General features: G+C 37.5%; 59 protein-coding genes and 1 pseudogene (2 of these 60 cut by a window edge). 16 read left to right on the top strand and 44 right to left on the bottom strand.

The features are described from left to right. A protein-coding gene (locus OD757_RS18080) for an MFS transporter (protein WP_263032743.1) crosses the window boundary here: on the top strand, positions 1 to 1,030 show its 3' portion. The gene continues 311 nt to the left of window position 1, outside the view; only the last 1,030 of its 1,341 coding nucleotides appear in the window; the start codon falls outside the window, past its left edge; it ends in the stop codon at positions 1,028 to 1,030. A 78-nt stretch (positions 1,031 to 1,108) separates the two neighbouring features. Here the strand turns inward: OD757_RS18080 and OD757_RS18075 are convergent, their stop codons facing one another. The 7 genes from OD757_RS18075 to OD757_RS18045 all read right to left on the bottom strand — a co-directional run bounded on the left by OD757_RS18075 (position 1,109) and on the right by OD757_RS18045 (position 4,183). Continuing rightward, positions 1,109 to 1,492: a hypothetical protein gene (locus tag OD757_RS18075; RefSeq protein WP_263032742.1), complete on the bottom strand. Its 384-nt coding sequence runs from the start codon at positions 1,490 to 1,492 to the stop codon at positions 1,109 to 1,111. Between the two features lie 179 nt (positions 1,493 to 1,671). Further along, entirely contained in the window at positions 1,672 to 1,908 is a 237-nt protein-coding gene (locus OD757_RS18070; RefSeq protein WP_198308247.1) for a hypothetical protein, read from the bottom strand. 119 nt (positions 1,909 to 2,027) lie between these two features. Then, a complete protein-coding gene (locus tag OD757_RS18065) occupies positions 2,028 to 2,237 on the bottom strand; it encodes a hypothetical protein (protein WP_263032741.1) in 210 nt (69 codons plus the stop codon). 274 nt (positions 2,238 to 2,511) lie between these two features. Then, a complete protein-coding gene (locus OD757_RS18060; RefSeq protein WP_263032740.1) occupies positions 2,512 to 2,742 on the bottom strand; it encodes a hypothetical protein in 231 nt (76 codons plus the stop codon). 172 nt (positions 2,743 to 2,914) lie between these two features. Beyond that, positions 2,915 to 3,055 (bottom strand): hypothetical protein, encoded by a 141-nt coding sequence (locus tag OD757_RS18055; protein WP_000770264.1) that lies wholly within the window; start codon positions 3,053 to 3,055, stop codon positions 2,915 to 2,917. A gap of 209 nt (positions 3,056 to 3,264) precedes the next feature. Then, the gene (locus tag OD757_RS18050; protein WP_263032787.1) at positions 3,265 to 3,978 is read right to left on the bottom strand and encodes a DUF2314 domain-containing protein; all 714 of its coding nucleotides are present in this window, start codon (positions 3,976 to 3,978) and stop codon (positions 3,265 to 3,267) included. Between the two features lie 91 nt (positions 3,979 to 4,069). Then, a complete protein-coding gene (locus OD757_RS18045) occupies positions 4,070 to 4,183 on the bottom strand; it encodes a hypothetical protein (protein WP_263032786.1) in 114 nt (37 codons plus the stop codon). A gap of 79 nt (positions 4,184 to 4,262) precedes the next feature. Between OD757_RS18045 and OD757_RS18040 the strand changes: the two genes are divergently transcribed. Further along, positions 4,263 to 4,658 (top strand): putative four-helix membrane protein, encoded by a 396-nt coding sequence (locus OD757_RS18040; protein ID WP_328704629.1) that lies wholly within the window; start codon positions 4,263 to 4,265, stop codon positions 4,656 to 4,658. A gap of 92 nt (positions 4,659 to 4,750) precedes the next feature. Here the strand turns inward: OD757_RS18040 and OD757_RS18035 are convergent, their stop codons facing one another. From OD757_RS18035 to OD757_RS18005, 7 genes and pseudogenes are all read right to left on the bottom strand, one after another. After that, positions 4,751 to 5,194 (bottom strand): hypothetical protein, encoded by a 444-nt coding sequence (locus OD757_RS18035; RefSeq protein ID WP_263032739.1) that lies wholly within the window; start codon positions 5,192 to 5,194, stop codon positions 4,751 to 4,753. Between the two features lie 129 nt (positions 5,195 to 5,323). After that, positions 5,324 to 5,462, bottom strand: a pseudogene (locus tag OD757_RS18030) (hypothetical protein). Between the two features lie 229 nt (positions 5,463 to 5,691). After that, positions 5,692 to 6,528: an ORF6N domain-containing protein gene (locus OD757_RS18025; RefSeq protein WP_263032738.1), complete on the bottom strand. Its 837-nt coding sequence runs from the start codon at positions 6,526 to 6,528 to the stop codon at positions 5,692 to 5,694. Positions 6,529 to 6,628: 100 nt separating this feature from the next. Then, positions 6,629 to 6,904, bottom strand: a complete 276-nt coding sequence (locus tag OD757_RS18020; RefSeq protein ID WP_263032737.1) for a helix-turn-helix domain-containing protein — start codon at positions 6,902 to 6,904, stop codon at positions 6,629 to 6,631. A 237-nt stretch (positions 6,905 to 7,141) separates the two neighbouring features. Beyond that, complete coding sequence (locus OD757_RS18015) at positions 7,142 to 7,693, bottom strand: TetR/AcrR family transcriptional regulator (protein ID WP_263032736.1); 552 nt, start codon at positions 7,691 to 7,693, stop codon at positions 7,142 to 7,144. 621 nt (positions 7,694 to 8,314) lie between these two features. Beyond that, positions 8,315 to 8,779, bottom strand: a complete 465-nt coding sequence (locus OD757_RS18010; protein WP_263032735.1) for a DMT family transporter — start codon at positions 8,777 to 8,779, stop codon at positions 8,315 to 8,317. A gap of 9 nt (positions 8,780 to 8,788) precedes the next feature. Continuing rightward, positions 8,789 to 9,223 carry a DMT family transporter gene (locus tag OD757_RS18005; protein ID WP_009388349.1) on the bottom strand — a complete coding sequence of 145 codons (435 nt, stop codon included), beginning with the start codon at positions 9,221 to 9,223 and terminating at the stop codon, positions 8,789 to 8,791. Between the two features lie 98 nt (positions 9,224 to 9,321). Between OD757_RS18005 and OD757_RS18000 the strand changes: the two genes are divergently transcribed. Continuing rightward, the gene (locus tag OD757_RS18000) at positions 9,322 to 10,254 is read left to right on the top strand and encodes a LysR family transcriptional regulator (protein ID WP_263032734.1); all 933 of its coding nucleotides are present in this window, start codon (positions 9,322 to 9,324) and stop codon (positions 10,252 to 10,254) included. 152 nt (positions 10,255 to 10,406) lie between these two features. Here OD757_RS18000 and OD757_RS17995 read toward each other — a convergent pair whose 3' ends face one another. From OD757_RS17995 to OD757_RS17960, 8 genes are all read right to left on the bottom strand, one after another. Next, on the bottom strand, positions 10,407 to 11,309 hold the full coding sequence (locus OD757_RS17995; RefSeq protein WP_263032733.1) for a bile acid:sodium symporter family protein: 903 nt from the start codon (positions 11,307 to 11,309) through the stop codon (positions 10,407 to 10,409). Between the two features lie 74 nt (positions 11,310 to 11,383). Continuing rightward, positions 11,384 to 13,024, bottom strand: coding sequence for an AMP-binding protein (locus tag OD757_RS17990; RefSeq protein WP_263032732.1), 1,641 nt, complete (start codon positions 13,022 to 13,024; stop codon positions 11,384 to 11,386). A gap of 137 nt (positions 13,025 to 13,161) precedes the next feature. After that, complete coding sequence (locus OD757_RS17985; protein ID WP_263032731.1) at positions 13,162 to 14,535, bottom strand: long-chain fatty acid transporter; 1,374 nt, start codon at positions 14,533 to 14,535, stop codon at positions 13,162 to 13,164. Between the two features lie 157 nt (positions 14,536 to 14,692). Further along, the gene (locus OD757_RS17980) at positions 14,693 to 16,516 is read right to left on the bottom strand and encodes an acyl-CoA dehydrogenase (protein ID WP_263032730.1); all 1,824 of its coding nucleotides are present in this window, start codon (positions 16,514 to 16,516) and stop codon (positions 14,693 to 14,695) included. 9 nt (positions 16,517 to 16,525) lie between these two features. After that, positions 16,526 to 16,987 carry a MaoC family dehydratase gene (locus OD757_RS17975; RefSeq protein ID WP_263032729.1) on the bottom strand — a complete coding sequence of 154 codons (462 nt, stop codon included), beginning with the start codon at positions 16,985 to 16,987 and terminating at the stop codon, positions 16,526 to 16,528. Between the two features lie 2 nt (positions 16,988 to 16,989). Then, a complete protein-coding gene (locus OD757_RS17970) occupies positions 16,990 to 17,901 on the bottom strand; it encodes an SDR family NAD(P)-dependent oxidoreductase (RefSeq protein WP_191900892.1) in 912 nt (303 codons plus the stop codon). A 44-nt stretch (positions 17,902 to 17,945) separates the two neighbouring features. Continuing rightward, entirely contained in the window at positions 17,946 to 18,689 is a 744-nt protein-coding gene (locus OD757_RS17965; protein WP_263032728.1) for an SDR family NAD(P)-dependent oxidoreductase, read from the bottom strand. Between the two features lie 12 nt (positions 18,690 to 18,701). Further along, positions 18,702 to 19,466, bottom strand: coding sequence for an SDR family oxidoreductase (locus OD757_RS17960; protein WP_263032727.1), 765 nt, complete (start codon positions 19,464 to 19,466; stop codon positions 18,702 to 18,704). 179 nt (positions 19,467 to 19,645) lie between these two features. Here OD757_RS17960 and OD757_RS17955 point away from each other — a divergent pair, with 179 nt between their 5' ends. The 3 genes from OD757_RS17955 to OD757_RS17945 all read left to right on the top strand — a co-directional run bounded on the left by OD757_RS17955 (position 19,646) and on the right by OD757_RS17945 (position 22,405). After that, a complete protein-coding gene (locus OD757_RS17955) occupies positions 19,646 to 20,581 on the top strand; it encodes a LysR family transcriptional regulator (RefSeq protein ID WP_263032726.1) in 936 nt (311 codons plus the stop codon). A gap of 93 nt (positions 20,582 to 20,674) precedes the next feature. Next, positions 20,675 to 21,244 carry a TetR/AcrR family transcriptional regulator gene (locus OD757_RS17950; RefSeq protein ID WP_009388373.1) on the top strand — a complete coding sequence of 190 codons (570 nt, stop codon included), beginning with the start codon at positions 20,675 to 20,677 and terminating at the stop codon, positions 21,242 to 21,244. A 141-nt stretch (positions 21,245 to 21,385) separates the two neighbouring features. Next, positions 21,386 to 22,405: an MBL fold metallo-hydrolase gene (locus OD757_RS17945; RefSeq protein ID WP_263032725.1), complete on the top strand. Its 1,020-nt coding sequence runs from the start codon at positions 21,386 to 21,388 to the stop codon at positions 22,403 to 22,405. 57 nt (positions 22,406 to 22,462) lie between these two features. On the opposite strand, the gene OD757_RS17940 is transcribed toward OD757_RS17945, so the two are convergent. Continuing rightward, positions 22,463 to 22,831 (bottom strand): hypothetical protein, encoded by a 369-nt coding sequence (locus OD757_RS17940; protein WP_263032785.1) that lies wholly within the window; start codon positions 22,829 to 22,831, stop codon positions 22,463 to 22,465. Between the two features lie 383 nt (positions 22,832 to 23,214). On the opposite strand from OD757_RS17940, the gene OD757_RS17935 reads away from it, so the two are divergent. Next, the gene (locus OD757_RS17935; protein WP_231765124.1) at positions 23,215 to 23,763 is read left to right on the top strand and encodes an RrF2 family transcriptional regulator; all 549 of its coding nucleotides are present in this window, start codon (positions 23,215 to 23,217) and stop codon (positions 23,761 to 23,763) included. Positions 23,764 to 23,921: 158 nt separating this feature from the next. After that, positions 23,922 to 25,127, top strand: coding sequence for an NAD(P)/FAD-dependent oxidoreductase (locus OD757_RS17930; RefSeq protein ID WP_263032724.1), 1,206 nt, complete (start codon positions 23,922 to 23,924; stop codon positions 25,125 to 25,127). 98 nt (positions 25,128 to 25,225) lie between these two features. Here the strand turns inward: OD757_RS17930 and OD757_RS17925 are convergent, their stop codons facing one another. Beyond that, on the bottom strand, positions 25,226 to 25,918 hold the full coding sequence (locus tag OD757_RS17925) for a type 1 glutamine amidotransferase domain-containing protein (protein ID WP_263032723.1): 693 nt from the start codon (positions 25,916 to 25,918) through the stop codon (positions 25,226 to 25,228). A 156-nt stretch (positions 25,919 to 26,074) separates the two neighbouring features. Between OD757_RS17925 and OD757_RS17920 the strand changes: the two genes are divergently transcribed. Beyond that, positions 26,075 to 26,491, top strand: a complete 417-nt coding sequence (locus tag OD757_RS17920) for a MerR family transcriptional regulator (protein ID WP_263032784.1) — start codon at positions 26,075 to 26,077, stop codon at positions 26,489 to 26,491. 163 nt (positions 26,492 to 26,654) lie between these two features. On the opposite strand, the gene OD757_RS17915 is transcribed toward OD757_RS17920, so the two are convergent. From OD757_RS17915 to OD757_RS17905, 3 genes are all read right to left on the bottom strand, one after another. After that, complete coding sequence (locus tag OD757_RS17915) at positions 26,655 to 27,230, bottom strand: dihydrofolate reductase family protein (RefSeq protein WP_263032722.1); 576 nt, start codon at positions 27,228 to 27,230, stop codon at positions 26,655 to 26,657. Between the two features lie 205 nt (positions 27,231 to 27,435). Then, positions 27,436 to 28,503 carry a saccharopine dehydrogenase family protein gene (locus OD757_RS17910; RefSeq protein WP_263032721.1) on the bottom strand — a complete coding sequence of 356 codons (1,068 nt, stop codon included), beginning with the start codon at positions 28,501 to 28,503 and terminating at the stop codon, positions 27,436 to 27,438. 15 nt (positions 28,504 to 28,518) lie between these two features. Next, entirely contained in the window at positions 28,519 to 29,757 is a 1,239-nt protein-coding gene (locus OD757_RS17905; RefSeq protein ID WP_009388384.1) for an NADH:flavin oxidoreductase/NADH oxidase family protein, read from the bottom strand. 387 nt (positions 29,758 to 30,144) lie between these two features. Here OD757_RS17905 and OD757_RS17900 point away from each other — a divergent pair, with 387 nt between their 5' ends. Then, positions 30,145 to 31,071 carry a LysR family transcriptional regulator gene (locus OD757_RS17900; protein WP_263032720.1) on the top strand — a complete coding sequence of 309 codons (927 nt, stop codon included), beginning with the start codon at positions 30,145 to 30,147 and terminating at the stop codon, positions 31,069 to 31,071. A 78-nt stretch (positions 31,072 to 31,149) separates the two neighbouring features. Here OD757_RS17900 and OD757_RS17895 read toward each other — a convergent pair whose 3' ends face one another. The 4 genes from OD757_RS17895 to OD757_RS17880 form a co-directional block, all read right to left on the bottom strand. Further along, positions 31,150 to 32,331 (bottom strand): M24 family metallopeptidase, encoded by a 1,182-nt coding sequence (locus OD757_RS17895; RefSeq protein WP_263032719.1) that lies wholly within the window; start codon positions 32,329 to 32,331, stop codon positions 31,150 to 31,152. 59 nt (positions 32,332 to 32,390) lie between these two features. Continuing rightward, positions 32,391 to 33,464, bottom strand: a complete 1,074-nt coding sequence (locus OD757_RS17890) for a porin (protein WP_263032718.1) — start codon at positions 33,462 to 33,464, stop codon at positions 32,391 to 32,393. 276 nt (positions 33,465 to 33,740) lie between these two features. After that, positions 33,741 to 35,027 (bottom strand): MFS transporter, encoded by a 1,287-nt coding sequence (locus OD757_RS17885; protein WP_263032717.1) that lies wholly within the window; start codon positions 35,025 to 35,027, stop codon positions 33,741 to 33,743. 151 nt (positions 35,028 to 35,178) lie between these two features. Continuing rightward, positions 35,179 to 35,601: a MarR family winged helix-turn-helix transcriptional regulator gene (locus OD757_RS17880; RefSeq protein ID WP_039762534.1), complete on the bottom strand. Its 423-nt coding sequence runs from the start codon at positions 35,599 to 35,601 to the stop codon at positions 35,179 to 35,181. 191 nt (positions 35,602 to 35,792) lie between these two features. On the opposite strand from OD757_RS17880, the gene OD757_RS17875 reads away from it, so the two are divergent. After that, positions 35,793 to 36,803: an alpha/beta hydrolase gene (locus tag OD757_RS17875; RefSeq protein ID WP_057075129.1), complete on the top strand. Its 1,011-nt coding sequence runs from the start codon at positions 35,793 to 35,795 to the stop codon at positions 36,801 to 36,803. A gap of 91 nt (positions 36,804 to 36,894) precedes the next feature. Here the strand turns inward: OD757_RS17875 and actP are convergent, their stop codons facing one another. The 9 genes from actP to OD757_RS17830 all read right to left on the bottom strand — a co-directional run bounded on the left by actP (position 36,895) and on the right by OD757_RS17830 (position 46,554). Further along, on the bottom strand, positions 36,895 to 38,547 hold the full coding sequence (gene actP / locus OD757_RS17870; RefSeq protein WP_263032716.1) for a cation/acetate symporter ActP: 1,653 nt from the start codon (positions 38,545 to 38,547) through the stop codon (positions 36,895 to 36,897). Continuing rightward, on the bottom strand, positions 38,540 to 38,851 hold the full coding sequence (locus OD757_RS17865) for a DUF485 domain-containing protein (protein ID WP_263032715.1): 312 nt from the start codon (positions 38,849 to 38,851) through the stop codon (positions 38,540 to 38,542). The genes actP and OD757_RS17865 overlap by 8 nt, the downstream gene beginning before the upstream one ends. 27 nt (positions 38,852 to 38,878) lie before the next feature. Next, entirely contained in the window at positions 38,879 to 40,510 is a 1,632-nt protein-coding gene (locus OD757_RS17860; protein WP_263032714.1) for a long-chain-fatty-acid--CoA ligase, read from the bottom strand. Between the two features lie 144 nt (positions 40,511 to 40,654). Continuing rightward, positions 40,655 to 42,538 carry a sigma 54-interacting transcriptional regulator gene (locus OD757_RS17855; protein ID WP_263032713.1) on the bottom strand — a complete coding sequence of 628 codons (1,884 nt, stop codon included), beginning with the start codon at positions 42,536 to 42,538 and terminating at the stop codon, positions 40,655 to 40,657. A gap of 23 nt (positions 42,539 to 42,561) precedes the next feature. Further along, positions 42,562 to 43,329 carry an SDR family NAD(P)-dependent oxidoreductase gene (locus tag OD757_RS17850; protein WP_263032712.1) on the bottom strand — a complete coding sequence of 256 codons (768 nt, stop codon included), beginning with the start codon at positions 43,327 to 43,329 and terminating at the stop codon, positions 42,562 to 42,564. Between the two features lie 16 nt (positions 43,330 to 43,345). After that, positions 43,346 to 44,506, bottom strand: coding sequence for an acyl-CoA dehydrogenase family protein (locus OD757_RS17845; RefSeq protein WP_263032711.1), 1,161 nt, complete (start codon positions 44,504 to 44,506; stop codon positions 43,346 to 43,348). Continuing rightward, complete coding sequence (locus OD757_RS17840; protein WP_263032710.1) at positions 44,503 to 45,231, bottom strand: histidine phosphatase family protein; 729 nt, start codon at positions 45,229 to 45,231, stop codon at positions 44,503 to 44,505. Before OD757_RS17840 ends, OD757_RS17845 begins: the two co-directional genes overlap by 4 nt. After that, a complete protein-coding gene (locus tag OD757_RS17835) occupies positions 45,224 to 45,568 on the bottom strand; it encodes a hypothetical protein (protein ID WP_263032709.1) in 345 nt (114 codons plus the stop codon). The genes OD757_RS17840 and OD757_RS17835 overlap by 8 nt, the downstream gene beginning before the upstream one ends. Beyond that, positions 45,565 to 46,554: a phosphotransferase family protein gene (locus tag OD757_RS17830; protein WP_263032708.1), complete on the bottom strand. Its 990-nt coding sequence runs from the start codon at positions 46,552 to 46,554 to the stop codon at positions 45,565 to 45,567. Before OD757_RS17830 ends, OD757_RS17835 begins: the two co-directional genes overlap by 4 nt. A gap of 235 nt (positions 46,555 to 46,789) precedes the next feature. On the opposite strand from OD757_RS17830, the gene OD757_RS17825 reads away from it, so the two are divergent. Both OD757_RS17825 and OD757_RS17820 read left to right on the top strand, forming a co-directional pair. Next, on the top strand, positions 46,790 to 47,596 hold the full coding sequence (locus OD757_RS17825) for a type 1 glutamine amidotransferase domain-containing protein (protein WP_263032707.1): 807 nt from the start codon (positions 46,790 to 46,792) through the stop codon (positions 47,594 to 47,596). Between the two features lie 200 nt (positions 47,597 to 47,796). Next, positions 47,797 to 48,840, top strand: a complete 1,044-nt coding sequence (locus tag OD757_RS17820) for an acetoacetate decarboxylase (protein ID WP_263032706.1) — start codon at positions 47,797 to 47,799, stop codon at positions 48,838 to 48,840. A gap of 183 nt (positions 48,841 to 49,023) precedes the next feature. On the opposite strand, the gene OD757_RS17815 is transcribed toward OD757_RS17820, so the two are convergent. From OD757_RS17815 to OD757_RS17805, 3 genes are all read right to left on the bottom strand, one after another. Next, complete coding sequence (locus tag OD757_RS17815; protein ID WP_263032705.1) at positions 49,024 to 49,677, bottom strand: hypothetical protein; 654 nt, start codon at positions 49,675 to 49,677, stop codon at positions 49,024 to 49,026. Positions 49,678 to 49,745: 68 nt separating this feature from the next. Further along, positions 49,746 to 51,266 carry a catalase gene (locus tag OD757_RS17810; RefSeq protein WP_263032704.1) on the bottom strand — a complete coding sequence of 507 codons (1,521 nt, stop codon included), beginning with the start codon at positions 51,264 to 51,266 and terminating at the stop codon, positions 49,746 to 49,748. A gap of 77 nt (positions 51,267 to 51,343) precedes the next feature. Continuing rightward, positions 51,344 to 52,174: an alpha/beta fold hydrolase gene (locus tag OD757_RS17805; protein ID WP_033847154.1), complete on the bottom strand. Its 831-nt coding sequence runs from the start codon at positions 52,172 to 52,174 to the stop codon at positions 51,344 to 51,346. Positions 52,175 to 52,595: 421 nt separating this feature from the next. Here OD757_RS17805 and OD757_RS17800 point away from each other — a divergent pair, with 421 nt between their 5' ends. From OD757_RS17800 to OD757_RS17790, 3 genes are all read left to right on the top strand, one after another. Beyond that, positions 52,596 to 53,489, top strand: a complete 894-nt coding sequence (locus OD757_RS17800; protein ID WP_049836786.1) for an acetoacetate decarboxylase family protein — start codon at positions 52,596 to 52,598, stop codon at positions 53,487 to 53,489. A gap of 49 nt (positions 53,490 to 53,538) precedes the next feature. Then, positions 53,539 to 54,984, top strand: a complete 1,446-nt coding sequence (locus tag OD757_RS17795; RefSeq protein WP_263032703.1) for a coniferyl aldehyde dehydrogenase — start codon at positions 53,539 to 53,541, stop codon at positions 54,982 to 54,984. An 83-nt stretch (positions 54,985 to 55,067) separates the two neighbouring features. Beyond that, the gene (locus tag OD757_RS17790) at positions 55,068 to 56,054 is read left to right on the top strand and encodes an NAD(P)H-quinone oxidoreductase (RefSeq protein WP_263032702.1); all 987 of its coding nucleotides are present in this window, start codon (positions 55,068 to 55,070) and stop codon (positions 56,052 to 56,054) included. Positions 56,055 to 56,101: 47 nt separating this feature from the next. On the opposite strand, the gene OD757_RS17785 is transcribed toward OD757_RS17790, so the two are convergent. Next, positions 56,102 to 57,671 carry the 3' portion of an aldehyde dehydrogenase (NADP(+)) gene (locus OD757_RS17785; RefSeq protein ID WP_263032701.1) on the bottom strand. 5 nt of this gene lie beyond the right edge of the window, so 1,570 of the gene's 1,575 nt are visible here — the last part of the coding sequence; the start codon falls outside the window, past its right edge; the stop codon is at positions 56,102 to 56,104.

The following is a 57,671-nucleotide window of genomic DNA, read 5'->3' as shown; positions in this document are numbered from 1 at the left end:
CTTTATTACCGGCCCCATTTCATACTCAATTTCACGGTTTTTACTCGGTGCAGCCGAAGCCGGATTTTTCCCGGGAGTGTTATTGTATTTAACACTTTGGTTCCCTAAACGATATATGGCACGAATTGTTGCCATCTTTATGGTTGCCATTCCTTTATCTAACTTTATCGGTTCACCTCTGTCTGCTTTATTATTGAACCTGCATGGTTTACTTGGGTTAAGTGGATGGCAAGTTCTTTTAATTTTAGAAGCCTTACCCGCGATTCTTTTGGGTTTATTGTGTCTCGTATGGCTACCAAATAAAGCAAACAATGTTAAATGGTTAAATAAAGAAGAAAAGGAATGGCTATCAAGCACCTTAACTTTTGAAAAAAACCAACTGTTAAATTCTGAAAAACAAGACAGTGCAGAACAGAAAAAGAGTAAGGTCAAGCTTCTGATTACCAATAAATATTTATGGTTATTTGCAATTATCTATGCAGGAAGTTCAGCAACCAGCAATATCTTGTCGTTATGGATGCCTCAAATATTAAAATCTTTTCATCTGACTGCCATGCAAACAGGTCTTTTAAATATGATTCCGTTTGGTTTGGCTGCTGCGTTCATGATTGTTTGGGGCATACATGCCGATAAAAGTGGTAATAAGAGCCTAAACACAGCTATTCCATTGTTTGTGACAAGTTTTGGTTTACTTCTTACTATTTTTACATCTTCTTTAACGTTGAGCTTGGTTTTATTCTCTTTAGTTTTAATGGGGAACTATGCCATTAAAGGTCCTTTCTGGGCGTTGGTTTCTGAAAGACTACCACCTACTTTGGTTGCTGTTGGTATCGCAGCCGTCAACACCATTGCACACATTGGTACGGGCCTCATGAACTCTATTATGGGTATTGTGAAAGATTATTCGGGTAGCTTTCCTATTTCTCTTTTGCCGTTATGCATTCTCACATTTACGGGTGCCATGATTGCGTTATATTTGGGCAGAAAACCGACTTTGCCGAAAGCACAAAAGGTTCAAAACGTAGTTTAAATTTTAAAAGTTAGAAAAAAGAGACCAGTTAATGGTCTCTTTTTTTATATATAAGAAATCTATAGCGGCTAAGATAAATCAATGTTTTCCTACTCTTATACGAAAACCACGAGGACTTTCATCCGTAATTTTAATTGTATAGAGATATTTAAGCTGTTTTTGATCTTTTCTCATATCGATTTTAATTACCCCATCAGCCTTCTCGCCAGCTATATCAATTTTATAAGAGTAAAGTGATCGTTCAGGGATAGAATAATGGTCCGATCCAAAACTACGGATACTATAACTTTTAATTTTTCCAAATTTCTCACTTATCGTTTTATCTGTATATATCACTGATTCAACTCTTTGAACATTTCCCTTATTATTAATAATGAAATATGCCCCACTAAAAATAAGAAAAAATAAAGTCAATAAAGCAATGTTGCGTTTTTTCTTCAAGTCTTTAAATTCTATAAACATGTAGTTTTATCAATATTTAGGAATGCATATTCTATCAAATTTTAATTAATTTAAAATTTATAAAGTGAGTTTTATTAATAACTTAATATATTTTTCTTCCAAAAAAGAATACTTTAATCCTGTTTAAACATAACTGCCACTACTCTTTAAAAAAAGAGCACCTAAGTGCTCTCTCGTACTTATTGATTTTTGGACAAGGCAAAATTTATTGCCCTGTCATATGCGTGTTCTTGTAGCTCAGTATAGACATAGAAATGCTGTTCTGCCTTGGTGACAGGATTAATAAGTTTCATTGCTTCATAACTATGCGTATTTAAATCATTGGGATCAACATCAAAAGCTTCTAATTGCTGCTCTCTCCACTCACCACTTAGAACACCACCCACACAAAGCCATTTTGTTGAATTGTCTGACATATATAATCCTTATATTGGAGGTGCTTTTATACCATATCACGGCGACCTTTAAGTCAGTTTAATTTTCATCACGTCAAAAGAAAAAGCCCCGTGTTTCGGAGCTTTGAAGTGTGTCATGTTTACTCTATATAGTAACTGCTGCCATCAGAACTGTTGAAAACCAAATTTAAAGTAGGGTAAATACATTCACCTTTTACCAAAATATATTCAACTGTGGGTCTTTGAACTCTAGATGAATGATTGATTTTATTAGTATTTACTTCTGTATAGCTTGCCTGCGCTTTTTTTTCTTTACCTTGGAAATCAATAATTGTAATTTCTTTTAGCATTAATATGCTCCAATTTAATCATACATATTATGCCTAACAATATTTTTATACTATCAATATTTTGTAGACTCAAAATACAACTAACCACGCTAATATCATCAAATCTCAAATGAACAAGCATTCTGCAACTCCACCTACTGAGACTCAACCTTCAGAAGTTCCAGGCACAGTAAAAGATCTGCCTGAGTATAATGAACAACCTGATCCTAATAACAAATAATTTTTTATAGATCAAACCCACCAAAACTAGTGGGCCTATTTTTTAATATTTGAATTATGAAAGGTATGAATATTTTTGTGCCAAGTAATCATTCGCTATTTTTGTTGTCTCAGCATAGCTCAACTCCGCACAAAGCCAAAATCGATATGTATTTTTACCAATAATATAACTCTGGCAGTTGTAAGTTGATTGCTTACTTGTATCTATTTCACTCGCCTTAAAGAACGTTCCTTCACGGTTATTAACAACTTCGCCGTCCAAATCACCGCCAATACAAATAAACATTGTAATAATCCATAAATTTATGAAGATCAGCTTAACACACAAAGTAAAAAGCCCTGCCAATAATTGATATTTAGCAGGGCTTTCTATGCAAAAACATGTTCGACAAATTTTAATCCAACAAAAAAGCCCACCTTCTGATGAGCTTTTTATTTAATTAAGATTGTTAAATGCATTAAGCTTTAAATTCTGCTAATACAAAGTTTTTTACTATTTCATCGAAATTTGGTTTTAGAAGAGTTGGCTTGCTATCTTTTATAGTTTTATACCAATAACTCGCTGCAACTCCCATACTAATCAAAGCTAACAATTTCATTGCTCACCTCACTTATTCGGAAGAGTGGAATTTAAAGTATCATTCACGTTTGTAGCGTTCCAACTCGTTTTAGAGAGGTTTCTGTATATTTTTTAAGCAATGTGTAATAAAAAAGCCCACTTTCGATGGACTTAACTGTTTATAAAAAACGATTTTATTTTCATAAAATTCATTACTTTTCCCCCTCAATTAGAGGGTGTGGCTCAAAGCTACTTAAGTAAATTTACAATATTGTTCCATCCCATCTTATGAGCCAAATCTAAAGGAGTCATTGATTGATTATTCATTATCAACTTATTGACATTCGAGCTTAAAAGTTCTCGGACAAATAAATAATTACCTGCTAAAACTTCACGATGTAGCAATTGATTACCACTTTCATCTTTTTCAGTGATGATTTTGGGGTCAGTATTAATAATGTTGATGAACTGCTCTAAAATATTCTTACACATGGGATGTTCATCTAAATTTTCGGGACACTTTTTCTGATCATAAACAAGAAAAATTTCATCAGGATTGCCAAAATCAATCCCCCACGCTTCATCATATTTTTTACGATCTGATGCATTTAAAGTCTTACGATATTCTTGAATCGTAAACCCACCATGAACAGTGCCATTAGATAAAAAAATCCAATCAACTATAGATCCAAATTGAAGCCTTACTGTTTCACCAACTTGCACATTATCAATAATATAAGGCTCGTTTAACAAAGTTCCTGAAATTGTACTCCCATCAAAATCAACTTGATCAATCCACATATACTCAATTAAAGGTTCATTTTTATCTTCAAGGTTTTCTTGGATAAATGTACACTTCACATAAGCCAGCTCTAGAGCAGGAACAATTCGTCGATATTCCCAATAAAGTTCACGCCAAAAATATTTAAATGTACTTATAGCACTCTCAAAAGCTAGAATCATTTCTGGAGATTCATTCTTATGCAATTTATTCATATAGTCCATATTACAGTTAATTAATATTAAACTTTCTTATAATAACACTATGATAAATTTAAATATCTTTAAATTTCTTAACTATGACACTGATATTCATAAAAAAATAACGGCCAAGGCTAAGACGAACCCAAATTAAGGTTCTTGAGCAAAAACCTCTAGCAAAGCCAATTCAAACAGGTTACCTTTTATATAAATTAAACTTTCCAATTAATTTCCTAAAATTTAGGTTTAGTTCAGTTATATTTATTATGATCAAAAAATTAAGTGCATTATTAATATTATTGTCTACATCACTACATGGATTAGCTGCAATACATATGAGTCCAAGAATTGGAAGCTCCTCTTATAGTGGCCCCCTCGACACACTTATATTAATGATTGTGGGGATTGGAGCTTTATATTTTTATTATAAGTCATTCTTAAAATGGATTAAACGAAAATCAACTGGTGAAAAACCAGAACGTAAACTTGGTCTTGATGACTGGGGCATTACACTTGCAGGATATGTAATGGTATCAATATTTGCATGTGGACCTATATTTGAAATACTACAAAGTATAGGCGACTATCAACTTGTAAGAGACACTTGGTATATTGTATTTATATTTTGTTTTGGATTATTGTTTTTTTTAAGAAGAACCTAAGAAGCTAGCTAATATATAAATTAAAAATCCCAATAATAATCAATATTTAGTGGGATTTCTATAGCGAAATATGTTCGACTAACTTAGATACTTCAGTACTGATACTTATAATTAAGATATAGAAAATAGAGAGCGTACAATACTCCCGCGACAATGAGAGTAAGAAAGAATGAAACTAAGCATATGATTTTCATTTCAAATGATATATTCGCTTTAATTCCTGTCTCTTGCTCTCTTCTTTTTATAGAAAGATAACCTTTCATATTCCAAAAAGTGAAAAATATAATCGTAATAATTATGAGACAAATCAAAAGATAGTATTCTGATGTGAAAGGATTATTGATAGCATCATTGCATTTTTGCTTTTCTATTATTTCTGCTTGAGTTAATTCAGTTTTCACTGAAACACCCCATTTCTGACTATCAGGTAGAAAATACTTATATTCACAATAATCTATAAATTTTTCTTTCTGATCACGTCCATCTCCTTTAGTTCCAGAAGATGATGTGTGATTAAGTCTTACTGTAGTTGTCATTTGCCATTTGTATTTAAAAATTTGGAGCAATTATAAATACCAACTTGCTCCAAACTCAATAAACACCACTACAATAAAAAAGCCCATCTTCCGATGAGCTTTTTATTTAATTGGGATTATTAATATGCATTAGGCTTTAAATTCTGCTAATAAAGTTTTTTACTATTTCATCAAAATTAGATTTCAGAAGAGTTGGCTTGCTATCTTTTATAGTTTTATACCAATAACTCGCTGCAACTCCCATACTAATCAAAGCTAACAATTTCATTGCTCACCTCACTTATTGGGAAGAGTGAAATTTAAAGTATCATTCACGTTTGTAGCATTCCAACTCGTTTTAGCGAGGTTTCTGTGTACATTTTAAGCAATTTGTAAGAAAAAAGTCTACTTTTCTGAGAGCTTTCTCTAACGCTAATTATGCAATTCCCTTAGACTTCGAGCACTATAACACAACGTTAGCATTTACCCGGTCCCGGTATTGAAGAATATTTAAATTCTCATTTTAAAAGAAAAAAATCATATATTTTTCCAGCTGAATATCCAGATGCAAATAAAACGATACTAGGTGGTATTTCAAGAATTATAAATATTATAAGTAATTCAAAGAAAATCTTAGGTTTATGCCTAGCTACAAGCCATATATTTTTAAACAATGTATTCCCCCATTTTCGGAACTTCATATTTTTACTTTCTTTTTTGGTTACATAACCATCAATAGAAGCTAATTGGTCTTGAAGATTTTTTAAAATAGGAGAAAGGAAATTAGCGAAATTCGCAATTACAATATATAGGAATATACTCCAAACTAATATACTTAGTATGCCTAATGGCCAATTACCAGTTTCATAAGTTCTAACAGTAAATACCATACTAATTGATCCAGTGAAGACCTGAGCAGCAAAATTACGCGTGAAATCTAGTGCAGCTTTAGCACCTTCTATTGTTAGTAAATAGTGTGGGCCAGTATTTATGGTTACATTGTTATCAAAATATTTTTCTGAAACTATATCATGGGTATCCCATATCTCGTCAGCATCTAAAATTTGAGCGTGACGTGTAGCACCTCTTTTAGTCCACAGAATTAATCTAGTAGAAGAGTCACATATTAAATCTAGTTCTTTATTACTTGTTTTAAATTTTTGTAGATCATCACCTTCAACTTTAAGATAATGTGTTCCCTCAACAAAGCCTGGACTCTTCTCTAAAAAGTTTCGACGAATAGTTTCTTTCTCTATTCGATATAATTCAGCTAACATTTCAGTTGTTAAAACATTAATAGATTGATAATTAATAATTAATATCTTTTTATCGTTAATAATTGTTGAGATATTCATAGTTCACCTTGTTGATATAACTCCTATTTAATTGAGGAGTTTTACTTTTCACCAAACAAAATGTACCTCTATTTAGGAACAAGTCAAGACAATTTTTATTTTATCCAGAGTGGGATTTTTCAAATAATAAGCAATTTCTTTTTAATTCATGAGCTAAAGCAGCAGTATCCTTACTATTTTCTTGTAGTAGTTTGACGACATCTTCCCATAAGTTTAATGGAATTGGTCTATCCCCTGCCAACCACTGTCTAACTCTTCTCGGATCAATATCTAACGCTCGTGCAAAGTCAGTCTGCCAACTCTGGCCATACAATAAACTTCCAGCTTGTCGCAATTGCTCAGGAGTCATACGATACGTATCGTTTGATTCAGACATATAACTTTACTCAAGTACGTAAGTAAGTACTTACTTATAAAAAATTAAAAGCTTTTACTTAAATATCAGTCAGCACTTACTGATAAAACTTAAAACTATTATTCCATATTTTGCATATTATTCTAAAAACATTTAAGTATTTTAAGGGCAAGTTTTAGGCTAATATTTTAAAAGTTTTAGAAAAATTACTAAAACCTTTAAGAAATATTTTATTAGTTTTAACTGATCCCTGCTAAGCTATCCCCACCAAAAAAACCTCTCCACCACCACATCTCTTTCATCCAAACGATTTGAACTTAAAATCTGGAACATCAAACCATCAATTAAGTTTAAAACCATATTGGCATCGGGTTTGAGCGGACGATTCTCTAAACTAAAAACCAGATCAAAAAGTTCTCGAAGTAGCCATTTTCTATACTCAATTACCATACGGTAGGCCCCCGAATACATCTGTTTAATTTCAAAAATGGCCTTAAGTAATAGATGGTACAAACTATTAAAATTGACGTGTAAAACAATAATTTCTTTAATTTTATCTATTGGGTTTCGGTAACGGCTTGAGTAGATAATTGCCAGCACCTCTTCTTTCAGGCGGCTTTTTTGAAAAGATATACACCTTTCAATAAGCCGCTCTTTTGAGTGAAAGTAATTATAAAAAGTGCCCTTAGGAATTTTGGATTCTTTGGCAATTAAGTCCACACCCGTATTGTGAAATCCATGAATATTAAACAGCTCTATTGCGGTATGAATAACCTGTAATTTTTTGGATGATCTTTCTAAAGTTGTCATAGTTTTACCGTTATAAAATAAATTTTTGTTGTATATAAATGAGATACTTTTCTGGGAGAAAAAAAGGCATAGCAAAGCCATAAAGACTGTGCCCAGCACATCTCAAGTTTTATTGTTGATTAAGTTTTAGTCGTGACGATTTAAAGCCTGAAAACCTTACGGCGATCGAGCTGCTTTAAAGTGATTTAAGTGGTGTCGATATAGATTTTGACAGTGACTGCCAATAATTTTTGAATATGCATCGCCAACTCCTTCTTTTGGGAGTTCTGCCGAAACATTATAAATTATGGTGGCAGAACGGAAGCAGGTTGACGGACTGGTTTGGACTCCAGCACACTCGAAGGTGTCCCACTCCCGTCCTACCGCTACGAGAGGGAGACGAGAGATACATGCAAAACTATTCCTCAGAAGAAATAATCCTGATGTAGTCCAAACAAAAACGGTCCGTCAAAACCGACTGGCAGTGTAGGCCAGCCCGCAAATGGTAATCTGCAATATTTAAGGTGTCAATGTGATATTGGCTAGAAATTATTTAATTAATTATTGTTTTTCATTTAATTACACAATTAAGAAAAACCTTAAATATTATCTTAATAAAACCCTCCCGCTTTATAAGCATTGTTAACTATTAGATTCAACTTGAGTCGTTTTACTACTTGAATAGATAAAATAAAGCGCAATTGCTAAACAGATGAGCGCGCCCAATCTATAGGTTGAAAAAGGCAGAATTTCATTGCCAAACCAACCAAAATTATCAATTAACATACTCATGAGAAGTTGCCCAAAAATCACCGCAACCGTTGCAACAGCCGCCCCGATTCTTTGCACAGCTAATACCATAATCACAATATAGGGAACGCCACACATTGCACCCAGTAATTGCCATTTAGGCACATCTAATAGGGTTAACGTTTGCTTGGGTTCAAAATAAAAAATTAGTAATGCGGTAATTAAAGCGCCTACCGAAAACGTTAAAAATGCACTACGGAATACACCAACTTTACTGCCAAGCTGGCCATTAATTGCCGCTTGTACACTGAGTAAAGCACCGCCGATGACTGCCAATAAAATCATAAATATAGTCATATTTCCCCCTTATGCTTTTGCGACTAACGAAAGTGCGACCACAATAAAAACCAGCGCAAGTACACGTTTACGATCTACTTTTCTATGTGGGGTTCCGAGTAACCCATAATGATCAATAATCAGACTCTTAAAAACTTGACCAGCCAAAATCCCAATCATGGTCATGGCGATACCAATAATCGGCGCTGTGATGGTGAGAATAATGACGTAGATCGGACCAATTACCCCACCCAATAACTGCCATGATGGAAGAGTAAAAAATGAGGGACTGTTACGAGGGCTAAAAAACAGCATAAGTAAAAAAGTAAGTGCGGCCCCTACTCCAAAAATACTAAAAGTGGCCCACAATTCTCCAACTTGTGTACCTAATGGCCCTAAAAGACCAGCTTCTACAGATAGCCCCATCCCACCTAAAATGGTGAGGAACAGTAATAGGATTTGCATGAACATTGCCTCATGGTATTTAGGCAACGAATCATAGAGTAGCCAATTCAGCAGAAAAACAGCATAATCCATGAATCACTTTTGCAGAAATTGCACAGATGAATTTATCAAATTCGATTGATATTCGTACCCTTCGCTTTTTTATCAGTGTATATAAGGCTCAAAACTTCTCTATTGTGGCGAGAAAAGAAGATGTTTCTGCATCGATGATTTCTCGGACCATTCAACAGTTAGAAGATGCGTTGGGGCAGCAACTTTTTTATCGAAATACACGAGCAATCACACCGACCGAATCAGGTAAATTGTTTTTTGAATATGCCAAAAGAATTACAGAGCAATTTGATGAAGCTCAAAAAGCATTGCAGGATAAAACGGTAGAACCCTCTGGGCTGGTTAGAATTAATGCGCCCGTATTTTTTGGTCAAAGACATATTGCGCCGTGGTTAGCAGGTTTATCAGAACGTTATCCAAGACTTTTAATAGAACTGATTCAGACAGACGAATTTATAGACCCTCTTCGGGATAGTACTGATTTAATATTTCGCATTGGAACTCTGACAGATTCATCATTTCATGCACGTATTTTTGGTACACAAAAATATCACTTGGCAGCCTCTCCTCAATATATTTCTAAACACGGCGCGCTTGATCATCCTAAAGCACTCAATGAGCATAAATGTTTAGTCTATAAAGGGTTTGAAGGACCTAACCGTTGGTTAATTAGAAAGCCAAATGAGGAATGGGTACATTATCCCATTGTGCCCTTACTTGCTTCGAATAATGCCGAGAGCTTAATGACGGCTGCACTCAATGGGATGGGAATTGTTTTATTTCCTGACTGGCTCATTGGTGAGGCGTTAAAACAGGGTAAATTAATAAAACTTTTACCTCAATATGAAGCCTCTATTAAGTCTCAACCCCAGCACATCGCAGCAATTTATCCGAATGTGCGTCATCCACCTTTAAATATTCGGGTAGTGATTGATTATTTTGCTGAGGTCTACGGTGAGCGACCGTATTGGCAGGATTAAGGAAAACCTTCAATATTGGCTTAACAATTTGCTTTTATAACAGCACTCTAACTCTTTCTTTTTATTGAGACTAAAAAAGGAGGTATAGGCCTCCTCTTTTAATTCAAATTATAGACATCTGGTGGTAGTTAAATACCTTTATCTGCCAGATATTACTGAAGATTCTTTGAGTACGTTTTAGTTGATATTTGTGTGATCTCTTGCTTTTCTAGACGATTTAGCAATGTGCCAAAGATTGCCGCAACAATGTACATAAATAATGAATAAACGGCTGCTGGCATAGCGGCCATACTGCTTGCCATTACTGTAAAAGCAATGGTCATGGCTAAGGTACTGTTATGAATTCCAATTTCAAACGCGCAAGCTTTTGCCTGAAAACTATTTACCCCCAATAATCTTGGAACAAAATAGCCAACCATTAAACTACATACGCAAAACAGCAAAGTTGCCAATCCAATTTGCCCAATATATGTCATCAGATTTTGATAATCTCGTGCAATAGCTAATATGATGATCGATACGAGAAAAACGATAGCAAAGATACGCACAGGTTTATTGAGCTTTTCAGCCGTATGCGGCGCAAAATGACGGACTAACATCCCGATCCCAACGGGTACCAGAATAATGAGAAAAACTTGTATGATTTTAGAGAATTGCAAACCTACATTTTGTCCATTTTCCATAAAGTGTTGTATTGCAAAATTCACAATTAATGGAAGTGTAAAGGCCGCAATGACCGAATTTATAGCCGTTAAAGTAATATTTAAAGCGATATCACCTTTATAGAGATAACTAAATAAGTTAGCAGTTGGCCCGCCCGGTGACGCAGAAAGGAGCATTAATCCAACAGCAAGCATGGGTGGTAAAGCAAGAACCTTACAAATAATAAAAGCAATACTGACTAAAATAACCAGTTGGCAAAATAATGCGATAAACACAGCTTTTGGATGTTGTCGTACGCGCTTGAAGTCATTTATGGTCAACTCCAGACCCAAACCAGCCATAATAATTGCGAGTGCAATTGGTAAAAATACGGTAATTAATCCTGAACCCATAATCTCATTCCTTTTTTCATTTATTTATGGACCTTCTAGTCCCATACATTTATGTTTTTAATTAAAAGTTTTTATTAAACCTTGAGTTCTTTTCTTAAAATTTTACCCACGTTCGACTTGGGTAATTCATTGATAAATTGGATATGACGGGGTTGTTTATATCCTGTCAGGTTTTCTTTTGCATAGTTTTGGATTTCTTCAACCGATAAAGAGTCATCTTTTTTGACAATAAAGGCTTTAGGCACTTCACCCGATTTTTCATCTGCAATCCCAACCACGGCGACTTCTAAAATTTTGGGATGTTGGGCTAAAACTTCTTCAATTTCGTTCGGAAAAACATTAAAGCCTGACACTAAAATCATGTCTTTTTTACGGTCAATAATTTTGGTATAGCCTTTTTCATTCATAAAGCCAATATCACCCGTTCTAAAGAAACCATCAGCAGTCATGACCGCTTTCGTTTCTTCAGGCAAATTCCAATAACCTTTCATGACCTGCGGGCCACGAATTGCAATTTCTCCAGTTTCACCGGGTGCTAATTGATGACCTTCATCATCTAAAATTGCAATATCCGTGCTCGGTACAGGAATACCGATCGTGCCACTAAAAGTATTAGAGATTGGCGGGTTAAAGGTCGCAACAGGCGATGTTTCTGATAAGCCATACCCTTCACGGATAATACGTCCTGTCAGTTTTTCCCATCCATCGGCAGTGGATTTCAAAATTGCCATGCCGCCGCCTGTGGTAATTTCTAAACGGCTATGGTCCAATTTATTAAAGCCTTCATGATTAATCAGCGCATTAAATAAAGTATTTACAGCAGGAAAAACCGTAGGGCGATATTTTTCAAAACAGTGCACAAGAGCATCTAAATCACGCGGGTTTGGAACTAAAACAGTGGCATAACCTTTATTCATTGCGCTGTGCAATAAACAGACAGTAAAACCAAAAATATGATAAAGCGGTAAGGCACAGATCGCTATTTCATCTTCAAAAGCATCTCGGTCACCAAAGTAGCTTTTAAAAACCACATTATTTTGTAATAAGTTGGCGACAATATTTTTATGGGTTAATTCTGCGCCCTTGGAGACACCTGTTGTTCCGCCCGTATATTGTAAAAGCGCAGTGTCCTCAAGAACAAGCTTAGGACGTATATAGTCTTGGGCATTTGTCTTCAATAAGATTTGCTTAAAAGCGTATTTTTTAGAATCTAACGTGTCTAATTCAGTAGGTTGCTCGACTAACATTTCAGTCATGGTAGTAATAATAATCTGTTCAACCGCCACTTGTTCTTTGACAGCCTCATAAACAGGTAAAAACTGCTCTAATATAAATAAGACTTTTGCGCCAGCATCATTTAATTGATGCTTTAACTCACGTGCTGTATAGAGGGGGTTAATATTGACCAGAATATAACCTGCACGAATCACGGCAAGTGAAATAATCGGGTATTGAATAATATTGGGCATCATCACGGCAACACGTGTACCTTTTTCTAGCCCTAAACTTTGCAAGAATGTTGCTACTTGTCGACTATATAAATCGATTTCAGCATAAGAAAAAGATTGATCTGCAAATATAAAAGCCTTTCTTTTCTGGAACTTATTAAAACTGTTGTCCCAAAAATCGAGAAGTGAAGTTTGTTCATCCGGCAATGTAATCGTACTTTCTATATTCCATTGCTTATATTCATCTAACCAGATCTGTTTTGTCATCTTATTGTCCTTTTATGAGAGGGAGAAATGGAACTATTCCTACTCCACTTTTTATATTTTCTTTAATCTCTTAATTTGCTTACTCTCGTACAGAAATAAACTGTTTATATAACTAAGCGATCCATCAAATAGTTGAATTAAAATTTATAACCAATTTTCAAACCGTAACCGATTGAATAGTTATTTTTATATTCACCAACATAATATTCACTGCCTGCCTGAGCACCAAGCTGACCTTTGGCATCACCAAGCCATAGATACTTCATCCCACCTGAAATAAAGTATTTTGAAGTTGGACTATATTGCGCACCAAGACCAACACTGTAATAACCTTTAGCTGGCCCGCCTGTGGACACGCGCTCACCTGCTCCCGAGTCCCAACCTACAGAAACTGAACCCGACCATTTATCGCTTAGGCGTTGCCCAATTCCAAGATTGGCAGACCATTGGTCATCATAATAACGAACCAGATTAAAACCATTTGGACGACTTGGCGTTGATAGAACCCCAACAACTTCTGAGATTTCACCGAAACGATACGGTTTAAACTCAAAATCATTCCAGTGAACCCAACGCACGTTACCGAACAATAAAGTACCTTTGCGTAATCCGGTCTGAAATTCCAAATTTACTGACTCTGGCGCTCTAAACTTAGTTGAGCCTGATGTTCCTGCTTCGGGTAAGCCCGCAACAATACGATTGAGTGCCTCCCTCCGCGATTCAGTGAGTTGTCCTATAGAAACCATATAAGCTAAATGCTGATCAAGAAAATCACGTCCTTGCTGCGTACTCAACATATCAACCAGTGGCGCATTTTCATTAGCTGTCACTTCATGCATAATTTCTGAACGGTAGGTCAATGAGGCTTTAATGGCTTTTTCGGGAATTTGATAACCAAATCCTGCCAGCCATCCCCAATCTCCAACTTCTTTGGCATTAAAGTCATAGCCATTATATAAACTGAAAACTTGACCTCTTAAATTGACGTTACTTTTAAATGTCTGATAAACAGGACCTGCATAAAAATTCCAGTTTTTATCCGGTTGATAACCAAATATCAGACTAAAATTTTGCATAACAAAATTCGATTTGGTGTTCCCTGTTACGACTTCTCCACCGGTCTTTTGGGCAAGTGTTGCTGAATCAATGCCTGGTACTAAAACCGTATCGCTCGGCTTAGCAACAAAGCTGTTATTTCCATAATATTCAGAGTCGGACGTAAATGGCTGATCGTAAAGAAAACCAAATGAAAACTGAGGTGCTAACTGTAATTTTAAAGCTGCACTGGGACGATAATCAGAGTTTGCAATATCAGAAATACTATTACGCGTTGGGTTTGTACCCGCTTCTTGTCCTTCTAACGAAGTGTCTGAAACAGATAAACTTGCCTCAAAATAATTACCAGGTTGTAGAAATGCAGAAATTGATTGCCCTGTTCGATCAAATGCTGCTGCATAGAGTGGGCTCGTACAAAATGAAGCCATGACCATGACTAATATTTTCTTTTTCATCTTTTAATCCGTCCTAGATTTTTATTTTTACTTATTAGGGCGCTCTTTACTGAACGCCTGATGTTTGTTTTTACATAGTGATTCTTATTAGGTATTTTCTATAAAATCGGGTTGTTCTCCTTTTCTGTCAAACGGCGCGGTTAAGGAATGGTTCTTACTAGAACCATTCTTCTGACATATTGAGTGGAGTCGTCTCTACCGGATCAAGTACCGCTAACCAACTCATAATTTTCGGCATTTCCCAGCCAAAGAAATAATCACACGCTGCAAGCTTCCCATGCAGAAAATCAGGGTCTGTTGAGTTTGGCATGAGTTTATGAATGACTACAGCTTGATCAAGCCATAACCACCCCACCACAAGATGCCCAAAAGCTTCCAGATAATTGGCGGCATTTGCCAGTTGAAGTTCTACATCGGTTAATGCATGCAATTTTTCTGTTACATTTCGGATGAGTTGCCACTTTTGGTCTAATTGATCTGCATGATCTTTTAAAGAAGGCTCTGCTTTGGCTTGTTCAATCGTATTCATGATTTTTTCATGTAATAGCTTCATTGACTGCCCCTGATTAAGACGAGTTTTTCGCCCTAATAAATCGAGTGCCTGAATGCCAAATGTTCCTTCATGAATCGGGTTAAGTCGATTGTCCCGATAAAACTGTTCAACATTATATTCACGGGTATAACCATATCCGCCATGAACTTGAATGGCTAAATCATTTGCTACAAGTCCCCATTCAGAAGACCAGCTTTTCACTACTGGCGTTAATAGATCAAGTAATTGATGGGCTTGATTGCGTTGCTCGGCATCTTCAAGTGAGTGGATATCATCGGTTAATCGGGCTGCATATAGGCATAGTGCCAACGCACCTGAGACATATGCTTTTTGCGCCAAGAGCATACGGCGTACATCCGCATGTTGAATGAGCGGAATTTGTGGAGAACTTGGATTGCGCTCACTACGAGAACGACCTTGTACTCGAGTTTTTGCATAATCTAAAGCATGAAGATAACCTGTATATCCCAATGCTGCGGCCCCAAGTCCAACCGAAATTCGGGCTTCATTCATCATATGGAACATATAGGCCAGCCCTTTACCAGCTTCGCCGACTAGCTCACCAATTGCGCCTGCTTCTCCTTCGGGTGTGAAACGACCTTCCCCAAAATTCAGCACACAATTCACAGTTCCCCGATAACCCATTTTGTGGTTAATTCCAGCTAATACCACATCATTACGTTCACTTGGCTGTCCATTTTCATCGAGTAATTTGCGCGGTACAGTAAACAGAGAAATGCCTTGCACACCTGCTGGTAATTGTCCATTTTCATCTGGAATTTTTGCCAGAACCAAATGAACAATATTGTCAGAAATCTCGTGCTCACCGCCTGAAATCCACATTTTGTTTCCAAACAAACGATAACGACCATCTTTTGTTTTAATCGCACGTGTACGAATATCAGCCAGACTTGAACCTGCTTGAGGTTCAGATAAACACATCGTTCCGAAGCATTTGCCTTCTATCATAGCGTTGACATAGGGTTTAACTTTTTCAGGTTCTCCATGAGCCATTAATAAATTTGCATTACCAATGGTTAAAAAGGCGTAGCCCGCTGTTCCAGAATTGGCACCGAGTAGATATGCCATACCTGCACGCTCGATGGTATTGGGTAAGTTCATCCCATTCCAATCTGACGGAAACGCTGCACTCATCAAACCTGCATCAGCAAAGGCCTTAAGCGCTACCCCGACTTCAGGATTGACAGTTACACGTTCACCATCAAAAACAGGTTCGTTACTGTCATTTTTTTTATTATGAGGAGCAAATAAATCGGTTGCCAAAGCCTCGTAAACGTTTAAAACAGACGTATATTCAAAACGGTCCTGTCCTGCAAAAGAATTGCGTTGGCTGAGTTCTTCGACTTTTAGCCAATCGAATAGCAAAAAATCGACATCACGGCGAGAGAGAATTAATTCATTGCTCATGGGGTATTCCTATAAATTCACAAGTGTAAGCCACTCTGTCACAAGTGCCGGTTTTGCCTGATCTTCGATTTCAATCGTGACTTCCATAATCAACTGATAACTTCCCTCATTTTTTTGGGAAACATTTTTTAAGTGAAAATTTCCACGCACCCGCTTACCGCTATGTACAGGACTAATAAAACGCAAATTATTGATGCCATAATTCACGCCTGATTTCTGCCCCTGTACAGTCGGCAAGACCTGAGCGGCCATCGCTGAAAGTAAAGAGAGTGTTAAAAAACCATGGGCAATAGTGCCACCAAAAGGTGTCTGACGAGCAGCTTCTTCATCCACATGAATAAATTGATGATCTTGTGTGACATCCGCAAAGGTATTAATCATGCTTTGATCAATGGTCATCCATTGCGAGCTACCTAATGCTTGGCCTTGCAACTCAACCAGTTGGTCGATGCTTAATGTATTTTTTGTCAAAATTATTCTCCTGCCATTAATGAAGCTTTTTTCAGCTCAAGCTCACCTTGAGCGCCTCCTCTGACAGGCACAAACTCATCTGTTCGGTCTGAAACATCAGCTAAACGTTGTGCTAAGACATGCGGAACTTGTTCATCCGTACCTAAATAAATTCCTTGCGTAAGGGTAATGTGGGCAGCTTCAAAACTACCTGCGCCTGCACAAAGAATCATACGGGTAGGTGCATCTTCGCTAACCAAAGTCGCGATTGCAGGACTGACCGCGCTTGGAGCAAGAGCTTTAAGGGCTTCTTCGGGTAATAATCCTTCAAGCATACGCGTTGCTGCTGTTGGTGCTAGACAGTTCACCCGAACGTTAGATTTTTCACCTTCTAAAGCCAGTGTCTGCATGAGTCCAACCAATGCCATTTTTGCAGCACTATAGTTCGATTGTCCAAAATTGCCATATAGACCAGAAGATGAAGTCGTCATAACAATACGACCATATTTTTGTTCGCGCATGATATCCCATACCGCTTTAGTGCAATTTACGGCCCCCATTAAGTGGACATCAATCACGGTACGAAAGTCATCTAGTGACATTTTGCTAAAAGTTTTATCTCGAAGAATTCCAGCGTTATTAATTAAAATATCTACACGTCCCCAACGGGCAATGGTTTCATCTACCATCTGTTGAACTTGTTCAATATCAGTGACTGAAGCACCATTTGCCATCGCTTCGCCACCAGCCGCAATAATTTCATCCACGACTTTTTGGGCCGCCATGGTTGAACCACCTTTTCCGTTTACATCACTACCAAGATCATTCACGACCACTTTTGCACCCAAACGAGCCAGTAACAATGCATGTTCCCGCCCTAGACCTGCGCCTGCACCTGTAACAATAGCCACTCGATTGATTAAATTAATTGTCATGATTTTTTCCTAAACATATGAATAAGATGTATTTAATAAATGTTTTAATAAGCTGTTACGCCGCCATCAATTGCAATGGCTTGACCTGTGAGATATGAGTTTTCTGTGGCACACATCATCAGCATCATTGCCACCACTTCGCTTGGATGGCCAAGACGCTTCATTGGCGAGGCCTGCGCTAAAAAGTCTTGTTTCTCTTTGAGTTCACTGTCGACCACCATGGGGGTGGTTGTATAAAATGGACAAATTGCATTAACTCGAATGCCTTTATTTGCATATTCAATCGCTGCTGTTTTGGTTAATCCCACCACAGCATGCTTTGCCGCAGCATAGGCAGCCAATTTGGGAGCCGCGCCTAAACCTGCAACAGAAGCAACGTTCAGAATAATGCCACCACCTTGTTGCAACATCTGACGAATTTGATGCTTCATTCCAAAGAACACACCTTTGGCATTGACGGCAAAACTCAAATCCAGATCTGCTTCATCGGTATCAATAAAGCTTTTCATAGGCGGACTCATCCCTGCATTATTGATCCCGACATCGACTCTACCAAACTGAGTAACTGCACTTTGCACCAAAGCCTGTACATCTGCTTCACAGCTGACATCACACACTTGCGCAACCACCTCTACTCCTGCTTGGCGTAGCGGTTCAACTACAGTATTTAACCCTTCAATATTCAAGTCACCCAACACTAATTTTGCACCATACTTTGCCAGCAATGCACCAAATCCACTCGCCGCACCTGTGATTAAGACCACTTGACCTGAATAATGTTCGTACATTGCTATTTCTCCCTAAATAGTTAAACCGCCATCAACCACAATACATTCACCATTGGTGTAACTCGCAGCATCTGACACTAAATAAAGTACAGTTCCAGCCATTTCACGTGGTTCTGCGTGACGGCGTAATGGAATTGAACTCATCCAGCTTGTATAAATATTTTCATTTTCAAATAGTGCCGAAGCAAATTTGGTCTTGGTAAGACCTGGCAATAAAGCATTCACTCGAATACCCAACGGCCCACATTCCTTTGCAAATGCTTTAGTCATATTCACCACAGCAGCTTTGGTAATAGAATATATTCCTTGTTGGTCTCCTGGCTGGAGAGCATTTACAGATGCCGTATTAACAATTGCACCGCTGCCCTGTCCTTTCATTAATTTGCCCGCTTCAATAGACATGAAGAAATATCCACGAATATTGACTTCAACCGTTTTGTTATATGCAGCAATATCCGTATCAAGAATATGACCAAAATAGGGATTGGCGGCCGCATTGTTGACTAAAATATCTAAACGTCCATGTTCCTTACGGATATATTCAAAAATTTCTGCAATATCTTCTAACTTACCCACATGGCAAGCAAAAGCCTCCGCCTTTCCATTTGCTGCAATAATTTCATTAGCAACACGTTGGCAATCTTCAACTTTCCGACTAGAGACAATTACATGTGCACCTTGTTCAGCTAAAAGTTTGGCAATTTCCTCGCCAATGCCGCGACTTGCACCTGTAACTAAGGCTATTTTTCCAGTCAAATCAAATAAATGTGTTGCCATATCATTTCCTTATGTACCTAGGTTTTATAAAAATTAGTTGTAATCAACGCTTTCTAAATGTTGTTACCATAAGCCCTACATTCAAAATTCACGGTTTTAATCACTCTATTTCTTACGCTATTTCCTGACCATATCTAACTTGTTACAATGAATAAAATGAATTGTTTGAATAACAAACTATGAATGAAATGAATAATAATATTGCCTCTCTTGCTCGCATGGATCTCAATTTATTTCGTGTATTTGTGGCAATTTATAAAGAAAAAAATCTAACACGGGCCAGTGAACAACTTTTTCTAAGTCAACCTGCTGTTAGCCATGCATTAGCTCGTTTACGCGATCATTTTAATGACCCATTATTTATTCGTGATGGGCACGGCGTTGTTCCATCGCCTTTAGCCAAACGTTTATGGCCTAAAATTGAACAATCATTACAACTTATGCATCAAGCAATTCAGAGCACACATGACTTTGTGCCAGCACGAGATTTAAAGCATCTCACAATTGCTATGAATGATGAGTATGAAGGAATTTTTTTACCCTCTATTATTCAACACTTAACTCAATTTAATCCTAATTTACAGTTAAATAGCGTACGTATTGATCGTAAAAACTTAAGACATGAGCTTTCTACGGGGAAAATTGATTTTGCGATTGATGTTCAACATTCGGTTGAAGAGAGCATTGGTTATGAATGCCTTACTAAAGATCAGTTTGTTGTGATAAGTCGTAAGCAGCATCCCTTATTATCCAAAGCAAACCTAACCAAAGAAATTTATTTAGACGCTAAGCACATTACAGTGTCCTCTCGTCCCACAGGTCGTGTTTTTGAAGATTTTTTCTTATCTAAACAAGGTATCAAAAGAACAATTAGTTTTCGCTGCCAACAATATGAAACAGCAATCCGATTAATTACACAAATGGACCATTTACTTACGATTCCTCAATGTCAAATTGCTTATTTTAAAGATTCTTACCCTCAAATTAAGGTGCATCCGCTACCCATTGATATAGTTGGATATCAAATGAATTTATATTGGGATCAGCAAAAGTCCCATGAACACCAAATCCTATGGTGCAAAAGTCAAATATTGCAGCTTATGAATAGTTTATAAGATAGTAAATTTATGACAGTAAAATTCTATTTCGCTTGCATTACTCATACTTTTATGTATGATTGAGTAATCACTCAATTAATGTATTTGTATATGGCCCGTCCACGTAGCGAAGATAAACGTAATGCAATTTTAAGTGCTGCTATTGAAACATTGGCAGAGCTTGGCGAACGTGCGTCTACCTCAAAAATTGCCAAAATTGCTGGTGTAGCGGAAGGTACTTTATTTACCTATTTTAGTAATAAAGAAGAATTGCTTAATCAGTTATATCTTTCGCTAAAGGCTGAACTACGACAGGTCATGATGCTTGGTTACCCCGCTGATTCTGACCTACAAACACAAATGTCGCATATTTGGCAAAGCTATTTGGACTGGAGCCTAGAAGCTCCCCTCAAACGTAAAGTGATGGCGCAGCTTGCAACCTCAGAACAAATTACTGAGCAAAGCAAACAAATTGGTATGCAAACCTTTTGTGACCTGACCCAAAACATTCAAGAACGTATTAACGATGGCAAATTAAGAGATTATCCGCCGTTATTTATTGCTTCAATTTTAGGTGCGCTTGCCGAAGTTACACTTAATTTTATTGCCCAAGACCCTTCTCAAACCGAGCGTTATCGTAAATCTGGTTTTGAAGCGTTTTGGCATGCAGTTTCAATATAGATAAGAGTTAAGGATGCGCGGCGTCCTTATTTTTAAACAAATTAATGAGTGATTAAATACTCATTTAAATTAATATAAATAAGCACTTAGCCCAAGTTCTTATTTGCACATATAGGTTTGTTCCAATAAAGGAAAAACAAGATGACTATTTCAAACACAACAGACTTACCTTCTCCCTTAATGCCATCACAGCAACATAATGGCAAATTTAGAAATACACGCCAGAACCAACACAAGCCTTCATTTGGTAAAACGCTCCAGCTCATGTGGAAGTTTTTATTTAACAAACCAAAAGACACCGTTCCAAAAAGAGAAATTCCTGTTTTAAGTTTGTCGAAAGAACAGTTGTTAAGTGCACCTGATCGCTCTCTATTTCGTTTGGGCCACTCAACCATCTTGTTAAAACTGCAAAATGAATTTTGGTTAACAGACCCAGTTTTTTCAGAGCGTGCATCACCTTTTCAATGGCTTGGACCAAAACGTTTCCACCAACCGCCAATTAGCATTGCAGACTTACCACCCATCAAAGGCGTGATTTTGTCGCATAACCACTACGACCATTTGGACTATCACGCGGTCATACAGCTTAACGATAAAGTTGAGCATTTCTTAACACCGCTTGGCGTGGGCGACACACTCATTAAATGGGGAATTCCATCAGAAAAAGTTCAACAGCTCGACTGGTGGGACACAACATCTGTCGATGGACTCGAACTGGTTGCTACCCCTGCCCATCATTTTTCAGGCCGAGGTATGGGCGATAGCAATGCAACACTTTGGGCGTCGTGGGTGATTATTGATAATGACTTGCGCATATTTTTTAGTGGCGACACAGGCTATTTCGATGGGTTTAAAGAGATTGGATATCGTTACGGTCCGTTTGATCTGACCATGTTAGAAACTGGCGCTTATGACCCTGAATGGCCCGATGTTCATATGCAACCGGAGCAAACTTTACAAGCACATCTCGATTTAAAAGGTCGTCATTTATTGCCTGTGCACAACGGTACTTTTGACTTGGCACTTCATGCGTGGGATGACCCGTTTGAACGTATTGTCGGTTTAGCTAAAGAAAATGCGTTAGCGATTAGCACACCGCAAATGGGAGAACTCTTAAACTTAAACGAACCCAATATCGAAAATTATTGGTGGCGTTCGTAAGTTTGAAGAAATTATTTGGAGAGTAAAAGAATGCTTTTGCTCTCCAATCTTAAAATTTTAACTTGTCTTATGTGCCTTCCAAGGAAACTTAATTGTGCACAAAACAAAAACCAGAAATAAAAATTGGGAAATATACATATAGTTGAGCAAGTCTCGGCCCACTTTTAATGTAATCCAAGTGTTGTGAATGACATCACTAAATATAATAAGAAAAGTTAGAATTAAGCCGATACGAGGTCTATAAAATAGAAGAATTGCTGCAATTGGATCAATAAACGTTAAAGATGTCCAATAAATACAGGTAAATAGTGGTGCATTGTTATAGTCCCAAAACAAACCGTGCATTAGAACTGTTTGTAAATGATTAAACCCTGCACCGATAAGACAAAGTGCATAAATACATCTAATAATAAATTCAGTTTTCAAAACAACTCTCTTATTCATTCATCATGCTATGTAAAAATATTTTTATTCAGATAAAGCTTTTCAATATTTTAATTGAAACAATCTACATAAATATAATTTAAAAGATTCTATAAATAAATGATAAATGTCTAACCCCTTTCCTCTAACTTACTTATAAGTTGTGAACTATTTGATTAAACATCTATTAGACATCCATACGATTAAAAGAAATTAATAAAATATTTTTATTTATTAAAATTTAAATTATTCAATTAGATAGATTCATAGTTAACACTTTGACAGAGCCCACTTATAACTAGGACTAACTTTGTCTTAGTTTTATTGTTGACTAAAAACACAGACTACATTAGTCTGTGTTTGTAATTGATCAATTATGAAATTAAATGGCTTATATCACTAGTAGCGTCGAGTATGCGATTCACTGTCTTCTTTTTCTTGTGAACAATGAAGATAAACCTTTGAGTAGTAAGGATCTTGCCGAATTACAAGGAGTCTCTCCAAGTTTTATGGCTAAGATTTTTCCTAAACTTGAAAAGGCTGGTCTTGTAGTTGCACAAGAAGGTGTCCGAGGTGGTTATTTACTGGCTAAACCTGCTCATGAAATCAGTTTTCTAGATATTGTGAATGCAATTGAAGGTGAAAAACCACTTTTTGAGTGCCAAGAAGTCCGCGGCAAATGCGCGGTCTTTAACCATACTCCGCCAGATTGGGCAACCAGTGGTGTGTGTGCAGTGCATGCAGTCATGCTACAGGCCGAAAAAGCCATGCGAGATGCATTAGGTGCTCATACACTTGGTGATATTGCTGACCGTTTTGGCCGCTACGCACCCGACGTATTTTTTAGTGATGTAAATGGCTGGATCAATGAACGCATCGAAGGAAGAACAGCAAAAATGCGGAAAAACAAAATCTCACGGGATACTCCCGACTAATGAGCTGAAAGGGTCTCAAACCCTAGAGCAATAACACCCCTAATCGTTTTAAACGCCTTCTCAGATTTTTCGGACAATCAGAGAAAGGATTCGCTCACCCTAAATTTTGTGTTGAGTTGGAATGTGTTGTCCGAAAAATCTATCAAAAGGATAATCAAATGAGTAAGCGTATTATTATTGCTGGTTCTGGCTTTGCTGGTTTATGGGCCGCACTTGCTGCACAAAGAGCAATTCACTTGGCTTCGCAAGAACAAAACATTGAAGTGGTGATGGTTTCCCCTAGCCCGAATGTTGATATTCGTCCTCGTCTTTATGAAGCTGTGCTTGAAAATATGAACCCTGATATTTCAGAGTTATTAAGTGTGGTTAATGTTAAATTTTTGGCAGGTTGGGTAGATAAAATTAATGCTGATCAACAAACAATTGAGGTTTCAACCACCGAGGGCAACAAGCAAACCTTAAGCTATGACCGTTTTATTCTGGCAACAGGAAGTACCACTTTTATGCCCCCGATACCGGGCCTTACAGAATATGGATTTAGTGTAAGTACATTAGAAGATGCTGAAAAACTGGATCAACATCTTAAAAATTTAGCCAACAAACCTGCAAATGCAGCGCGTAATACCGTGGTTGTTGCTGGTGGTGGGCTTACTGGTCTAGAAACTGTCACTGAAATGCCTGAACGTCTGCGTAGCATTTTAGGTGAAACTGATATTCGTGTGGTTTTAGTAGATTCCTCAACAGAAATTGGCGCAGCAATGGGAGACCAAGCTGCGACAGTTATTCGTGAAGCGCTTACTGATCTGGGTGTGGAAGGTAAAGCTGGACTACGCGTGACTGCACTTGATGCCTCTGGCGTAACACTTTCTAACGGCGAAAAAATTGAAGCAGAAACCGTAATCTGGACTGCGGGCATGCGAGCTAACTCACTCACGTCTCAAATTGCTGGTGAAAAAGATAATTTAGGCCGTTTGATTGGAGATGCTTATTTACATGCACCTGAAGCAAAAAACATTTTTGTGACGGGCGATACAGTAAAAGTTCCAACCGATGATTTAGGAAATTTTAATGTGATGTCATGTCAGCATGCTATGAGTCTAGGCCGTGTGGCGGGCTACAATGCTGCGGCAGAATTAGTGGACTTACCCCTTCATGCCTATAGTCAACCGAAGTATGTGACTTGTGTTGATTTAGGTCCGTGGGGTGCACTCTATAGCGAAGGTTGGGATCGTCAGGTACAATTTGTGCGTGAGGAAGCTAAAAAAATTAAACAGGAAATTAATACGGTCTGGATTTATCCACCAGTTGCAGACCGTGAAGCAGTTTTTGCAATAGCTAACCCTGACTTTGTGATTGTTCCTTAATATTAGGTTTTCTAGAACAAACTACTATATTTAAACATCCTAAAAGCAAAAGCCGTTATTGGTTTTGCTTTTAGGGCTTATTTTTTAGTCATTAACTTTTATGACTTTTTTAGCTCTTCTATTATTGCTAAAGCCGTCTTTTTAGCAGAAAACGGATTTTGTCCGGTAATTAAGTTACCGTCTTGAACTACATATGGTGCAAAGGGAATAAAAGCTTTTTCATAATGAGCGCCATATTCTTTCGCTAACTCTTCGGCATTGTACGGCACTTTTTTTGCTACCCCTGCCAAAACCTCTTCACTCCAAGCAAAGCCTGTTAACTTCTTATCTTTTATCAGTCGCTCGCCGTTTGAAAGTCGTACATTAAGTAACCCACAATAGCCATGACATACACTTGAAACAATGCCGCCTTGTTCATAAATGTTTTTGGTGATTTCTTGAAGTTCAGGGTTGTCTAAGAAATCCCACATTACCCCATGACCGCCCGTGTAATAAATCACATCATAATCTTGCCAATTAATATCTGACGGTTTATGGGTATTGGCCAGTAAAGTCATAAAGGCCTGATCATCTTCTCTTGCTTTTACTGATTTATCGGCAACTAGGGCTCCCAGCGATTTAGGTTCAATCGGGGTTTTACCACCATTTGGACTCACGATATCTTGCACATAACCTTGTTTTTCAAACTCATCATAGGCATGGGTGAGCTCACCTAACCACAGCCCTGTTTGTTGATCTACATCCTTATAGCGTGAAACATTAGTCACGACGTGTAATATGCGTTTAGACATTTTCTCACCTCATTTTTCATATTTATAATTCTATTCTTTCGTCTATCAAAGCATAGAAAGTTGTTACTGAAAGTGTGTGCTTGGTAAAGTTATGAACCTTGCTTTTATGTTACTATAAGTCTAAAGTTAGCTTGAATGTCAAGAGAGTATGTGGCTATGAATATTAGCGAGTTATCTAAACTAAGTGGTGTAAGTACGCCTACAATTCGTTATTACGAGCAAATCAAACTCTTACCTAAAGCAAAAAGAAAATCGAACGGCTATCGTGAATATACCGATAACGATTTAAAGCAACTCTCTTTAATTCAACAAGCCCAGCAGGTTGGGTTTTCTTTAGCTGAAATTAAAGGCTTTTTGCCTTCGAAAGTTGTTGCTTGGGACCATGATGCACTTATTCAAACGATTGAAACTAAAATTCAGGAAATAGAACTTTTAGAACAAAAGCTAAAAGTCAGTAAGCAAAACTTACGCACCATGATTAATGCGATCAATAACAAACCCGATGAAATTACGTGTGAGCAAAATGCAGAACGTCTGATGAATCTCTATTTTGACAAAGTAAATACACCGTAATATTTAACCTTAACTAAAGTTAACCGCTCTCGTTTTGAATATAAGATTCGTATTGGTATTAACCAAGCAACACAAGTATTTAAATAGCATTTCACAAATCTAAAAAAAACGAATTATGGACCAACGCTGTAATTCGTTTTTTTATATAAGTATTAGAGAAAAACTAGACAGTCTTTTGATAGTGAAGACCGATGGCTCCAGAAGCAAAAGTTTTATTTTCGATGAGTTTAAGATTGGTCTTTTCCTGAATACCTTGGAATAGTGGCAAGCCACTACCAATCAGCACAGGCGAAACCGTAATTTTGTATTCATCAATTAAACCAAGTTGCATCAGGTAGTGCGCAAACCGAGGACTACCCAGAATAACCATATCCTTACCCGGCTGTTGTTTGAGTCTATTAATTTCTTCTTCGACATGGTCTTTTACTAGTCTGGAATTATTCCATTCAACTGTATCTAATGTGGTTGAAAAAACCACTTTTTCTGTCTTTTCAATCCACTCTGCATGATTTCGTTCATGCTCCGAAGCTTCTGGATTTGAAAGCATTGATGGCCAATAATCGTGCATCATCTGATAAGTCGCACGTCCCCAAATCACCGTGTCGGCAGTACTCAAAATTTCTTTTGCATGATTTGCCAAATCGGCATCATAAGCAATCCATCCTATGTCCATTGCCCCATTTGGACCTTCGACAAAACTATCTAGCGATGCATGTAGAAATAGTACGAGTTTTCTCATTATTTTCATTCCTTTGTTTATAAAAAATATGTACTACATTTCAGTATATTCAATTTGAATTATTTCTTATGGAGTGTTTTGTTTTCTGTTTTTCTTTCATCCATATAAAGCTGTATTTACTTGAAATATTTAGAAAATAACCCGAACAAGAATGACTCCTTATTCGGGATTACGCGATAAGCTTTATTTTTTAACAAAGTCTGTATTAAGTGATTACCAATGGACCAGAACCCGGCAGCTCAGTCACTAGCTTATAACCCATCAGTTTTGCTGGTGTATATGTACCGCCTTTAACGGTATTTTTGAGTAAATAATTCACTACAGTCAGTGAACCATTTACGGTAAGGCTATACGCATTTTCCGTTTGGATGCGGGCCGTTTTTATTTCGCCACGCGCGTTTCTTGCTTCCCCCCAAACATAGGTAGGTACTTTCGCGCGAAGTTCCTCATTTGGCCCCACAACCGTTTTTTCAATACGTGACTTAATAAACTTCTGCACAGCATTAATTTTTAATACTGGGCGTAAATAGTTCATCATTTTCGCGCCAAAAATCATTTTAGGAAACGCGGGTACAAATACTTCAATGTTTGGAATACCTGTTGTATAGAACGCTGTAGATACGTCTCCCCACGGAACACTCATGGCACTTTTTTTACCGTCACCAAAATCAATGGTCCGGACATAATGCGCTAATGGAACGGTAGTAATCTTTCCGTTTTTACGAATTTTTCCACCGTCAGCCATGCCTTCTGTACTAGTTTTGGCAGTACCAGGTGAAAACCCGGTTCTAGAGTCGAAACCAAGCGCTAAGTGGGTCGCATCTGGCAATGCTTCTTTGAGCGCAGCAGCGACACAGTCTGTCGGAATTACATCGAAACCAACACCCGGACAAAGCACAATATCGGCTTTTTCAGCTTGGCTGTTAAGTGACTGTGCCAATTCAAATACAGAGATTTCACCCGTAATGTCGAGATAATGGGCGCCTGCTTTTATACAAGCTTCCATCATAGGTTTCGATGTCGCGGAAAATGGCCCTGCACAGTGCATCACCAATTTAAAGCCTTGGAGTTGCCCACTGACCGCATCTACGTTATCAAGCCCAAAAGCTTTATAGTCGAGGCCCAACTCTTGAGCTAATGTTTCAATCTTAGCTTTGTTACGACCAGCCAAAGTTGGTTTTAGCCCTTGGCGTACAGCTTCACGAGCGATTAACTCGCCCGTGTAGCCATTTGCTCCATAAATTATCCAGTTTGAATCGTTCGTATTTGTCATAACACAACTCACTTATTAAGAAGCAAATGTATAGTCACGCATGCCTTTTTTATATTGGCGGGTACGGCATGACATCGCTGATTGTTGCAAAATTAAAGCCCAAGCTGGTGAAACATTTGGTTTTGTTTTTTTACCAGCGCTTAAATTACGTAACTGGAATTTGACCACAGCCATATTGGCAAGTGAAGCGAATGTTTTATTTTCCCAAGTAATCGGCTTAAGTTCAGGTGAAACATTTTTGCCTTGTTTCCAAGCATTTGGCAAATTAGGTTCAATTGCTAAAGCTGTGGCAATGCCGACCATATCTACGCCGCTTTCAACCACTTTTTCTGCCACCTGTTTACGGCGTATGCCACCTGTCACCATAACCGGCATTTTGGCAACTTTACGAATTTCTTGTGCAAATTCTAAAAAGTAAGCTTCGCGAGCAAGCGTTCGGCCATCACGTGCTTGACCTTGCATTGCAGGCGCTTCATAGCTACCGCCTGAAAGCTCAACCAAATCAACTGCATGTTCATTTAGCATTTTAACCACTTGTTGAGCATCTTCAGCGCTAAACCCACCACGTTGGAAATCGGCTGAATTTAGTTTCACTGCAACAGTAAACTGAGGCGAAACTACTTTACGAACTGCTTCTACAATCTCAATTAAAATGCGAGCACGATTTTCTAAAGAACCACCCCACTGATCTTGGCGTTTATTGCTCAGTGGAGAAAGAAACTGGCTTAATAAATAACCATGCGCTGCATGAATTTCTACACCAGTAAATCCAGCTTTTTCACCTAAACGCGCCGTGTTTGCAAAACGTTGAATCACCTCTGCAATCATAGATTCAGTCATTTCGATTGGTGTGTTAAAGCGATTTGACATTTTGCCAAGATCAAGTGAAATAGCCGATGGCGCCCAAGTTTGCTGCCCAAGATTGGCTTGCATTTGACGCCCCGGATGATTGATTTGAAGCCAAACCTGTGCGCCTTTTGAACGACCAATTTGAGCCCATTTTTTAAAAGTATCTAGATGCTTTTCATCTTCAAGCACTACACCGCCCGGTCCAGTCATTGCTCGGCGGTCTACCATCACATTTCCAGTAATGATTAAACCTACACCACCATTTGCCCAAGCCTGATATAAACGCATTAATTCTTCTGATGGTGCGTGGTTTAAATCAGCCATATTTTCTTCCATTGCTGCTTTAGCAATACGGTTTGGAACATATGAGCCATTTGGGAATACTAGTTTTTCGAACACTTTCATTGGAATGACCTCATTCAGTATGGCCTTACTTTAAGATTAAAGCTAACTTTAATGTCAATACCTTTTCTTATTTATATATTTAATCAATTGAATTCATTGTTTTTTTATATAGAAAAAGAGGCAGTCAATATATCTCTTTCAGTTTTTAGACCGAGTACTTGTTATGAAAAATTATCTATCAAAATATTTTATTAAGGGTGAAGTTTTAAATAGCTCAGTGTGCTAAGAGAACCCGTGTTCAATTCACTTCATATTTTAAAAACTTGGGCTTCTATTCTTTAAGTTGAAGGGCTTTAATTTTCACCGACATTAAAAAAATCAGGTAAAATACTAAACTAAGTTAGGAACTGATTCCCAATAAAATTGAAGTTATGGATATAAAATATTATGGAAGATTTAGATTCATTTTTCAGCTCAAGGATTAAGTTCAAAAACTTAAAGATTTTATCTTTATTAGGCCAACATAAATCGCTGACTAAAGTAGCTCAACTCATGCATATGACTACTTCAGCTGTATCTAAATCCTTGGCAGAAATTGAAACTAATTACGGCGCACAATTATTTAGACGAGAAGTTGGACAACTAGTTCCATTACCAGAATGTCTTATCTTAATTGACTCCTATTTGAAAATCGAGGCTCAGTTACGTGAGGGGCATGATAAAATTGCTCTATTAAGAGGCGTTAAAGCCAGCAAAATTTCTATCGGTGTTCATGCTCCCTCCTTAGAAAACGCTTTAGCTAAAGCAATAATTCGATTTAAAAAGATTTCTCCTGAAACTGAAATCTGCATTAAAGCAGGCGATAAAAATTCACTTCTATCAAGTTTACGGGCAGGTGAACTTGATTTAGTTATGTGCCGAGCTGAAGTAGATGATCTCAATAATGACTTACGGGCAATCTTACTACATGAACATCAATTGCTCTTTGTTGCAAATAACAATCTAAATATTCCAGACTCAAACAATGATTTAAAAAGCCTTTTACAATATCCTTGGTGTCTCACCTCTCCATCTTGCCCAGTACGTCAATGTTTTGATGCAAATTTAGTCGCTAATGGATTGAAACAGCCTAATAATATAATTGAAGTTGATAATCCAATTAACTTAATAGGTATTATTATGCAAAACTATGAATGTATTACTGTCGTTTCAAGCAATATCGCAAGAAGATTACAAAAACAAAATAAAGTTAAAATAATTAATCGTGAGTTAAGCTTCAATATAAAACCACAAATAATTATATGGAATAGCAAAGTACCTATAAATACAAATGTTAGAAAATTACGTGATTTTATATGTTATGAAGCTCATTAGTTTTTAATTTATTTTAAAAATTAATACCCATCTAAAATATGGGTATTAATTTTTGTAGCTACTAGCAAATACAAATCTTTAATATATGGCCGTAGCTTTATGTAAAGGAATGGTCAACTCATCAATATCTATAGGACCATCAGTTAACATAACTGAATTTTTTTCTCCAATTAAAACTGTATCAGAATGTCTAAACCCACCAACTCCTTCAATATAAATTCCAGGTTCAATAGTCAAACACATTCCTTGTTCAAGTGGACGGTCATAACCTTCAGCAAAGAAAGGAGCCTCATGTGCCGTTACACCCATTCCATGTCCAGTTCTGTGAAGTAGGTAATCTCCCATACCCTGTTTACGGAAAAAATTATTAACTTTTTGATCAACTTCACTCATTAAAACACCAGGTTTAGCCATTTCAAAGGCAATTCTTCGTCCTTCTAACATGATTTCAAAGGGTTTCTTTGCTTGCTCTGGAACCTTACCAAGGAAAAAAGTTCTTTCAACCTCTGCCCCATAGCCATTCATTACTGCATTAATGATAGATACGTGTGGCCCTCCTTCTTCCATAGTCATATCTATATTGGTAAAGTTATGGGGATCATGAGATACGCTTGGTGGCTGAAAAACAGCTGTAATACGTGTAGCACGTGGATTCAGATTTTTATTATCTTTTGCAAGTTCATTCATGATGAACCCTCTTACTTTGGTCGCCATTTCAGTTAAAGACATACCTGGATAAGCAGATTTTAAAAGCAAATCATGGGCTTTGGTGGCAAGTTCACAAGAATAAATTAAACGACCTATTTCATATTCGGATTTAATCATGCGGATATCATCAATAATATCACTGCGAATACGCTTACCAGGAATTTCAGTATATATCTGCAATGGGCAAATTGACTCAACACCTACACGTTCATTTTCAGAAAATAACTCTTTAAATCGATCACTCCATGCTTGGCCTTGAGGTGCAGGAAATTCAAAATAGGAAATAAGTTCAATTTTTCCTATAGCACGTGTTTTTACATGTGGAATTTCTAACTGAGGTACAACAAATTGAGGAACTCCTCTACTTGGTATAACTAAAACGAAAGGACGTTCATGAACAGCATTTGCAAAATTTGTTAGATAAAAAATATTATCGGGACAGAAAGCCACATAGTGATCTAATCCTTCCGCTACCATACGAGCCTGCACCCGTTTTACACGTTGCTCAATTTCATTTTCTGCCGGTGGATAGAAAATCGGTTCCATATTCATCTTGGCTCTCCTGTTTAGATTTCACTTAATAGATTGAGATCAATTTGATCGCTTTATTTCTAGAACATAAATTTAAGTCCAATACCATAACTAGAAGGATCATCTCCTGGACCTTCAAGAAGAATATTATTCATCGTATATTTGGCCTTACTGTTATTATCTATATACTCAGCGCGTATATAAGCATCTAAATGCTTGTTAATATGGTAATTAGCACCCACTGCATAAATCATGGCTGACATGTCTTTTTTATCAACTTGTCTATGATATAAAGCCGCTTTCAGATTATATTTTGGCTGTTCAAAATTTATCATTGTGCCGTAAATCTGGGCAGAAACAGCATCTGGGCTATCAGGTTTAAGGTAATTCGCAGTACCTGTAATAAAGAGGTTTTTATTTAATCTTTTTAGTGCAAATAAACGATAATCTTTTGTTTTAATTTCATCATAAATAATCCCATTATAATTAACAGAATAATTACTAACTAATTCATTATATGAGGCACTTATACGATTAATACCATCATCATACACAGCCATTGCTCCATAATTCTTAGCATCTAGAACTTTTGAAGCATCTCCTACCATCTGGTTTGGCGTATAAAGAAAACTCAGTGTAGTATTATTGAACTTTGGAGTCGTATATGTAATTGCTCTGCTAGATCTAAAATCAAATGTTGGTGCACCAGTTCCTAAATCATATGCTTGATAACTAAGTGTAGCTGGAGCAAATGATGACGCAAATAACTCCTCATATACTCCAGAAACATTTAACATCTGGCGCCCATATAATACTGTTCCATATTTTTTTGAGCTAACACCAATATATTCACCACGAGCAAAAGTTTCATCTCGGACAAAATCCATTTTACGTAAATCAATCCAAGATTCAGCATTACCTACAATAGCAACATCATCATTTAATTTAAGATTAAGTTTGAGTCCTAATCGACTTGAATAATCCATTCCACTTTGAAAATCATGTGAACTTACAGCCCCAGAGTGTGAATAATTCACCCCATAATCTAGAACTCCATAGACTTTAAAAGGTGAGTTTGAATCCCCTACTTGAATATCAGCAAATGTTTTAATGGGTAAAACACATACACTTGATATCAATATATATTTCAACATTACTTGGTACTCCATGACCTTTGTTATTTAGTTCCTCTATTTAAATTACATAAAATTTTGATATTAGAATATTGATAATTTCTCCATTGAAGTTGAATATTTTTCTATTGATTCTATAATTTTTTTAATCTCAATTTTATAAAAGATATAACCTAAACTTTTCACTAAAAATAAAAAAACCTACTATTTAAAAGTAGGTTTTTTATTTAAAATTTATACACTCTATTTAATAACATCTATTTATAGAAATTATATTAAAAGTAAATTAATTCAATATTAGCTTACAGGTTGTGGTTTCATAACAGGTTTCTCTTTATATTTATAAATTAGAAGGACCACAATAGAAAGTGTTGCAGCACATAATAAATAAACAGCCGGTGCCTGTAAAATACCCTTACTAAGTGCATAGGTTGTTACTATAGGAGATACAGCACCAAAAAGTGTTACACCAATATTATAACCCAAGCCAAGACCTAAAGCTCTTTGTCGAGTCGGGAACTGCTGGGTAATAAATGGAAAGTATGCACCTATTGTAGTACCTAGCCCTAGTGAGCATACAATTTGAAATAAGAATAAACGAGGTGCTGTAGGAGAAATTAATAAATATTCATAAAGAGGAATACCTATACAGGTTGTAATTAATGTACCTGTTAATAAGACTTTAATAAATTTTCCAGATTTATCTGCCCAGTAGCCACCAATAAATGCTCCTAAAATGATAACAAGTGCTGACAACATAGAGCTGGCTGAACCAATAATTGGTGCAATACTCATGGCTTGCTTTGCAAACGATGGCATAAAGATAATAACAAGATAAACAATTGCAGATCCGAAGCCTGTAAGAGATGCTACAACTATGACGCGTTTGATGAATTGCCCACGACTTAACTTAGTTTGCACAGTCTGTGTTTTAGGAGCATGTATTAATTCGTTACTTTCCTCCATATGACGACGAAGATATAAACCCACTGGAATAATAATCAAGCCAATACAGAAACCAATTCTCCATCCCCAATCTAACGTCGCTTCTACCCCCAACACACCATAAATAAGTAATGCAATCCCTGAGCCTGTAGCTAGAGCAAGGTAAGTGGATGAATTAAATAGTGCACTATAATATCCACGGCGATTTTTTGGGCAACTTTCCATTACTAAAGATACAGCTGCACCAAACTCTCCTGAAGCAGCAAGCCCTGCGACCAGTCGTCCTAAAACAACTATTGCTGTTCCCAAATATCCCGCTTGTTGATATGAAGGTGCACATGCAATAAGTAAAGTACCTAACCCCATTAACATAACAGTCAAAACCATCGCTGACTTGCGTCCTTTTTTATCAGCATAATTTCCGATTAAAAAAGCCCCAAGCGGCCTGACCAAGAAACCTACCGCAAAAGTAGTAATAGCAGCGAGAGTAGAAAGTATTTCATTTTCTGCGGGAAAAAAGTTATGTGCGATAGCAAGTGCAAAATATCCATATAAAGTAAAATCGAGCCATTCAAGAAAATTACCCGCTGATAATCCCAGAAATGAACGTTTACTAATAGACTTGTTCTCATTTAGCATTTTGGCCTCTCCTGACCTAACATCTATTTGTTAAATCAAAATTACACAAAATGCTTTACCTGGAATATTGATATAATTTCCATCGCGATTGAGTTTTTTTCTCAGAACGAATTTGATTGCTTAGAATTACACTCCTTCCTATATTAAAAACTCACAGATCTTCCAATAATTTCAAAGAAAGCTTTCTCAGCATAGTCAGCTCCTCATCATTCATATGCATCGAACATCGCAACTGATTTGGTAAATCAATCACTTTTTCTTTTATCTCTAAAGCTTTATCCGTCAATATTACTTTTTTTACCCGCTCATCTTCCTTGATCGATACCCTCTTCAAAAACTCTTTTGCTTCAAGTTTTTGAACCAATGGCGTTAAGGTGCCTGAGTCAAATAACGTCTTTTCGCCGAGTTCTTTTAGAGAAATATCATCTTCTTCGTACAAAGCTAAAAGAACGATGAACTGAGGGTAAGTTAAATCGAAATCTTTAAGTAATGGACGATACTGGCGCGTAAGTGCATTCGCCACTGAATAAAGCGAAAAACAGAGTTGATCACCTAATATATTGTTTTCTTTCATATTTAAACCAAAAATTAAAATTATCTAAAAATTATTATAAATAATTCTTGACCATAAGTATCTTGCGTGCAAGTATTATATACGCAAGATAAATATTGGGCTGAGCTTTCGATAGAACCAACTTCATATTGGACACAAAGCCTTGGCTCAAAGTTGTATTTAAAATTTCTAACTTAAAGTGAGTTTTCGCCATGAAAATCGCAACAGCTTTATTAACATCTGCTCTTTTCACTACAGCTGTTTCAGCTGAAGCTATCAATACTCCAGCCCCTACTGCGGGTGTACAAGCATTTTTAAACGTACTCAATTCGGGTAACGGTAAACCAATGGAATTGATGACTCCAACCGAAGCTCGTCAAGTTTTAATCGGTGCACAAAAAGGAGCAAAACTTCCACCAGCACAAGTTTCAGAGAAAACAATTCAAATAAATGGTCAAAGCATTCAGCTAAAAATTGTTAAACCAGAAAATGCTAAAGGGGTTCTTCCTGTATTTATGTTCTTCCATGGTGGCGGTTGGGTGTTAGGCGACTTTGCTACTCATGAACGCTTAATTCGTGATTTAGTTCGTGAGTCTGGCGCGGCGGCTGTATACGTTAACTATACGCCTTCTCCAGAAGCTCACTTCCCTGTAGCAATTAATCAGTCATATGAAGCAACCAAATGGGTCGCTAAACATGGTAAAGAAATTGGTGTTGATGGTAGCCGTCTAGCTTTAGTAGGTAATAGTGTTGGTGGCAACATGGTTGCTGCTGTTGCCCTTCAGATTAAACAATCTGGTGGTCCAAAAGTACGTTACAACGTAATGTTATGGCCTGTTACCAATGCTGGTTTTGACGATGCTTCTTACAATCAGTATGAAAAAGGATACTTCCTGACTAAGAACATGATGAAATGGTTCTGGGACAACTACACAACCAATGCCAATGATCGCAATAATATTTTGGCATCACCACTACGTGCGACAAGTGAACAGTTAAAAGACTTCCCACCAACATTAATTCAAACAGCTGAATTAGATGTATTACGTGATGAGGGTGAAGCTTTTGGCCGTAACTTAGATAAAGCTGGTGTTCCAGTGACTGTAACTCGTTATAACGGTTTGATTCATGACTATGGTCTGTTAAATCCGTTAAGCAATGAACCATCTGTGAAAACTGCATTATCACAAGCTGGATCTGAACTTCAAAAGCATTTGAAATAAAGCTTTAAGACAGTACTAGTAATGTAAGTCTAATAAAGAAAGCATGATTAAAAAAATCATGCTTTCTTGCTTTTTAGGTTCTTTAATAGACTTAATGTAAAGGCATTTTTTCAAACGATCCTTGTTGAGCACCAAGCTCGGAACGTACTACCTGTAACTCAAAGCCCTGTCTGTCTAACTCAGCTCTTTTACTTTTATCAGTTAAAGAAACAACGATACTCACCAAAAATGCGAGTGGCATAGAAAACAAAGCTGGATTATCAAATGGAAATATTGCTTTTTCATGGCCTAGTACACCAACCCAAACTGTCGGTGATAAAACCACAAAGGCAATTGCCGAAATGATTCCAACAAACCCACCAAATATAGCGCCGCGGGTGGTTAAATCTTTCCAGTACATAGAAAGGATAAGTACAGGAAAGTTAGCGGAAGCAGCAATACCAAATGTAAGTCCCATTAAAAAAGCGATGTTCATTTTTTCAAATAAAATTCCACATGCTATAGCAATCACACCTAGAACCATCACTGAAAGTCGAGATACAACCATTTCCTGCTTTTCAGTTGCCTTGCCTTTTTTAATCACTTTTTGAAATAAATCATGCGAAATCGCAGAAGCTCCAGCAAGTGCCAAGCCAGCTACAACGGCTAAAATCGTTGCAAATGCTACAGCAGATAAGAAACCTAGCAATAAATTTCCACCAAGGGCTTTTGCTAGGTGCATCGCAACCATGTTACTGCCACCAATTAAATCTCCACCGAGTTGCCCATCTACAAAATATTGAGGATTAGTGCCTACTATGGCGATTGAAGCTAAACCTAAAATACAAACCACAATAAAGAAGTAACCAATATAACCAGAAGCATAAAAGACTGAACGGCGCGCTTCAGCAGCATTTGGAACTGTAAAAAAGCGCATAAGAATATGTGGTAAACCTGCTAAACCAAAGATCAATCCAATAGACATAGAGAGTGTATTAATCGGATTGGATAGCATTGGACCTGGTTCTAACACCTTTTGTCCTAATTTATGTGCATTTACGGCGGCCTCAGCCATATTATTTAAACTAAAACCAAATGCTTTAAATGCCAGAAATACTAGAACTGTTCCACCAAAGAGCAAAAGAATAGCTTTAACTATTTGTATCCATGTGGTTGCAAGCATTCCTCCAAAAATGACATACACCAGCATTAGACAACCGACCAGCATGACGGCAATTTTATAATCTAGACCAAACAGTAATTTAATGAGCTGACCAGCACCCACCATTTGCAAAATTAAGTAGCAACATACAACAATAAGTGAACCGCAGGTTGCCAAAATACGGGTGCGCTGCGGATCTAATCGATACGAAACAATATCCGCAAAAGTATATTTACCGAGGTTTCTTAGCCGTTCAGCCATTAAGAAAGTTAAAATCGGCCAGCAAACAAAAAAGCCCGTTACATAGATAAAACCATCATAACCTTTGAAGAAGACCATACTTGAAATACCAAGTAAGGTTGAAGCAGACATATAGTCTCCGGCAATTGCTAAGCCATTTTGCTTAGCTGAAATAGCATTGCCCGCTGTATAAAAATCTTCTTTCGATACTGTTTTCTTTGCAGCTTTAAAAGTAATAAATAATGAAAGGCCGACTACACACGCAAACATGATAATTGCGGTCCAATTTCTTGGCTCAGTTTGGGCAGCCCAAACAGCAGGACTGAGTAAAGTCAGAAGAGTAAAAGTAATATATTTATTCATAGTGATATTCCTTTCTTAGTTTTTCTTTTTGTTTGTCAAAGTATTGATTTGTAATAAATATATATAAGCCCGTTATGACCCAGCTCGATACAATGACTATTGCAGCAATCGGTAAACCAATTGGGACTTTGCTTGCTTCTAGTGGCATTGCAAGCAATTCAGGGCGAAAGGTGGCGGTTCCTATAAAAATAAAGTAAATGCTGAGCACAATTAGACTTAAAAAAACAGCGAATCGATTTCTCTGCTTTACCATCTTTTTAAATTTCATATCTAAAACGATATTTGCTTCCTGAGGATAGTTCATATAAAAATTCCTTTTTTATGTTGATCATTATTTACATTCAGCAAAAGCACTATTGGTAAAATAGTCGTGATAACGTTCTCTCAATATTTTTTTACTGATTTTTCCAGTGGGCGTATGCGGTATTTCTTCAACCAATATGGTTGCAGATGGAATGGCCCATTTATGTAATTTGGATGATAGAAAAACCACAATTTCAGAATGTTCAATTTTTTCTTGTGGAGACTTTGGCACCAATATTAAAAGTGGGCGTTCTCCCCATTTCGGATGATTGGCGGCAATAACAGCGGCTTCTGCAACTTTTTCATATCCCATCGCTGCATTTTCGACTTCAACACTACTGACCCACTCTCCTCCTGACTTGATCATATCTTTGGCGCGGTCTGTAATATGCATATATCCATATTCATCTATGCATGCGATATCTCCTGTATCAAACCATTTGTCCTCTTCTACTGCTTTGGTTTGATTGATATATTGCTTGGCAATTGTATGGCCACGTACTTCTAAAATGCCTTCATTCACACCATCGTGAGGAAGCAATTGATGATTTTCATCACGCAATCTCATTTGAACGCCGAAGATAGGTTTGCCGCATTTAATTGATTGGGTTTCGATATTATTTTTGATTTGATCTACTCGATTACAGACTGCCATTGAACTGGTTTCAGTCATTCCCCAAGCATTTTCAACAGAAATTCCATAATGGCTCAAAGACTCAATAAGCGAATATGGCGCAGCTGAACCACCAGATATTGCCCTTTTTAAACTGACTGACGAAATATGGTGGTCTTCAAGATAATTTTTAAAAGAATTCCAGATGGTTGGAACAGCCATAGAAATATCGACGTGTTCTGATTGGATCAGATTAAAAATTTTCTCAGTTTGACCCGCAAATGAATGAGGCCAAACGATTTTTGCCCCCGATAAAACCGCATTAAATGGCATTCCCCAAGCGCTAATATGATAAAGCGGAACCAAAGGCATAATACAGCTATCATGCGTTAAGCCAATCGCATTTGGCATAGCGAGTATTAATGCATGCAATACGGTACTACGATGTGAGTAAAGAACACCTTTAGGGTCACCTGTTGTTCCCGATGTATAGCAAAGACCACTCGCACGTTCTTCAGGGATATCTGGCCAATCATAATAAGACTGCTCTGGAGCAATGAGTTCTTCATAAAAGACAAAATCAAATTGTGCTTTTAAATTTTTATTCGGATCACCAAGCACAATAAAATGTTTTATGACTTGCTTTATATTGTCATAAATAGAATCAACTAATGCCAAACAATCTGGTTCAATAATGAGCACTTCATCTTGAGCAGAATTGATAATTTGAATGAGCTGTTCAGGTGCCAATTTAGGATTAATTGTATGGTAAATTCTTCCCGTACATGGAATAGCATAATGCAATTCAAAATGCTGATATGAGTTCCATGCCATCGTCCCGACTTTAGCATCAGAACTTATATTTAATCGGTCTAGCGCATTGGCAAACTGAGCTACACGTTCGAAAGCATCTTTATATGTATATCGATGTTTAGTTATCCCATCTGCTTTCAAAGTCACAATTTCTTGATCTGCGTAAACTGTCAAAGCATGTTGCATTATTGAAGTAATGTTTAAATTACAATGCATCATTAATCCATTCGTCATTCTTATTTCCTCACACAATTTAGCAACTGATTCAGATGCTTATATGAGTCAATGCAACTATGATGCCAAATTATTTTAGTATTATTTTCAATAACTTATTTAATTTTATTATTTTTCTTTTTTGAAAAAATTTCAATTTTGAAATTAGTGATTTATGAGTTTCATTCTACGCCATAAAGTCGTTCGACTAATTCCAAGTTTTTGTGCAGCAAGATCTAAATCACCATCTACTTCTGCAAGCGTTTGTTCAATCAAACTCAACTCTTGATTAACCTTTACTTCTTTTAATAAAGGTTGCGCCGTGTGGTGATTTTGAGATTGAAATAGCTCGGGTAACTGTTGCTTTAAAAATTCTGGAGTTAAAATTTCACGATCAAGCTGTAATAGCACATTGATTCTTTCCACAATATTTTCAAGTTCGCGGATATTGCCCGGCCAAAAATAGTGTAAAAAAGCCTTCTGTAAAATACTTGGCAAATCATCCAAAGATTTTTTATATTTCTCCAGAAAGGAATTTGCTAAATACAAGATATCTTCTTTTCGTTCTTTTAAAGACGGCGTGTACACTCTTAAAATATTTAAGCGATAGTAGAGATCTGCCCGAAAGCTTCCATTTTGTACTAACTCTTCTAAGTCTGCATGAGTTGCAGCAATCACACGTATATCCAAATGATGACTTACTACTGAACCTAAGCGGTTAATTTGTCTTTCTTGTAAAACTCGTAAAAATCTAGTTTGTAGATGTAATGGCATATCTCCAATTTCATCTAAAAAAAGCGTACCCGTATGAGCAGCTTCAATTAGACCAATACGCCCATTTTTCTTCGCTCCAGTAAAGGCACCTTCTTCATAACCAAATAATTCGCTTTCTAACAAGCTTTCTGGGAAAGAAGCACAATTGATTGCAACAAATGGCGCTTTATAACGGCTGCTATGATTATGAATACTTTGTGCTAAAACTTCTTTACCTGTACCACTTTCACCAGTAATGAGAATGGTACTATCGGTTTTTGCATATGCTTTGGATAACTTAATGATTTGTTGAAAATTGGGATTTTGCGTCAAGATCTGGTCAAAGGTGTATCTTGTATTAAAATTCTTTGATGAAACCTTTCTAAACTGACTATTAGACTGCTCTAATGCATTTAGTTCCTGCACTCTTAAGATATAGCCATCTATGTAGTCATTTTTTAATTTGGAAATATATACAGCAAGTTTTAAATTTTTAAATTGAACGAGTTGATGACTATTTTCTTGATCGATATCAAAGTTTAGACCTTCAAAAATTTCGAGTGCTGATTTGTTTAAAACGTCTGAAGAGTCTTTTTCAAGTAACGAACTCATTGAATTATTAATTAAAGAAATCTTTTTTTGCTTTGTAATAAAACAAATGCCTTCATTTAAGTGATTAAAGATCTCGGTTAAACGTAAGGTTGAATACTGTTCTCTACGAATCTTTTCAAGGGTACGTAAGGCATTTTGCAGAAGGTCTTTTAAAGACGGCACACTAATCGCCAAATGTCCGACTAGATTTTCATTCAGAGCTAACTCTACCGCAACAGGCGAACCAATAATGGCATCAAAACCTTGATTTTTAATTAAATGAATTGTTTTTTTAGCATCTAAATATGAGTCATAGTTAAATTGTTGTATATCTAAAGCAAAAATATCAGAGTAGTTCTCAAGATCGACTGTGGACGTATTACCCACTAAAGCAATTCGCTTATATTGTTTTAAGTTTGATATGGCTTGAATGACATCAAAAGTACCAGTTCGAATGACCTGTATATCAATGTTTAATTTCTTCTGTAGAAAACTCGCGGTCGCTCCCGTACATAGAAGAATCTGACAGCCATTTTCTACTAAGCTTTGAGCAACATCTTGTACATCTGAAATATGACATTCCACCAAATCAATTTCGTTCGACTCTACTTCACTAATCGCCTGCTCAACCAAAGATCGAAAACCATTAATATTAGGTTTTTTAATATAGGTGACCAAAATATTAATTGGTTTTCGATTAAGCATTTTTTACTCCATTAAAAAACGTTTTATATAGGCGCAGCACTATGACCGCCATCGACTTTAATTTCGATACCTGTTATGCCTTGACCCGCTTGCGAAGCAAGTAACAGTAAAGGTCCATTTAAGTCATCAAATTCTACAAACTTCCTTGTTGGAATTTTCTTTAAAAGCTGTTGTCCAGATTCACCAGTTAAATATTCTTCATTAATTTCTGTAATCATATAGCCTGGCGCGATAGCATTTACATTTATACCAAATCTAGCCAGTTCTACTGCCATAACTTCTGTTAAATGGCGTAATCCAGCCTTCGATGCACAGTATGGGCTAACACCAAGGTTGGTAGACTGAGACAGAATTGACGTAATGTTGATGATCGATCCTTTACGATCAGCCTTAATCATATGCTGCACAACTTCTTGTGCACATTGCCAAGGGGCTTTAAGGTTAGTATCTACAATCTTATCCCAATCTTCATCGTTATAGTCTAAGAAACGCTTGGTATCACTCACGCCAGCATTATTGATTAAAACATCTACTGTGACTCCTTCAGCTTCTAGTGAGGTAAGCATATCTTTCACAGCGGAACGATCATTTACATCTAATGCAAAGGTATAAACTTGTACGCCATATTCATTTTTTATATGCGATTCTAATTCTTTCAATCGCTCTAACCGTCTGGCACAAATAACGATATTGGCACCTTCTTTTGCAAATAATTGAGCTATGTGATGCCCCAAACCACTTGAAGCACCCGTAATTAAAATATATTTATCTTTTACATCAAAAATATTCATTCTCTTATCCCTACTATTACAACTGCTTCCCTAATAGTTTTTTGGCTATGCTCATGCGGTGAACTTCATTCGCGCCATCATAAATTCTGAAACCACGAGCATCTTTAAAAATCTTGCAGACTACTGATTCATCTGTCATGGCCTGTCCACCTAAAATCTGAACTGATCGATCCACCACACGCCAGATACCTTCAGAGCTGATCACTTTGACTAGGCTCGACTCATAATTTCCTTTCTCACCCAAGTCTAAAACCTGTGCACAATAGTGAACGGCTAATCGAGTTGTTAAAATATCCATTTCACTGTCGGCAAGCATAAAACCAACGCCTTGATGATCTCCTAATCTCTTACCAAAAGATTGGCGTTCTCGCGCATATTGAGTAGCAATATCATGTGCTCTCCTTGCTTGCCCCAACCATCTCATACAATGTGTTAAACGTGCTGGTGCAAGGCGAACTTGAGCATATTTAAAGCCTTTACCAATTTCACCCAAAACATTTTCTTTAGGTATACGTAAATTCTCAAAGCGTAAAATGCCGTGTCCCCCTGAAAAGCATGAGTCCATAGCATTCATATTTTTTTCTAATATAAAGCCTTCAACATTGGTGTCTGTTAGGAACATTGAAGCGGAGCCATCTTCCATTTTTGCCATAATAATCGCAACGCTTGCTCCATCGGCTCCTGTAATTAACCATTTATGGCCATTAATAATATAGTCATCGCCATCTTCAGTTGCTGTTGTTTGAAGCATGGAGGGATCCGAGCCAGCACCTGGTGCCGGTTCCGTCATGGCAAAGCACGATCTAATTTCTCCAGTTACCAGTTTTCTTAGCCATCTTTCTTTTTGCGCATCGTTTGCAACAGCATCTAAAAGATGAATATTTCCTTCATCTGGTGCATGAATATTTAAAGCGATTGGACCTAAAGCAGAATATCCCGCTTCTTCGAAAGCTACAGCCTTTTGCAGATGCGACCATCCAAGCCCTCCCATTTCTTGACTTGCATGGGGAGTTAGCAGCCCCCAATGACGCGCGCGACTCACCAATTCTTGGCGTAAAGCTTCACTAGGGCCATGGCTATCTTGACGTGGGTCACTTTCTAATGGAATCACCTCTTGGTGAATAAATTCTCTAACTTTCTGTTGTAGTTCTAATAATTCATTAGATAGTGTGATCATGAGCTGAGCTCCTTTAATTTAAAGCCTTGAGTCGCAATATAAGTTTCATACACATCATCCATAGCGCTATTAAATAGCTCATTTTTAATCAGATTGTACGGCGTGAAATTTTGAAGCTTGATTCGTTTGCTTATTACCCTTTGATTTTCAATTGTTAGATCAAGAATATTTAAGCAACCATAATCTTGTTCCTGCGAATAAACATCTTTGAAGTCATGTCCATATACCCAATTAATGAGTATTCGATTTACAATATCGTGTGAAGAAATCAGGATATTTTGGTCTTTGTCTGCTGTTAAAATCATGTTTTCAAACCATGTCAGTACACGAGTAATAAATAGCGACCAACTTTCGCCTTGTACAAATAATTCAAGATTATTTTTATGGAACTGATAGGCCTTTTTGATTTCCAGTTCAGCACGATCCAACGAAATTTCTCTTAAACGTCCCGCTCTAATCTCTCGAATATCATCAAATGACTGAATGTCTGTATGTTCGTTTTGATAGCGCTTCAAAATTTCGGCTGTCTGAATCGAACGAGGCATGGTAGATGAGTAAATTTTTTCAAAACTAACATCTTGTAGTTGATGAGCAAGTTGTTGTATTTGCTCTATTCCTCGTTCGGATAACTGCGCAAACTTAGGATTAATCGGGTTCTTATCTGCATCAAAATATGAAACGTGCCCATGTCGAACCAAATAAATTCGTAACCGATATTTATCCATGTTGAGCTGCCTTTGGTTCAGTAATTTTTAAGTCTTCCGAATTAAGTGCTTTTAATATCTCAAATGTTTGATCCGATTGTTTACCTTCACGGATATCGCTAATAAACAATTGAATTGCCTCATCAACATCTTTGATTGGGAAAGAGAAATAATCTTGCACAATGCCTGAACGATGCGATGTAGAAATATCCTTTTGCAAAATATAAGCCTGTAAAATTTCCAAGCTTCTCATGAGCATTAACAAGTTATATTTTTGACTGCCCGATTGCGGTAAAAGCTCATTCTTAATCACGGCTTGGCTAGCTTTAATCAGGTCAACTATTTTTTGCTCGCTCATTCTTTTTCTCCCAATATTTCCAAGATATTTTTTTCAAGGCGGGGAACTAAAAATTCCGTTAAGGCTAATTCGAGTGATGGAATATCCATTTCCTTGTTTCTGTCAGACTGCTGCATCGCTATAATTGCCCATCGAACATGAGACAGTACATGCCAAAACTTCATTTCAAATTCAGGGATATAAATATCGGAAATTTCAGCGTAAGCTTTCGCAAAGTCCTTATATGAACCTATTCCCCCCGCTATATTTTCATCTTGACCAAAACGCCAACATTTAGAGGTAAACCACCCAAGGTCTTCTCTACGATCACCCCATTGAGTAAATTCCCAATCTAAAATTCCTGAAATTTGATCGTCATTAACCATGATGTTACCAATGCGGTAATCACCATGGACTAGTACCAAATCATCGACTTTTGGAAGATTGTTAAACATCCATTGAATAGCGTACTCAAGGATTGGACGCTGTCTTTTTAAGTGATCCAGCTGTTCTAGAAAACCAGTAAGCTTTTTTTCTAAATATTGATCTTTATCTGGCTTAGGAAGTAGTTTCTCTAATACTTCATCTGATTGAATGGCATGAATTAAGGCAAGTTGCTTACCAATGTCTTGAGTAATTTTTTTGCGTTTTTCTTCTTCTGTAATTCGAACTAATTTATGGCCTTCTGTTACACCATCAATTTTTTTCATAATGAAGAAATCACTATTTAAAAAGTTAGGTGACTTCTCGAAATAAAGTGGTTCTGGCACTTTAATGCCAAAGTGATATAACCGATCTAAAAGTAAAAATTCTTGCTCACGATCTGAACTGGCCTCTACACTAGATTCAGCATTTTTACGCAGTACTAATGCAAAATCTTCAGATTGAACTAGCCAATTTTCTTGGATAGCTCCACCACTCATTTTTTTTAACTGAATTTCATGAGGGATTAGCCCTAGATTCTGCTGCAATATTCCACTCAATTGCAGTATATGATTTGCATTCATTATTTACTCCTTGTAGCTAATCCTACTGGAGCAAATTATATGCCACTATTTTTATATTTAAATTCAATAACTTAAAAATTCACTACTGTTTCAAATATGAAATCTATTTCATATTTGAAATTTCTTATTTTAAAACTCATCATTTTGCCATTCATCGGCGATTTTTGAAAAAACCTTGACCTTAAACCTTACTTTAAGCATAGGATGCTCAATAGGTAAATATGAGGAGCCTACAATGCCTAAAGTTTGGAGTTTTCAACGTTGGTTCATTGCCATTTTTATGGCTTTTCTATCAGTAAGTTATGCAAATGCATCTGATCAAGTACAAAATCAAGAAACGGCTAAAAGCAAAGGTAAAATTTTAGTCGTCATGACAAATCATTCAGCCTATCCGACTCGTTCAGATAAAACTGGCTTATGGCTTACTGAATTAACTCATTTTTATGATGTCGCTAAAGATGCTGGCTATGATATGGATTTTGTCAGTCCTCAAGGTGGAGTTGTCCCACTTGATGAACGTAGTATGAAGCCTATTTACGTTGATAAATCAGCTCGAAAACTTTTAGCTGATCGTCAGTTTATGTATCGCTTAAACCACACTTTGGCACCAAGCAGTATCGATCCAACGCGCTATAAAGCAATTTATTATACGGGTGGACATGGAACAATGTGGGACTTCCCAGATAATAAAGAACTCAAAAATATTAGTGAAAGCATTTATCGCCAAGGTGGTATCGTTTCAGCGGTTTGTCATGGCGTGGGAGGCTTATTACCTTTGGTAGATGAAGATGGTAAACCACTCATTTCAGGTAGAACTGTTACTGGGTTCGCGAATAAAGAAGAAACTTTATCTGGAATTAAATCTCAAGTTCCATTTTCCTTACAGAATAGCTTAATTAACCACGGCGCTAAATATAAACAAGGCTTTCTTCCATTTACTTCATATGTAGTATCGGATGACAGAATCATTACTGGACAAAACCCTCAATCTAGTAAAGAAATTGCTGAAGCTGTAGTTAAACGCTTAAGTACACTTAAGTAATTTAGTAAAATAGTTTAAAAGTAAGAGAACTAGAATTTTATATTCTGGTTCTCTTTTTTAATGCATAAAAAATCATATCTTTTATTTTGTAATATTCTAATTTTCTTTTTAATAAAATCTAAAATAATGATAAAAATGCTTGACCTTAAACCTTACTTTAATCTTAGCATTAATACATGGTCTATAGGAGGAACATATCAATGTTCAACAAGCTTAATCTACCTCGAACAGTTACTGCGTTATCCGTAAGTTTATTATTGAGTTTTTCAGCTCAAGCGGTTGAGACTAACTCAAGTTCTGTACAACAACCATCGAACTCAAGTAGTTCACAGGAAACAACTGTTGTAGAGTTTGGGCCCTATAAAGTTAATGTTCCAAAAGGTGGCTATTACGATCGTTTTCGTATGAATCCAAATCTAGACGAGGTTGCAAAAGATCCTGCAGCTGGAAATATTGATTATTTCCGTACTATTCCCAAAAAGCTTGTAGATACTAGAGTGGGTAAAGTATGGTCTCCGAATTTTTATTACCGTACTAGTAATATCCAACTCTTGATGCTTGCTCCAATTTCTAAAGTAAAAGCAAAACTCCCTGCTCCACTTGAACCATTACAACCTATCCCAGGCTATGGTTTGGTTTCATTAACATTCTTCTCTTATGCAGTCGGTGATGTCGACCCATATGATGAAGTTTCGGTTGCTGTGGTCGTACGCCAACCTGGTGCTCATCACTTCAATACCACAGAATTATTGAGTTCAATGCGTAACCATAAATATTATGGTCATGTACTCGCATTACCAGTAAATACAGAAATTGCTCGTGTTCGTGGTGTGTATGGTTACCAATTACCAAAATGGTTAACACCTATTGATATGAAAATTGGTGATAAATCAGTTCAAGCTCATATTTATAATACTGATGGAAAACCTGATTTAAGTATAGCTGCACCATTGCCAGAAATTAAAACTGTGAAACCACAATCTCATATTGAAACAAAAACCATGTATCAATTGGTAGATGGGAAATGGCACAGCACTTCTGTAGAGTCTAATACTTTGGCATTTGGACAAAAGCTTTTTCCAAAGAACGTTCAAATTGTAAAAAGTGGTGGACCGCTGAGTAAATTACTTGATGAACTAGGAACCAATAAAGTTCTACGTTTTGATGTAGTGAAAGATGCACAATTGGCATTAAATATGCCTGTTCCATATCCATCACTCGATAAATCGACAGCTAAAAAATAATTTTAAATAGCCCTTTCTACTTATTATAAGAAGAAAGGGCTACGATTATTTATTTTATATATAATAATATTTTTTATGTTTCAGTTTATTTATAAAAATTCTGTTTAATAAAATATAAAACTCTAGTCACTTCATATATGTATTATCTAGAACCATTAAATTACTATTCACTTTTAAATAATACTAGTTAAACCGAATCTTTGAAGATGAATTTTGAGTTAATGTACCAAAATCTAAATCTAATAAAGGTATGGCTGTTTCAGGTAAAGCTAAAGCCTCTTTATAAGCAGTCTTTGCTTGAGGTGTTAAATATAAATGATTAAGTTTCTCATCGCTTTTAAAACCAATTGGAAATTGATAATGAAATTTTAAAGGTTTTTCAATATTAAAAGTAAAAATTGGTAATTGTAAGTTACTCTTATCTTTACCATATGTTGCATCTGCTAAAACATATTTATGAACATAATCAATTGAAAAATTAGAAAGCGTTAAACTCTTCAAACTTCCATCTTCTGCAATACGTGAATATACCATCACTGTACCTTTTGCTCGTCCCAGTAAAATTTTCATCTTGGAGCCAATCACAATACTACTCACAGGATAGTTAAATTTAGTTGGGTTTCCACCAATATTCGGTTCATCAATGGGTGTAGCAGTACCTTTAGCTTCAGCTTTAATCCCTAATCGCTCCCAAAAATCTCGTCTTAGCGTTTCTGGAAATGTATGTATTGAATCTGATTTGGTAAGACCCACAGGAATGGTCAGCCCTGCTTGTACATTACTTGTGAAGAATAATGATTGAATACCAAGGCTGAGTGCAAATATTAATTTTTTCATTCGATGCTACAAAATAGTGAAGTACATAAAGCTATTATTTACATAGCCTTATGTACTGTTTTAAAGATTTAAATAAAACTTGGTAAACCACGTGCAGGGTCAGTTTCTCTAGCTGCTTGAGCATTTTCAACTGTCAAACCAAGCGCCTTAGCCACACCTTCGCCATAAGCTGGATGACATGCATAGCAGTTACGAATGTGGCGATATTTAATGAAATCAAGAGCATCACCCATTGCGCGTGCAGTATTATCAAATAAAGCCTGTTGTTGCTCAGGAGTCATAAGTTCAAACAAAGCACGAGGTTGACTGAAATAATCGTTGTCATCTTCACGATAATTCCAGAAATCAGCATCCCCATTGATTTTTAAAGGAGGTTCTTTGTACTGAGGCTGTTCTTGCCATTGTCCAAAACTATTTGGCTCGTAATGTGGAAGACCGCCATAATTGGCATCGATGCGTCCTTGACCATCACGGTGATTACTATGAACTGGGCAACGCGCCGCATTTACAGGTATTTGCTGGTAGTTCACACCTAAACGATAACGCTGAGCATCAGCATAGTTAAATAAACGGGCTTGCAGCATGCGGTCTGGTGAAGCGCTAATGCCAGGAACCAGATTACTTGGTGCAAAAGCGGATTGTTCAACATCTAAGAAGAAATTTTCAGGATTTCGATTTAGCTCAAACTCACCCACTTCAATTAATGGATAATCTCCATGAGGCCAGACTTTTGTTAAATCAAATGGATGATATGGAACTTTTTCAGCATCTTGCTCAGGCATTACCTGTACATACAAAGTCCACTTAGGGAAATCTTTTCGTTCAATCGCATCAAATAAGTCACGTTGATGACTTTCGCGATCATGACCCACTAATTCACCAGCTTCAGCATCTGTTAAGTTTTTAATTCCCTGTTGGGTCCGGAAGTGAAATTTCACCCAGAAACGTCCATTTGCACTATTGATGAAACTATAGGTATGGCTACTAAAACCGTGCATATGGCGATAAGACGCAGGAATACCACGATCAGACATAACAATAGTGACCTGATGTAAAGCTTCAGGTAATAAAGTCCAAAAATCCCAGTTATTCGTTGCGCTACGCAAGTTAGTTTTAGGATCTCGTTTTACTGCTTTATTTAAATCTGGAAATTTACGTGGATCACGTAAGAAGAACACTGGTGTATTGTTACCCACCATGTCCCAGTTACCTTCCTCTGTATAAAACTTTAAAGCAAAGCCGCGAATATCACGTTCAGCATCTGCTGCTCCACGTTCACCAGCTACTGTGGTAAATCGAGCAAACATTTCTGTTCTCTTACCAATTTCACTAAAGATTTTAGCGCGGGTATATTGAGTAATATCATGAGTCACAGTGAAAGTACCGAATGCACCTGAACCTTTTGCATGCATACGACGTTCTGGAATTACTTCACGAACAAAGTTAGCTAATTTCTCGTTTAGCCATAAGTCTTGAGCAAGTAGAGGTCCTCTTGCACCTGCCGTCATACTATTCTGGTTATCTACAACTGGAGCCCCAAAATCAGTAGTAAGTTGGGAAAAAGGACATTTTTTAGTATCGTCATTCATTAATATGCACCCGAAAAATAATCAATCGAATCAATATAAAAAAGGGCAGTCAATTTTGGCTGCCCTCTTTTTAAAACTTAACTTCTAATAAATGCTAAAAGATCTTTATTAATTGTTTCTGCTTCTGTAGTTGGCATTCCGTGAGGGAATCCTGGGTAACTAATCAAAGTACCATTTTTAACGAGTTCCGCAGATTTTTTACCAGAAATTTCAAAAGGAACCACCTGATCATCTTCACCATGTAAGATGAGGACTGGAACTTCGATCTTTTTGAGAGCTTCGGTAAAATCTGTTTGAGAGAAGGCAACAATTCCGTCGTAATGAGCTTTTGCTCCGCCCATCATGCCCTGACGCCACCAATTTAACACCACAGGCTCTGATACTTTCGCTCCTGGGCGGTTAAATCCATAGAATGGACCTGCTGGTACATCGTGATAAAACTGTGAACGATTTTTAAAAAGTTGATTTTGAAGGTCATCAAAAACTTCTTTTGGTAAACCATCTGGATTACTTTCAGTTTTTACCATGAGTGGAGGAACGGCACTAATTAAAACAGCTTTAGCTACAGGGTCATTAGGATAACGAGCAACATAATACGCTACTTCACCACCACCTGTTGAATGCCCTACATGCACCGCGCCTTGTACACCTAAATGCTCAACCACAGCAGCAACGTCATCTGCATAATGGTCCATATCATGACCATCCCAGACTTGAGTTGAACGACCATGACCACGGCGGTCATGAGCAACTACACGAAAACCTTCTTTAAGGAAAAAAAGCATCTGCGCATCCCAGTCATCTGAGCTGAGCGGCCAACCATGGTGGAAGAAAATTACAGGAGCATCGCGAGGGCCCCAATCTTTATAAAAAATATCTACGCCGTCTTTTGTTGTGACATATCCCATTTTTGTTTCTCCTGTGTAAAAGTTACACTATCGATTTACTGTATATGCTCTAATTAATTCGTAATAAGTACATATATAATTTTCAATCCTACCCTCATGGATAGTCATAACATAGTAAGGTTAAAGTTCACTTGAAGGTCAATAGAATTTAGTAAAAACAACGTTTAAAAAGTGTAAAAAAATAATTTCTACAACACTAAAAACTAAGGATTTTCTTTAGATCATCTAAAAGTTAATCGGCTCTATCTATTCTTATCAAAAGTTATTCTAAATTCGTTACAACTGATTTTAATTCTTAGAAAAATAGCATATTGACATTCAAGTGAACTTTAAACTTATAGTAAACCTACAGGCGGAAAGTTGATATCTGCTTTCAAAGATTATCAGCTACTCAGTCGATCAATTTAAAGGTTAACCAATTATGAATACAAATAAAGCGTTCACTGAAGTTGAATTTGGTCAACAGAAAGTTAAAGTTCCCAAAGGTGGTTATTATGACCGCTTTAGAATGAATCCTGATTTAGATGAAGTTGCAAAAGATCCTGCAGCTGGAAATATAGATTTTTTCCGTAGCATTCCTAAAAAATTAGTTGAATCAAGAGTTGGACCTGTATGGGCTCCAAACTTTTATTACCGTAGCGGCAATGTGCAAGTTTTGATGCTTGCTCCAATTAAGCTGTTAAAGAAAAAATTACCTTCGCCTCTAGTACCCTTGGAAGCTTTCCCAGGTTATGGACTAGTTGCGCTCACCTTCTTCACTTATTCAGTTTGTGATAATGACCCATACAATGAAGCGTCTGTCGCTATTGTCGTGCGTAAACCTAAAGCTCATGGTCCGCATGCTTTAGAGCTGATTAACTCGATTCGTAAACGTCACTTTTATGCGCATGTATTAGCTTTACCTGTCGACACTGAAATCGCACGTGTACGTGGCGTATATGGTTATCAACTTCCAAAATGGCTAGCTGAAATTGATGTAAAGATTGATAAGAAAAAAGTTGAAGCAACACTTTCAACTTACAACAAATTAGATATCAGCCTAACAACCGCAACTCCGTCATTAAAAAGAGTTAAGTCTGAATCACGCATGGGTAAAGCCACGATGTTGCATTTAGTCGATAACGAGTGGCATCAAACTCTAGTGCAAACCAATGTTCTCTCATTTGGTGAAAAGCTTTTCCCACGTAAGGTAAAAGTGACACGCCATGGCGGCCATGTGAGCCAGCTCTTAGATCAGTTGGGCGCATCTACTATTCTTCGTCTCGATGTTATTGAAGATGCTCAGGTCGTGTTAAATCTACCGACTAAACTTTAATCATCAGTCAGTTAGCTTAGGATCGTTAAGCTATGTTTTGAGGTTTAAGATGAATACTCTCAATGAAGTAAGCAGCACTTTAAATGCATCAGAGATACTCTCTCGACAACGCAAAGCTTTTTTGAAAGCTGAACCACCAACACTTCAACAGCGTAAAGCAAGCCTTGCAAAGCTTCGTGCTGCGGTCATTGAATATCGTAGTGAATTACAAGTTGCTGCAAGTGAAGATTTTGGACATCGTTCATATCACGAAACAGATGTGATGGAACTTGTTGGTATTGTTCAGTCCATCGATTATTTAACGCGTAATTTACGCCGTTTCATGAAGCCCGAAAAGCGTCATGTTAGCTTATTCTATCGCTCGGCTAGTGCTCACATAGAATATCAGCCTAAAGGGATTATTGGGGTCATGGCTCCTTGGAACTACCCTATTTCTCTTACGCTTATTCCTCTTGCTACAGCGATTGCTGCCGGTAACCGAGCAATACTTAAACCATCGGAACTCACCCCTCGAACAAGTGAAGTGATCTCACGCATGCTTGCGGCGAACTTCTCTATAGAAGAAGTTGCGGTTGTTTTAGGTGGACCTGAAGTTGGTGCTGAATTTAGTGCACTGCCTTTCGACCATTTATTGTTTACAGGAAGCACACCTGTAGGCCGTAAAGTCATGAAAGCAGCAAGTGACAACCTCGTTCCACTGACTCTTGAATTAGGTGGTAAAAGTCCAGCTATTGTAGGTCGAGGCCACGTAAACTCGAGAACCATGACCAGTATTGCCTATGGAAAATTATCCAATGGCGGGCAAACATGTGTTGCTCCAGATTATGCTCTTGTTCATGAAGATGATTTAGAAGCATTTATTGAAGAATACAATGCCACAGTCTCTCGTTTCTATCCAAACGGGCCAGACTGTGATGATTACACTTCGATTGTCAATGAACGTCATTATGCTCGTTTACAAGGCTTGCTTGATAATGCAAAACAAAATGGCGCACGAGTTATTGAACTAGGAATCAAACCTGAATCGGCAAAGAATCGCACTCGTACTCTTGTTCCAACACTTGTTGTTGGAGCAAAAGATGATGATGCAATTATGAGAGAAGAAATCTTTGGCCCAATTCTACCCGTGCGTACCTACCGTGATATTGATGAAGTGATTAACTACATCAATGAACGAGACCGCCCACTCGCCTTATATTATTTTGGCGAAAAAGATGCTGACTGCAAAAAACTACTACGACGTACCACTTCAGGTAACGTTGGTATTAACAACACCATAATTCATGTGGCACAAGACGATCTACCTTTTGGTGGCATCGGCCCAAGTGGTATGGGTGCTTATCACGGAATTGAAGGTTTCCGTTCTATGAGCCATGCAAAAGGTATCTTTGATCAGGGCCGCTGGAATTTCCCAAGCTTCTTACATGCTCCTTTTGGAAAATTCATGGAATTAGCACTTGCCATTACCTTGGGTAAGAAAAAAGCTAAATCTTAATTATTTTTCATCCTCAGCGGGATTGAGCATTAAGTCTAAATTCCGCTTATTTAACAAACAATACCGAATAAGGAAACAACTTTATGAAATGTATCACTTTTAACGGTGCTGGCGGTCCTGAAGTTATTACAGTTAGTGAAAGACCTATGCCTGAATTAACAGATGATGGGATATTAATTGAAGTTGTTGCAGCAGGTATTAACGGTCCAGATGTAATGCAACGAAAAGGTTTGTATGCACCACCGCCTGGTGTGACAGACATTCCTGGACTCGAAGTTTCCGGAATTGTTAAACAAGTGGGCAAGCAAGTCACTAAGTTTAAAGCTGGCGATGAAGTCTGTGCGTTAGTTCCGGGTGGTGGCTATGCTGAATATGTAGTTGCCCATCAAGACAACGTACTCTTTATTCCTGAAGGTCTGACATTAATTGAAGGGGGAATTTTACTAGAAACCTTCATGACAGTTTGGTCACACCTTTTCCAACATGCAAAATTCCGCCCAAACAGTTCAATTTTAATACATGGCGGTACTTCAGGAATTGGTACTACCGCAACAATGTTAACTCGAGCTTTTGGAGCAACCCAAATTTTTACAACCGTATCGAGCAAAGAACATCAAGAAGCGAGTTTAAAAATTGGTGCTGATGTAGCCATAAATTATAATGAAGATGACTTTGTTGAGGTTGTAAAAAAACATACTGATGGTAAAGGTGTGGATTTTGTCTTAGATATTATTGCCGGAGATTACATCCAGCGAAATTATGAAGTCGCTGCAATGAACGGCACAATATTGCAAATAGGTGTGCTTAAAGGATTAGCGGATAAAGTCAATATTTTTCCAATGTTAGCTAAACGCTTAACTCATACAGGCGCTACCCTACGCTCTCAATCTGCAGAAGCTAAAGCAGAAGTGATGGCAGCACTTCAAGAAAAAGTATGGCCTTTAATTTCAAAAGGACAGATAAAACCGTTATTGTATAAAACCTTTGATCTTGAAGAGGCACGCCAAGCCCATGAGTTCCTTGATCAAGGGCAACATGTAGGTAAGTTAGCTTTAATTATAAAAAAATAAAGTTAGCTATATTAAAAAGAGACCAACTAGTGGTCTCTTTTTATTTTTTAGATTGCTTCTCTGGTCATCTCACCATTCACCAGTCTTAAAATCTGTAACGGGTTGCTGTCTTTTAAAGCCTCTGGCAATAAACTTTGCGGGTAGTTCTGGTAACACACTGGGCGCAAGTAACGGTCAATGGCCAAGGTGCCAACAGAAGTGCCTCGTGCATCTGAAGTCGCCGGATATGGCCCGCCGTGTACCATTGCATCACACACTTCCACACCCGTTGGATACCCGTTTATGAGTAATCGACCGGCTTTCTCTTCTAACACGGGAACCACATCTGCAAACTCGGTTAAGTCTGCTTCATCGGCAATTAAAGTCGCAGTAAGCTGACCATTCATGCTTTGTAGAGCTTGTAAGAGTTGAGCTTTATCTTCAACTTCAATGATGACTGTGGCTGGCCCAAAGATTTCTTCTTGCAGAAGCTGGTCACCCGCCAGTAAAAGCTCAACATCGGCTTTAAACAGTTGTGGCTGTGCCTGATTGCCTTGCTGGGCTTGACCTGCCAAGTGTTTAATACCTTGATGTGCAGTTAAGTGCTCAAGACCTGCCGTATAACTTTTTAAGGTTCCGGCATTCAGCATAGTCTGTGCAGGTTTACCACCCATAATTTCGGTCAGGTTGCTAATGAGCTGGCTAAATTCTGCTGATTTGATTCCCAAAATTAAACCCGGATTGGTACAGAACTGACCACAGCCTAAAACCACTGAATCTGCCAAGTCCTGTGCGATTTTGTCACCGCGGTTTTTTAGGGCTTCTGGCAACATCAACATCGGGTTAATACTGCTCATTTCAGCAAAGACTGGAATCGGTTGTGGACGGGCTGCCGCCATGTCACATAAAGCACGACCACCGCGAAGGGAACCAGTAAATCCAACCGCCTGAATTAAAGGATGTTTCACCAGTGGCTCACCCACGCCATTACCATAAATCATGTTAAATACACCTTTAGGCATATCTGATTTTTCGACAGCCCGTTCAATGGCTTGAGCCACGAAGTCCGCTGTAGCCATGTGTCCACTGTGGGCTTTCACCACCACAGAACAACCTGCGGCGAGTGCCGAAGCTGTGTCACCACCCGCAGTTGAAAAAGCGAGTGGAAAGTTACTTGCTCCAAAGACTGCCACAGGGCCAACACCAATTTTAATCTGACGTAGGTCTGGGCGCGGTAAAGGCTGACGCTCAGGCAAAGCCGTGTCAATCCGCGCTCCTAAAAAGTCACCACGGCGTAACACTTTGGCAAACAGGCGCATTTGCCCACTGGTACGGCCACGTTCGCCTTGCAAACGTGCCAGCGGTAAAGCTGTTTCTTGCGAAATAGTCTCTAAAAAATCGGTGCCTAATGCATCAAGTTCGTCAGCAATGTTTTCTAAAAAGGTAGCACGCTGTTCAGGTGAAGTATGACGGTAAGTCTTAAAGGCTTGGCTGGCCGCTTCACAAGCCTGATTCACTTCCTGTTCGGTTGCATGGTAAAACTCATACGGCAAAGCCTCACCAGTTGTTGCATTCACACTCTTTAATAAGTTTGTACCTTGTGCACTGCGTGAACCGCCAATAAAGTTGTGTCCAATG

The sequence above is a fragment of the Acinetobacter sp. AYS6 genome, from assembly GCF_025630795.1.
Lineage (GTDB): Bacteria > Pseudomonadota > Gammaproteobacteria > Pseudomonadales > Moraxellaceae > Acinetobacter.
The sequence above is the reverse complement of the archived record's forward strand: the minus strand, read 5'-3'. Positions and strand labels throughout refer to the sequence as shown.

Excerpts from the sequence above, each read along its gene's own strand:
- OD757_RS17885 (WP_263032717.1), bottom strand. The coding sequence starts at position 35,027 with ATGCTAAATGAGAACAAGTCTATTAGTAAACGTTCATTTCTGGGATTA.
- OD757_RS17965 (WP_263032728.1), bottom strand. The coding sequence starts at position 18,689 with ATGTACGAACATTATTCAGGTCAAGTGGTCTTAATCACAGGTGCGGCG.
- OD757_RS17810 (WP_263032704.1), bottom strand. The coding sequence starts at position 51,266 with ATGAATGACGATACTAAAAAATGTCCTTTTTCCCAACTTACTACTGAT.
- OD757_RS17900 (WP_263032720.1), top strand. The coding sequence starts at position 30,145 with ATGGAAGATTTAGATTCATTTTTCAGCTCAAGGATTAAGTTCAAAAAC.
- OD757_RS17795 (WP_263032703.1), top strand. The coding sequence starts at position 53,539 with ATGAATACTCTCAATGAAGTAAGCAGCACTTTAAATGCATCAGAGATA.
- OD757_RS17920 (WP_263032784.1), top strand. The coding sequence starts at position 26,075 with ATGAATATTAGCGAGTTATCTAAACTAAGTGGTGTAAGTACGCCTACA.
- OD757_RS17970 (WP_191900892.1), bottom strand. The coding sequence starts at position 17,901 with ATGACAATTAATTTAATCAATCGAGTGGCTATTGTTACAGGTGCAGGC.
- OD757_RS18025 (WP_263032738.1), bottom strand. The coding sequence starts at position 6,528 with ATGAATATCTCAACAATTATTAACGATAAAAAGATATTAATTATTAAT.
- OD757_RS17815 (WP_263032705.1), bottom strand. The coding sequence starts at position 49,677 with ATGAAAAAATTAATATTTGCACTCAGCCTTGGTATTCAATCATTATTC.
- OD757_RS17860 (WP_263032714.1), bottom strand. The coding sequence starts at position 40,510 with ATGACGAATGGATTAATGATGCATTGTAATTTAAACATTACTTCAATA.
- OD757_RS17980 (WP_263032730.1), bottom strand. The coding sequence starts at position 16,516 with ATGAGCAATGAATTAATTCTCTCTCGCCGTGATGTCGATTTTTTGCTA.
- OD757_RS17905 (WP_009388384.1), bottom strand. The coding sequence starts at position 29,757 with ATGAAAGTGTTCGAAAAACTAGTATTCCCAAATGGCTCATATGTTCCA.
- OD757_RS17830 (WP_263032708.1), bottom strand. The coding sequence starts at position 46,554 with ATGAATGCAAATCATATACTGCAATTGAGTGGAATATTGCAGCAGAAT.
- OD757_RS17865 (WP_263032715.1), bottom strand. The coding sequence starts at position 38,851 with ATGAACTATCCTCAGGAAGCAAATATCGTTTTAGATATGAAATTTAAA.
- OD757_RS17995 (WP_263032733.1), bottom strand. The coding sequence starts at position 11,309 with ATGGGTTCAGGATTAATTACCGTATTTTTACCAATTGCACTCGCAATT.
- OD757_RS18055 (WP_000770264.1), bottom strand. The coding sequence starts at position 3,055 with ATGAAATTGTTAGCTTTGATTAGTATGGGAGTTGCAGCGAGTTATTGG.
- OD757_RS18065 (WP_263032741.1), bottom strand. The coding sequence starts at position 2,237 with ATGCTAAAAGAAATTACAATTATTGATTTCCAAGGTAAAGAAAAAAAA.
- OD757_RS17855 (WP_263032713.1), bottom strand. The coding sequence starts at position 42,538 with ATGCTTAATCGAAAACCAATTAATATTTTGGTCACCTATATTAAAAAA.
- OD757_RS18070 (WP_198308247.1), bottom strand. The coding sequence starts at position 1,908 with ATGTCAGACAATTCAACAAAATGGCTTTGTGTGGGTGGTGTTCTAAGT.
- OD757_RS17805 (WP_033847154.1), bottom strand. The coding sequence starts at position 52,174 with ATGGGATATGTCACAACAAAAGACGGCGTAGATATTTTTTATAAAGAT.
- OD757_RS17820 (WP_263032706.1), top strand. The coding sequence starts at position 47,797 with ATGTTCAACAAGCTTAATCTACCTCGAACAGTTACTGCGTTATCCGTA.
- OD757_RS18015 (WP_263032736.1), bottom strand. The coding sequence starts at position 7,693 with ATGACAACTTTAGAAAGATCATCCAAAAAATTACAGGTTATTCATACC.
- OD757_RS17955 (WP_263032726.1), top strand. The coding sequence starts at position 19,646 with ATGAATGAAATGAATAATAATATTGCCTCTCTTGCTCGCATGGATCTC.
- OD757_RS17840 (WP_263032710.1), bottom strand. The coding sequence starts at position 45,231 with ATGGATAAATATCGGTTACGAATTTATTTGGTTCGACATGGGCACGTT.
- OD757_RS18050 (WP_263032787.1), bottom strand. The coding sequence starts at position 3,978 with ATGATTCTAGCTTTTGAGAGTGCTATAAGTACATTTAAATATTTTTGG.
- OD757_RS17875 (WP_057075129.1), top strand. The coding sequence starts at position 35,793 with ATGAAAATCGCAACAGCTTTATTAACATCTGCTCTTTTCACTACAGCT.
- OD757_RS17845 (WP_263032711.1), bottom strand. The coding sequence starts at position 44,506 with ATGATCACACTATCTAATGAATTATTAGAACTACAACAGAAAGTTAGA.
- OD757_RS18005 (WP_009388349.1), bottom strand. The coding sequence starts at position 9,223 with ATGCAAATCCTATTACTGTTCCTCACCATTTTAGGTGGGATGGGGCTA.
- OD757_RS18010 (WP_263032735.1), bottom strand. The coding sequence starts at position 8,779 with ATGACTATATTTATGATTTTATTGGCAGTCATCGGCGGTGCTTTACTC.
- OD757_RS17895 (WP_263032719.1), bottom strand. The coding sequence starts at position 32,331 with ATGAATATGGAACCGATTTTCTATCCACCGGCAGAAAATGAAATTGAG.
- OD757_RS18060 (WP_263032740.1), bottom strand. The coding sequence starts at position 2,742 with ATGTTTATTTGTATTGGCGGTGATTTGGACGGCGAAGTTGTTAATAAC.
- OD757_RS17910 (WP_263032721.1), bottom strand. The coding sequence starts at position 28,503 with ATGACAAATACGAACGATTCAAACTGGATAATTTATGGAGCAAATGGC.
- OD757_RS17945 (WP_263032725.1), top strand. The coding sequence starts at position 21,386 with ATGACTATTTCAAACACAACAGACTTACCTTCTCCCTTAATGCCATCA.
- OD757_RS17880 (WP_039762534.1), bottom strand. The coding sequence starts at position 35,601 with ATGAAAGAAAACAATATATTAGGTGATCAACTCTGTTTTTCGCTTTAT.
- OD757_RS17890 (WP_263032718.1), bottom strand. The coding sequence starts at position 33,464 with ATGTTGAAATATATATTGATATCAAGTGTATGTGTTTTACCCATTAAA.
- OD757_RS17990 (WP_263032732.1), bottom strand. The coding sequence starts at position 13,024 with ATGACAAAACAGATCTGGTTAGATGAATATAAGCAATGGAATATAGAA.
- OD757_RS17915 (WP_263032722.1), bottom strand. The coding sequence starts at position 27,230 with ATGAGAAAACTCGTACTATTTCTACATGCATCGCTAGATAGTTTTGTC.
- OD757_RS18035 (WP_263032739.1), bottom strand. The coding sequence starts at position 5,194 with ATGACAACTACAGTAAGACTTAATCACACATCATCTTCTGGAACTAAA.
- OD757_RS17985 (WP_263032731.1), bottom strand. The coding sequence starts at position 14,535 with ATGAAAAAGAAAATATTAGTCATGGTCATGGCTTCATTTTGTACGAGC.
- OD757_RS18020 (WP_263032737.1), bottom strand. The coding sequence starts at position 6,904 with ATGTCTGAATCAAACGATACGTATCGTATGACTCCTGAGCAATTGCGA.
- OD757_RS17930 (WP_263032724.1), top strand. The coding sequence starts at position 23,922 with ATGAGTAAGCGTATTATTATTGCTGGTTCTGGCTTTGCTGGTTTATGG.
- OD757_RS17935 (WP_231765124.1), top strand. The coding sequence starts at position 23,215 with ATGGCTTATATCACTAGTAGCGTCGAGTATGCGATTCACTGTCTTCTT.
- OD757_RS17960 (WP_263032727.1), bottom strand. The coding sequence starts at position 19,466 with ATGGCAACACATTTATTTGATTTGACTGGAAAAATAGCCTTAGTTACA.
- OD757_RS17850 (WP_263032712.1), bottom strand. The coding sequence starts at position 43,329 with ATGAATATTTTTGATGTAAAAGATAAATATATTTTAATTACGGGTGCT.
- OD757_RS17950 (WP_009388373.1), top strand. The coding sequence starts at position 20,675 with ATGGCCCGTCCACGTAGCGAAGATAAACGTAATGCAATTTTAAGTGCT.
- actP (WP_263032716.1), bottom strand. The coding sequence starts at position 38,547 with ATGAATAAATATATTACTTTTACTCTTCTGACTTTACTCAGTCCTGCT.
- OD757_RS18075 (WP_263032742.1), bottom strand. The coding sequence starts at position 1,492 with ATGTTTATAGAATTTAAAGACTTGAAGAAAAAACGCAACATTGCTTTA.
- OD757_RS17825 (WP_263032707.1), top strand. The coding sequence starts at position 46,790 with ATGCCTAAAGTTTGGAGTTTTCAACGTTGGTTCATTGCCATTTTTATG.
- OD757_RS18040 (WP_328704629.1), top strand. The coding sequence starts at position 4,263 with ATGATCAAAAAATTAAGTGCATTATTAATATTATTGTCTACATCACTA.
- OD757_RS17835 (WP_263032709.1), bottom strand. The coding sequence starts at position 45,568 with ATGAGCGAGCAAAAAATAGTTGACCTGATTAAAGCTAGCCAAGCCGTG.
- OD757_RS17925 (WP_263032723.1), bottom strand. The coding sequence starts at position 25,918 with ATGTCTAAACGCATATTACACGTCGTGACTAATGTTTCACGCTATAAG.
- OD757_RS17800 (WP_049836786.1), top strand. The coding sequence starts at position 52,596 with ATGAATACAAATAAAGCGTTCACTGAAGTTGAATTTGGTCAACAGAAA.
- OD757_RS18000 (WP_263032734.1), top strand. The coding sequence starts at position 9,322 with ATGAATTTATCAAATTCGATTGATATTCGTACCCTTCGCTTTTTTATC.
- OD757_RS17790 (WP_263032702.1), top strand. The coding sequence starts at position 55,068 with ATGAAATGTATCACTTTTAACGGTGCTGGCGGTCCTGAAGTTATTACA.